This is a genomic window from Streptomyces sp. BF23-19 (genome assembly GCF_041106355.1).
GTDB lineage: Bacteria > Actinomycetota > Actinomycetes > Streptomycetales > Streptomycetaceae > Streptomyces > Streptomyces virginiae_A.
Window position 1 is genome coordinate 115,344 of record NZ_JBGBPT010000002.1, and the last position, 56,167, is coordinate 171,510.

Consider the following 56,167-nt stretch of genomic DNA (forward strand, 5'->3'; position numbering starts at 1 on the left):
GCGGGATGCATACCAGCTCGTGGGGCTGACGCGCCCGGGAGTTGACGCATCTTAGGAGGAAAGTGGGTTCGAAACGCGGATTTTCCGCATTTCCCCGCAGGCCTTTGAGTCGGCCGGCACGCTGTGAAACCCGGAACCACGGATTCACAGGCCGTGGCGTGTGCAGACCGACCGAGATGCTCGAAGCGAGGCACCGCATGGACGCTCCGCCCACCAGATCGGCCAGACGCGAATCGGCCCGGATATCCGGCGAGGGCGGTGCGATCGAGCCCTCACCGGATGCCGTACTCATCCGCCGGACCCTCGCGGAGATCGCCCCCGTCGCCGACAAGGTGACCTCGTACTTCTACGCTCTGGTCTTCACCGGCCATCCCGAGGTGCGCGGTATGTTCCCCGCCGCCATGGACGTGCAGCGGGACCGCCTGCTGAAGGCGCTGCTGACCGCCGCCGAGCACATCGACAATCCCGCCGTCCTCGTTCCCTACCTGCGTCGACTGGGCGCCGGGCATCGCAAGTACGGCACGATGGCCGGTCATTACCCGGCGGTCGGCGAAGCCCTCGTCGGGGCACTGGCCCGCTACGCGTACAGCAGCTGGGGGCCCGAGGCGCAGGCCGCCTGGGTACGCGCGTACACCGCGATCTCCCAGATCATGATCGACGCGGCGGCGGAGGAAGAGGTGAAGGCCCCGGCGTGGTGGAACGCCGAGGTGGTCTCCCACGATCTGCGCACCCCGGACATCGCGGTGCTGACGGTCCGCCCCGACCAGCCCTACGCCTTCCTCGCCGGCCAGTACGCGAGTCTGGAGACCCCGTGGTGGCCGCGGGTATGGCGGCACTACTCCTTCGCCTCGGCGCCGCGCGCCGACGGACTGCTGTCCTTCCACGTCAAGGCCGTCCCCGCGGGCTGGGTCTCCAACGCGCTGGTGCGGCACGCCCGCCCGGGAGACGTCCTGCGCCTGGGACCGCCGGCCGGGTCGATGGTCGTGGACCACACCACGGACAACGGCATGCTGTGCCTGGGCGGGGGTACGGGGATCGCGCCGATCAAGGCACTCATCGAGGACGTGGCCGAACACGGCGAGCGGCGGCCGGTCGAGGTGTTCTTCGGGGCCCGCAGTAACAGCGACCTCTACGACAAGGACACGCTGCTGGGGCTCCAGCGCTCGCACCCGTGGCTGTCGGTGCGCCCGGTGGTCGGCGACGGGCTGGCCGGACAGCTGCCGCACGCGGTGGGCGAGCATGGGCCGTGGAGCTCGTACGACGCGTTCATCTCCGGGCCGCCCGCGATGATCCGCAACGGAGTGGACGAGCTCCTACGGATCGGCATCCCCTGCGAGCGGATCCGGCACGACGCGGTGGAGGAGCTCGCCGGCATCGCCGGCTGAGACCGGAGGCAGGCCCGGTCTCAGGCCGGACTCAGCCCAGGTCGGGAGCGTGCATGGCGCGGACACCCTCGATGTTGCCGTCGAGGTAGTGCCGCAGGGACAGCGGGACGAGGTGGACGGCGGCGATGCCCACCCGGCTGAAGGGCACGCGGACGATCTCGTACTCACCCTCGGGCTCGTCGACCTCGGGGCCGTGCCGGAGGCTCGGGTCCATCGATTCGAGGTGGCAGACGAAGAAGTGCTGCACCTTCACACCGGTCACCCCCCTGTCGGCGATGTGCTCGACGGTGTCGACGAAGCAGGGGACCACATCGGTGATCTTCGCGCCGAGTTCTTCGTGGACCTCCCGGTGGAGAGCGTCGACGACGGTGGAGTCCGAGGACTCCACTCCCCCGCCGGGGGTGAGCCAGTACGGGTCGACGCCGGGCCTGGTGCGTTTGATGAGGATCAGGTCGTCACCGTCGAGCAGGATCGCGCGGGCGGTGCGTTTGACCACGGGACGTTCGGTCATGGGAGAAGAGTGGCCCGCCACTCCGCTTCTGAAACGCGCCACGGCCGGAAAAGGGTCGACTCACCAGTGCGCCGCGGCATTCAGCAGCCGGTCGTGCGCCCGGGCGAGGTGGGCGAGGGCCAGGCTCCCGGTCCGCACGACCAGGAACCAGGTACGCAGCGGCGGCACCGCAGGCTCCGCCAGCGCCACGATCCGACCGCTGTCGAGGGCGTCCTGGCACAGGTAGCGGGGCAGGACGGCGAGCCCGGCGCCGGCCCGGACGCATTCCAGCACGGCGCGCAGGTCCGGCACGACCACGGTGGCGGCCAGGGACCTGGCATCGGGCAGGGTGTCGAAGACGGCGGTCCAGTAGCGGGTGACGAGCGGCAGACTCTCGTGGACCTCGACCAAGGGGATGCCGTCCAGGGCGGCGCAGCCCTCCTCGCGCAGCCGGTCCATGTCGACGAGGGCCGCCCAGTACGGCGCGGCGACCAGGACGTGCTCCTCGTCGCACAGCGCGGTGGCGGTGAAGAGCCCGCCCCGGGGATGGGCGGTGGTGACGACGAGGTCGTGATGGCCGGCGGCGAGCCCGTGCAGGCTCGCCTCGGCATCGGTCTGCGGGGTGGCGCGCAGGGTGTGCCCCTGGCCGACCAGGAGGGCGAGGGCCGGGAGCACGCGCAGGCACAAGAACTCGGGAGACCCGGCGACGTGGAGGGTACGTAACGCGCCGGCGGCCTCGCGCTCGGTCTCGGCGATCCGCAACAGGGCGTCCAGGTGCGGGGCCGCCTTGTGGGCCAGCTCGTCGCCGACGGCGGTGGGGGTGACGCCACGGGCCCGTCGGTGGAAGAGCGGGCGCCCCAACTGCCGCTCCAGGGTACGGATCTGTGAGGTCACGGCGGGCTGGGACAGCCCGAGGAGGGCGGCTGCGCGGGTGAACGAGCCGGCCCGGTGGACGGCGACGAAGGTGCGCAACAGGGTCAGGTCCATCGCTGCACCTCTCGGTGGGGGCCTTCAACTATAAATATGCAGATAGGTCCCTGTCGTTACCGTGATTGGACTCTGACGCAGAGTCAATTAGCCTTGTCGCGTGGTTCTTCGCTCGGGGAACCCGGGGCGGTCCGAGCCACCAGGGGGGAGGCTCGGACCGTTCTCCACGACGACGGCCATGACCGGTTCAGTCCCGGGCGCCCGCGTGGTCGAGGGCGCGCAGCACGTCCGCGACCAGGTCCTCGGTGTCCTCCGCGCCGGCGGAGAAGCGGATGAAGCCCTCCGGCACGGCGTCGCCGCCCCAGCGTCCGCGTCGCTCGGCGGTGGACCGTACCCCGCCGAAACTCGTGGCGTCCTCGACCAGGTGCAGGGCCGCCATGAACTGCTCCGCGTGCGCGCGGTCGGGCAGGGTGAAGGAGACCACCGACCCGAAGCCCCGCATCTGCCGGGCGGCCGTCTTGTGCGAGCGGTCCGTGGGAAGCCCCGGGTAGCGCAGTCCACTCACGTCCGTCCGGTGCGTCAGCGCCTCGGCCACGGCCAGTGCGTTGGCCCACTGGCGCTGCGCGCGCAGCTGGATCGTGGCGAGCGAACGGTGGGCGAGCCAGGCCTCCATGGGGCCCGGGATCGCACCGACGATCTTGCGCCACCGCCGGACGCGGGCGGCGAGCTCCGGATCGCGGCACACGACGTACCCGAGCAGGACGTCGCCGTGGCCGGTGAGGCCCTTGGTGCCGCTGGCCACCGAGAAGTCCGCCCCCAGCTCCAGGGGCCGTTGTCCGAGCGGGGTGGCCAGGGTGTTGTCGACAGCGACCAGGGTCCGGCCGGCATGTGCCGCGTCCACGAGGCGGCGTACGTCGCAGACGTCGAGCCCGGGGTTGGACGGGGTCTCGATCCACAGCAGTCGGGCCCCGTCGAGGGCCGCGAGCTGGGCGTCGTCACCGGTCGGAGCGGTGCGCACGTGGATCCCGTACGCCTCCAGTTGCTCACGCAGCAGGGGCAGCGCCTGGTAGCCGTCGTCGGGCAGGACCACGGTGTCGCCGGAGTGCGTCTGGGAGAGGAGGACGGCGGAGACCGCCGCCATGCCGGAGGCGAAGACGATGGTGTGCACGTCCTCGCCGGGGGCCTCCAGTTCCCCGATCGCGCGTTCCAGCAGCGTCCAGGTGGGGTTGGTGTCGCGGCCGTACGCGTAGGGGCCCTCGACGTCGCCGGGGAGGTGGAAGTGGGCGGCGAAGACCGGTCCGGGCAGGGGCGGCTCGTTCTTGACGGCTTCGGGCAGTCCGGCCCGGACGGCGCGGGTGCCGTCGCCGAGCCCGGCCGCTCCGGTCCCCTGGGGGGCGTATTCGTTCATGGGGTGGGCTCCTTCACGGCGGCGCGTACGGCATCCAGCAGGCCGGGGCTCGCGGCCTCGACCAGTTCCAGGCACTCCTCGAACCCGTCGAGCGGCCCGTAGTAGGGATCCGGTACGTCGGTCTCGGCGGTCGAGGCCGCCGGATCGTAGGAACGCAGCAGCCGCACCTTCGCGGCGTCCTGCGCGGTGGGCGCGAGTGCCCGGAGGTCCCGCAGATGCCCGGCGTCGAGCGCGATGACGAGGTCCAGCCGCGCGAACCAGGAGGACCGGAATCGGCGGGCCCGGTGGTCCTGCTCGTAGCCGGCCGCCTCCAGGACGGAGATCGTGCGCGGATCGGCGCCGTCCCCCTCGTGCCAGCCGCCGGTGCCGGCGCTGTCCACCTCGACCAGGGCGGCGAGCCCGTCCGCCGCCACATGGGCACGGAAGACCGACTCGGCCATGGGGGAGCGGCATATGTTGCCCGTGCAGACGAAGCAGACGCGATACATGGCAGGCCCGTTCAGTTCTTGTCGGGCAGGACCATGTTCATGGCCCAGGAGACGACGGAAATGATCAGGCCGCCGAGGAGGGCGGTCCAGAAGCCGTCGACGTGGAAGCTGAGATCGAGCTTCGAGGCCAGCCACGAGGTCAGCAGCAGCATCAGGGCGTTCACGACGAGGGTGAACAGGCCGAGGGTGAGGATGAAAAGCGGCAGCGAGAGCAGCTTCACCAACGGCTTGACGAGCAAGTTGACGAGGCCGAAGACCAGCGCGACCAGGATCAGGGTGAGCGCCCGTCGGCCCGTGCTGCTGCCGTCGTCGAGGGTGATGCCGGAAAGCAGCCAGATGGCGACGGCCAGGGCCGCCGCGTTGGCGAGCGTCTTGACTACGAAATTCGTCATGTGTCTGATCGTGGCAGAGAAGATCCCGGTGGGACATCCGCAGATCAGCGGATGCGAGGGAACGATCGAGTACAAGGGGCACAACGACGATGAAAGCCTTCCGGCTTGACGAGCTCGAAGCGGAGCGGGCCGCGAACGACGGCGCCTATCTGCAGTTCCTGCGCGAGCGGAACATGTCGGTCGGGCTCTACGCGCTCGACGCCGGACAGATCGATCCGCAGCTTCCGCACCGGCAGGACGAGGTGTACTTCGTCGTCAGCGGCCGGGCCTCGATCACCGTCGGGGAGGAGACGACGACCGTGGCGCGCGGCAGCGTCGTCTACGTCCCGGCGGGTGTCGCGCACAAGTTCCACCACATCACCGAGGACCTGAAGGTGATGGTGGTCTTCTCCCCTCCGGAGGGCTGAGCGGCCCGGCCGGATGAGGGTCGCGGCCCTGATCCCCCTAAGGGGCGGATCAGGGGACTCCGAGGGCTCGCGGGCCCCGATACGGGGCCCTGGACTCCTAGCATCGAGAGCAGGAAGCAACGGACGAAGTCACGGACGAAGAAGAGGTCGAGGACATGGACGGCATCCGAGAGATATTCGCAGGCATGCCCTGGTGGGTTAAGTGGGTCGCGGTTCCGCTGCTGGCCGTCTTCGTCTTCGGCGGTGTGATCACCAGCATCCTGGGCGCGCTGATCGGGATCGTCTTCAAGCTGCTCCTCTTCGTCGGCCTCGTCGGCGGTCTGATCTTCGTCGTGAAGAAGTTCAGCGGCGGCGGCTCGAAGTCCTCCTCCGGCGAGTGGTGACCAGGAGCGGTCCGGGCGGATCCGGGATTGAGCCAGGTGAGGGAACATGACCCCCTGAACGGCTCACATCCCCGGAATCGGTGGATAGAGTGGCAATCTATGCCGTTCCCTGGGCACCGAAAGCCGGTACAACCGCTCCGACCTGCCGCCCTGACCTGCGGCGACGCAAACGAGCCGCCGAGTACGACCCCCCAGGAGCCACGGCACGCGCGGGGGCGGCCCCCGCAGGGTGGGCCTCCCCAAAGGCCCGCCGCCACGCCTGGGGGTGAGCTTTGTCTCCGGTTCACAATGCCGGTGTGCCGACTCTGATCGCTTCGGTGCAGCGCGCGCTGAGGCTGCTCGAAGCGGCGGGGTCCCATAGCGAGGGAGCCCCGGCAAAACAGCTGGCGCGTGAGGCCGGGCTTCCGCTTCCCACCGCGTACCACCTGCTGCGCACACTGACGCACGAGGGCTATCTGCGCCGAGTGCGCGGAGTGTTCGTACTGGGCGAGGCCGCGGCGCGGCTCGCCGGTGGGGGACTCCAGCAGAAACGTCGCAGCATGATCCTCGACTCGCTCGCTCACTTCCGCGACGCGGTCGGGGCCCCCGTCTACTTCGCGGTCTACCGCGAGGGTGAGATCGAGGTCGTGGGTGTCTCGGACACTCCGACCAGCCCGGCCTGCGAGGAGTGGGCCGACTTCCGTGAGACCGGCCATGCGCACGCCATCGGGCAGTGCCTGCTCGGGCAACTCGACGAGAAGACGCGCAAGGACTACTACGACCGTCATCCGGTCGAGGCCATCACCCCCTATACCGTCCGCGATCTACGGTCCCTGGAAAACCGGATCGGGGCGCTCGGGCGAATGCAGCCGGTGATCGAACGTCAGGAATATGCCCTCGGCACGATCTGTGCCGCCATCCCCATTACGGCCGGCGATACGGTCGCGACGATGGCCATTTCTCTCCCTCTGCACCAAGAAGAACGATTGCTCTATGTAGTCAATCGGCTACAGAGTGAAGTAGGCGCGCTGTTGAGCACCCTCTCGTTCTCTATCAGTATCTGAAAACTCACTCCTTGTGATCTGCTACCGCTTCCACCACTCTTGTCAAGTGGGTCCTGGGGGATCATTCCTGGCCACTTCAACTACAGCGGGGTAGTCAATGCGCGAGTCGGTACAGGCAGAGGTCATGATGAGCTTCCTCGTTTCCGAGGAGCTCTCGTTCCGGATTCCGGTGGAACTCCGGTACGACGCACGCGACCCCTACGCAGTCCGCCTGACCTTCCACCTTCCCGGAGATGCGCCCGTGACCTGGGCGTTCGGCCGGGAACTCCTTCTCGACGGCATCAACAAGCCATGCGGTGACGGCGATGTGCACATCGCCCCCACCCACCCGGAGGATCTGTCCGACGTCCACATCCGCCTCCAGGTCGGCGGCGACCGGGCCCTGTTCCGCGCCAGCGCTGCGCCGCTCGTCGCGTTCCTCGACCGGACCGACCGGATCGTTCCCCTCGGACAGGAGCGCAACCTCGGGGACTTCGAGGAGAACCTCGACGAGGCCCTCGGCAAGATCCTCGCCGAATCGCAGCAGAACGAGCAGAACGCCGGCTGACCGGCTGACCGGCTGACCAGCTGACCGGCTGATCGGTTGACCAGCTGACCAGCTGACCGGCCGATCGGTTGATCCGCTGATCAGCGCTTGCGCCGCCGCCCCCGGCCGCGGACCGGCCCTGCGGCCGGGGCGCCGGCCGGGGATCCCGGTCGGTCGGCGGAAACCACCAGCGCGGCCAGCGCCGTTGTCACGGGCACCGAGGCCACCAGGCCGATCGACCCCACGAGGGTCCGTACGATCTCCTCCGCCACCAGCTCGCTGTTGGCCACCGAACCCATGCTGCTGTTCGCGATCGAGAACAGCAGGAGCAGTGGCAGCGCGGCACCCGCGTAGGCCAGTACCAGCGTGTTGACCACCGACGCGATGTGGTCGCGACCGATCCTGATCGCCGCCCGGTAGAGGGCGCGCGGCCCCATCGAGGGGTCCGCGTGGTGCAGTTCCCACACCGCCGACGTCTGGGTGACCGTCACGTCGTCGAGCACGCCCAGCGAGCCGATGATCACGCCTGCGAGCAGCAAACCACTCATGTCGATGTCCGGGTACAGCCCGTGGATCAGCCCGGTGTTGTCGTCGGTGTTGCCGCTGAGGAACGCCCAGTCGATGAACCCCGAACCGAGCAGCCCGATCAGCAACAGCGAGACGAGCGTGCCGAGAACGGCCACCGACGTACGGGCGGTCAGCCCGTGGCACATGTAGAGCGCGATCAGCATGATGGCGCTCGCCCCGACCACCGCGACGACCAGCGGGTTCGAACCCTGCAGGATGGCCGGGAGGATGAAGAGGGTCAGCACGCCGAAGCTGACCACCAGCGCGACCAGCGCGAACAGCCCGCGCATCCGCCCGACGAGGACGACGGCGGCCGCGAAGATGCCGGCCAGCAGCGCCATCGGGAGCTTGCGGTTCACGTCGATCACCGAGTACTGGAGGTCGCGCGGCGCGTCCGGCGCGTAGGCCACCACCACCTCCTGACCGTCCTCCAACTGCCGTGGTGCGCCCGGCTGGACGACCTCCACGAAGGTGCGGCCCTTGTCCGGGCCGCTGCTGACCTCGACGGTGGCCTTCTTGCACTCACCGGTCTGCTCGGCCTGCGCCTGGCGGCCCTCCGGGGTGGAAGGAGCGGCGGTCGTCGGTACCTGGGCGGCGTTCACGGTTTTGCAGTCGACCTGTTCGAGCGAGGTGACCACGCCCTGCTGGGTCTGCCGGTCGAACCCCACCCCCGTGCGCTCGTGGCCGGGGGCGCCGCCCGGCCAGAGCACCACCATGCCGACGAAGACGGCCGCGGCGAAGGGGATCAGCACGGCGGCGATGACCTTGCGCAGGTGCTTCGAGACGGGGGCCGCCGGGCCGTGGCCATGGCTGTGTCCGTGTCCGTGATCGTGGGACCGATCCGAGGGGCGCCCGCCGGAGTCCCCGCCGGAATGCGGGTCGGAATGCGGGTCCGAATGGCCGTCGGAGCGCCGGTCGGAGTGCCCGTCGGACGGTCTGGCGGACGGTTCGGGGCTCGCATGCGGGTGGCCGATGTGGCCAACGGTCTCTGTGGGCTCGGTGGGGGGCTGCGGCGAGGGCGTCACCAGCAGATCATCGCAAGAGATGAGGGGGCCCACTGTTCAGCACGCCATGGATGACGCTAGCGTGGGGGCACCTTTGCACAACGCGGGAGCTCGGAGCACCGGGCTGAGAGGACGCTGATCACCGTAAGGGCATCACAGATGCCTACGGGAAGAGGCTGCGTCGACCGCCGAACCTGTTACCGGGTAATGCCGGCGTAGGGAGATCAGGTCTCATGACCATTCAGGACGCACGCACGCCTGCCGTCAGCCAGGACGCCGACGGCCAGACCGAGCGCCAGCCGGGCTGGCACAAGGGATACCTGGCGGGCTCCCGCCCCGACCTCCGGGTGCCGGTCCGCCAGGTCCACCTCACCAACGGCAAGGACGTGACGCTCTACGACACGTCCGGTCCGTACACCGACCCGCAGATCGAGACCGACGTCCGCCGCGGTCTCGCGCCGCTGCGCGAGAACTGGATCATCAGCCGCGGGGACACCGAGGAGTACGCGGGCCGCCCCGTGCGCCCCGAGGACGACGGCATCAAGCACACCTCGCCGCGCGGGGGCCTCAAGAACCTCGACGCGGTCTTCCCGGGCCGTCCCCGCCAGCCCCGCCGTGGCCGCGACGGCGCCGCCGTCACGCAGCTCGCGTACGCCCGCCGGGGCGAGATCACCCCGGAGATGGAGTACGTCGCGATCCGCGAGAACGTCTCCCCCGAGGTCGTTCGCGAGGAGATCGCCGCAGGTCGCGCGGTACTTCCGGCGAACGTGAACCACCCCGAGATCGAGCCGATGATCATCGGCAAGCGGTTCCTGGTGAAGGTCAACGCCAACATCGGCAACTCCGCGGTCACCTCCTCCATCGAGGAGGAGGTCGACAAGATGACCTGGGCGACCAAGTGGGGCGCCGACACGGTCATGGACCTCTCGACCGGCCGCAACATCCACACCACCCGCGAGTGGGTGCTGCGCAACTCCCCCGTCCCGATCGGCACCGTGCCGCTCTACCAGGCGCTGGAAAAGGTCGACGGCCGTGCCGAGGACCTGACCTGGGAGATCTACAAGGACACGGTCATCGAGCAGGCCGAGCAGGGCGTCGACTACATGACGGTCCACGCCGGCGTGCTGCTGCCCTACGTGCCGCTGACCGCCCGCCGCAAGACCGGCATCGTCTCGCGCGGTGGCTCGATCATGGCCGCGTGGTGCCTCGCGCACCACAAGGAGAACTTCCTCTACACGAACTTCGAGGAGCTCTGCGAGATCCTCGCGACGTACGACGTCACGTACTCCCTCGGCGACGGTCTGCGCCCCGGCTCGATCGCGGACGCCAACGACGCGGCCCAGTTCGCCGAGCTGAAGACGCTGGGCGAGCTGAACACGATCGCCAAGCGCCACAACGTCCAGACGATGATCGAGGGCCCGGGCCACGTCCCGATGCACAAGATCAAGGAGAACATCGACCTCCAGCAGGAGATCTGCGAGGAGGCGCCGTTCTACACGCTCGGCCCGCTGACCACGGACGTCGCGCCCGCCTACGACCACATCACCTCGGGCATCGGCGCCGCGATGATCGCCTGGTGGGGTACCGCGATGCTCTGCTACGTGACGCCCAAGGAGCACCTGGGCCTGCCCAACCGTGACGACGTCAAGACCGGCGTCATCACGTACAAGATCGCGGCGCACGCCGCGGACCTGGCCAAGGGGCACCCGGGCGCCCAGGAGTGGGACGACGCCCTGTCGGACGCGCGGTTCGAGTTCCGCTGGGAGGACCAGTTCAACCTGGCCCTGGACCCGGACACGGCCCGTGAGTTCCACGACGAGACCCTCCCGGCGGAGCCGGCCAAGACCGCGCACTTCTGCTCGATGTGCGGTCCGAAGTTCTGCTCGATGAAGATCTCGCAGGACATCCGCCGTGAGCACGGTGGCGACCTGAAGGCGGAAGAGATCCAGGCGGGCATGGCGGAGAAGTCCGCCGAGTTCGCGGCCTCGGGCAGCCGCGTCTACCTGCCGCTGGCCGACTGACGCGCACGGTCGTCGGACAGACACGGTCGTCGGACAGGCACGACAGGCACGACCGGCACGACCGGCACGACCGGCACGACAGGACAGGCAGAGCAGGACAGCACAGCTGACGGCGAGGACCCGCGACCCTATGGGGGGAGTCGCGGGTCCTCGCCGTCTCGCCGTCAGGCGACCACCTGGTACTCCGGGTCCAGCTCGTGGCCGATCCGCCCGATGGCCCCCGACCACCTGCCGAAGCAGCTGAAGTGGCGGACGGGGTCAGTTCTGGTCCGGCTGGTGTTCCGGACCGCCGAAGTCCGGGCTCGTGAAGTCCGGAGGTGTGTAGCCGGGCCGGGGACTCTCCGACGGGGACCCCGGACTGGTGAAGTCCGGCCGGCTGTACCCCAGGTTGGGGATGCGGCCCGCCGCCGGTGTGCGGGGGGTCGGAAAGCCCGGGCCGGCGCTCGGGTCGGCCAGCGCGTCCCGCAGGAACGGCATGATGCCGCGCTCCAGCAGCGCGTGCCGCCAGGCCTCACGGGCCCGTGCGACCTCGTCGGGTATCGCCTCGGTCTCGTCCGCCGCCACCTCGGTCGAGCTGTTGCGGACGGCCGTCACCAGCAGCCCGATCACCGCGAAGAGCAGGGCGGCCGCGGTGAGCCCGCCGAAGAGCCAACCCGCCGTCAGCATCGTCTCGGCGAAGGCCGGTTCGGGCTCGATCATCTTCAGGATGTAGCCGACGAGCAGGAAGATCAGCATGGCGGTGCCCGCCAGGACGGGCGCGAGGACCGCGACCACGGCGCTGATGCCCGCGCCGCCACCGCTGCCCTCGGCGCCGTCCTCGTCTCCCGTCGTACCGGGCGAGGCCAGTACCTCGTCGCGTCGTTCCTCGCGGACCTTCACGTAGTGGCCGTACTCGGCGGCGGCCGCTGCCGCCAGCAGGGCGCTGGCCCCCTGGGCCATGGTGCGCAGCTGTTCGGCGTTCAGCCGTTCGCCGAGGGTGGCGAGCTCGGGCCGCTCGCGCGCGGCGCGCAGCGCCTCGTCGACGAGCCGATCGAACTCCGGTCGGTCTTCGGTCAGCAGGTGCGGAGCGCTGGTCATGTGCATCCCCCGATGCTCCGTAGAAGCCGGTATGCCCGCGTAGACCCGGGCGCCGGCACAAACGGAGGAGAGCCTGCTACGGATAGAGCGATGGTAGAGCGCCCACGCCACGCCGTGACAGGGGCTTTCCGGAAATACCCCTCTCCGTAAGCTCTCAGTCGCTCAGGGGGAGTTGTACGACAAGCAGTTTGCCCGCCATCGTCACCCCGCCGTCCATCGCGATGGCCAGCCCCTCCGCGTACACGTGCGGGCCGTCCACGGCCTCGGGTCCGCGCGATTCGTCGCCGTCCTCGGTGCCGACCTCGCCGAGCAGGTACGGGATGGGGCTGTGCCCGTGGACGACGCGGCTGCCGCCGTAGGTGTCGAGGAGTTCCCGTACGGCCGCCGGGCCGGTTCCCTCGTCGCGGAAGGCGAACCGCTTGGTGAACTTGCGGAAGAGGTCCCAGGTGATGTCGGCGTCGCCGCGGTTGAGGAGCTCGTGGATGGTGTCGTTGACGTCCTCGATGGAGTCGCCGTAGTCGAGGTAGGCCGTGGTGTCGGAGTGCAGCAGCAGGTGGCCTTCCTCCAGGACGGCCGCGTCCAGCCGCGACATCCACTGCAGGTGGACGTCCTGCAGGCGCTCCATGTCGGTGCGCTGGCCGCCGTTGAGGAGCCAGGCGGCCTGGAAGGTGGCGGTGCCGGCGCCGGAGACGACCGGGGTGTCGCCGAACCGCTTGGCGCCGATGAGCAGGAGTTCGTGATTGCCCATCAGGGCCTTGCAGTAGCCGCCGGCGGCGGCGGCCTCGGCGGACAGTCGCATGACGAGGTCGATGACGCCGATGCCGTCGGGGCCGCGGTCGGTGAAGTCGCCGAGGAACCAGAGCCGGGCGTTGCCGGCGGACCAGCGGCGCTCGGCGTCGATCAGACCCTGGGCGTGGAGTTCGGTGACGAGCTCGTCGAGGTAGCCGTGGACGTCGCCGACGACGTAGAGCGGGCCGGGGCCCGCGGCCTGCTCCTGGGGCACGTACTGGACCTGGACGGTGTCGCCGGGGCCACCGAGCGCGCCGCGCCCGATGACGGGCAGGTCCCGGTAGGTCGGGGTGTAGCCCTCGGGCTCGTCCTCGTCGGGGCCCTGGGTCGACGCGTGGGCCGGTTCCACGTCGGCGTGCGGGTGGAGACGCGTGTCGGGGTACGAAGGCTGCTGCGCGGGCTGCTGGGGCCCGGCAGGCTGCTGCGGTACGACCGGCTGCTGCTGAGGCACGGCCGGCCGCTGTACGGGCGCCTGCGGCGGATAGCCCGGCTGTGGGGGCATGTTCGGCGTGCCGTCCTCGTAGTACGCCGGGTACTCGCCGTAGACCGGAGTCTCGCCGGGCAGCCCGGTGGACGTGGATACGGCGTACAGGGCGGGTTCGGTGACTGGAACCCGGAAGTCCCGCAGCGTGTCCGTCCGCATCGCGGGTCCCTGACCGGCCCCCTGAGTCATCGACCCCTCCACCACCGTCGCGCTGCCGTACACCTGCGGACCCTCCTGACCTCCAGGGAGGAGGGTCCGTGATGTCGTGCGCCCATCATAGGAATGCGGCTCGCGCTCTGTGACGCACCAGGGGTGGTGAATCCTTTACGGAGCGGATCGTTCCTACCGTTTTCTACCGATATCGGTGTTGCTGAAATCGTCGGCCGGTCCTTGGTCGGTGCTCGTGCGGTGTTCGGATGACCTTCGGACGGTCCTGGGTCGGCCTCTCGACAGGCCGACCGGACGGTCTGTCGGTCAGTCCTGGGCCGGCGAACGGGGCGGGCTGACGGTCGTGCGGGGCTGTCGGCGCTGCGACGAGGTACGGATGATGAGTTCGGTCGGGACGACCTGCTCGACGGGACGCCCGGTGTTCACTCCCTCGATCGCGTCGATGAGGAGCTGGACGACGGCGGTGCCGATGCGGCGGGGTTTGAGGGACAGGGTGGTGATGGGCGGCTCGGTGTTCGCGTAGACGGTGGACTCGCTGCAGCACACGAGCAGCAGGTCCTCGGGGACGCGCAGGCCGTAGCGGCGGGCGGCGGCGAGCAGATCGGTGCCGTTGGGGTCGAAGAGCCCGTAGACCGCGTCGGGCCGGTCGGGGCGGGCGAGGAGCCGGTCGGCGGCGACGGCGCCCGCGCACGGGTCGTGCGCGGGGTAGGACTCGTAGACCGGGTCCTGGCCGACGCGCTCGCACCAGCTGAGGTAGGCGGTGGTGGAGAGTCGGGTGTAGGTGTCGGTGGTGGTCCCGGTCAGCAGTCCGATCCGGCGGGCGCCGGCGGCGGCGAGGTGGTCGAGCAGGCCGAGTACGGCGGCCTCGTGGTCGTTGTCGACCCAGGCGGTGACGGGGAGGGAGCCTGCGGGGCGGCCGTCGGAGACCACGGGCAGACCTTGGCGGACCAGTTCGGTGACGACGGGATCGTGGTCGGAGGGATCGATGACGACGGTGCCGTCGAGGGCGACGTTGGACCACACGTCGTGGCGGGAGGTGGCGGGGAGGATGACCAGGGCGTAGCCGCGGGCGAGCGCGGCGGAGGTGGCGGCCCTGGCCATCTCGGCGAAGTAGGCGAATTCGGTGAAGGTGAAAGGTTCTTCCCCGTACGTCGTCACGGTCAGGCCGATGAGGCCGGACTTGCCGGTACGGAGGGTGCGGGCGGCGGCCGACGGGCGGTAGCCCAGCCGGTCGGCCACTTCGCGAACGTGGCGGCGGGTGGCGTCGGGCAGCCGTCCCTTGCCATTGAGCGCGTCGGAGACGGTTGTGATGGAGACGCCCGCCGCGGCGGCCACGTCCCTGATGCCGGCCCGGCCCTGTCGGCCGGCGGCCCGCCGGGTGGTCTCGGTCCGGCTCACCTGATGCTTCCCTGCTGCTGTCATGGCGAGCCGATAGTAGGGCTCGGTGGGGAGGGTGGTCTGGGTGCATATGCAGGCATTGACAGGCACGTTTCTGCATGGTTCGCCACCCCAAATGACCTTGGAAATGAAGGTGTTTGGTCGCTGAGGGTGAGTGTGGAGCTTGTCGTCGGGTCCGGGCATGCCAAAACGATGCGATCTCGGGCCGTTCTCAACTCACCTGCACGAGGGATGCGCGCCACGGCGCAGGCCACCGGCGCGCGCATATATGCGTGCGCTCCCCCGCATTCCTGGCGCCCCCATTCTCGGAACGGCGGAATCCTCATAAGGTGAGCAGTATTGAGTCGACGGCGACGTCGGACGGGACGGTCGAGGAGGACCTGCGGTGAGCGAGAAGAGCCCGAAGCTGCGCGCCGAGCTGGACGGCATTCCGACATACAAGCCCGGCAAGCCGGCTGCCGCGGGAGGGCCTGTCGCGTACAAGCTGTCCTCGAACGAGAACCCGTATCCGCCGCTGTCGGGCGTGCTGGAGACCGCGGTCGCCGCGGCCGGGAACTTCAACCGGTACCCCGACATGGCCTGCACCGGCCTCGTGAACGAGCTCGCCGAGCGCTTCGGCGTGCCGGTCGAGCACATCGCCACGGGCACCGGTTCGGTCGGCGTGGCCCAGTCGCTGATCCAGTCGACCGCCGGCCCGGGCGACGAGGTGATGTACGCCTGGCGCTCCTTCGAGGCGTACCCGATCATCACGCAGATCTCGGGCGCTACCTCGGTGCGGGTTCCGCTGACCGACGGCGACGTGCACGACCTGGACGCCATGGCCGCGGCGATCACCGACCGGACCCGGCTGATCTTCGTCTGCAACCCGAACAACCCCACCGGCACGGCCGTGCGCCGCGCCGAGCTGGAGCGCTTCCTGGACCAGGTGCCCTCGGACGTCCTGGTGGTCCTGGACGAGGCGTACCGCGAGTTCGTGCGTGACGCGGACGTACCGGACGGCATCGAGCTCTACCGCAACCGCCCGAACGTCGCCGTGCTGCGTACGTTCTCCAAGGCGTACGGGCTGGCCGGCCTGCGGGTCGGCTTCGCGGTGGCGCACGAGCCGGTGGCTGCGGCGCTGCGCAAGACGGCGGTGCCCTTCGGCGTCAGCCAGCTCGCGCAGGACGCGGCGGTGGCCTCGCTGCGCGCCGAGGACGAGCTGATGGGCCGCGTCGGGGCGCTGGTGAGCGAGCGCACGCGGGTGCACGAGGCGCTGGTCGCCCAGGGCTGGACCGTGCCGGACACGCAGGCGAACTTCGTGTGGATGCGGCTGGGGGAGCGGACCGGCGCGTTCGCGGAGGCCTGCGAGAAGGCCGGTGTGGTGGTCCGGCCCTTCGCGGGCGAGGGCCTGCGGGTCACGATCGGTGAGACCGAGGCGAACGACCTCTTCCTGCACGCGGCCGCGGCGTTCTTCAAGGAGCTCTAGGCGCTGACGGCCGGACCGTCCCGGTTGTCCGGGACGGCCGAGGCCGCGGAGGCTGCGGAATCGGCTGAGGCGGCCGAGCCGGTCAGACGAGTTCCACGCGGACGGGATCGCCGTCGCGGACGGTGGACAGCAGGCGGGGGTCGCCGTCGAAGGAGCCGAGCACGTTGCACGGGCTCGCGAGGCGGCTCTCGCCTCCGCGTGAGATCGGCGTGGGGCCGTAGGGCAGCGCGAGAGCGTCGCCCTCGGTCCAGAACGCGACCGTGCCGGGGGCGACGACCTGCTGGGCGTCGTCCTCCAGCGCGACGGAGACTCCGGTGTCGAAGTAGACCTCCTCGCCCCAGGTGTTGGCGGAGGCGGAAATCGGCAGGGCCTCGACCAGTGCCTTGCTGGTCGGGGTCTCGTCGAGGGTTGCGGTGAGCTGGCCCGCGGGCCAGGAGATTCGTATCTGCATGCGCTGAATTCAACAATCTGTTGAATCGATTGGCTAGAGGGGTACCCCCCTCGAAGGTGGCCGAGAGTGGTACGACATAATGCTTGTGAATGTGAACGCGTTCACAAGCGTGTCCTGCTTCCTCCCGATATGGAGGGAACCCGCCAGGCAGACTGCGGCTGTGACCACGGCGACGACAAGGAGAAGACGACGTGGACCTAGCTTTGGCGCCGGAGACATTGGCGCGATGGCAGTTCGGCATTACGACCGTCTACCACTTCCTCTTCGTGCCCCTGACGATCTCGCTCGCCGCCCTTACGGCGGGTTTGCAGACGGCGTGGGTGCGCACCGAGAAGGAGAAGTACCTCAGAGCGACGAAGTTCTGGGGGAAGCTCTTCTTGATCAATATCGCGATGGGTGTCGTCACCGGCATCGTCCAGGAGTTCCAGTTCGGCATGAACTGGTCCGACTACTCGCGATTCGTCGGCGACATCTTCGGGGCCCCCCTGGCCTTCGAAGCACTGATCGCCTTCTTCTTCGAGTCGACCTTCATCGGTCTGTGGATCTTCGGCTGGGACAAGCTGCCGAAGAAGATCCACCTGGCGTGCATCTGGATGGTGTCCATGGGCACCGTCCTGTCCGCCTATTTCATCCTGGCGGCCAATTCCTGGATGCAGCACCCGGTTGGGTACCGCATCAACGAGGAGCGGGGCCGGGCGGAGCTCACCGACTTCTGGCTCGTGCTGACCCAGAACACCGCGCTCACCCAGTTCTTCCACACCATCACGGCCGCCTTCCTGGTCGGTGGCGCGTTCATGGCCGGAATATCGGCCTTCCACCTGGCGCGCAAGAAGCACATCCCCGTGATGCGGAGCTCGCTGCGCCTCGGCCTGATCGTCCTGATCATCGCCGGTATGGGCACCGCGATCAGCGGTGACCTGCTCGGCAAGGTGATGTTCAAGCAGCAGCCCATGAAGATGGCCGCCGCCGAGGCCCTCTGGGACGGCGAGGCGCCGGCTCCCTTCTCGGTCTTCGCCTACGGCGACGTCGAGAAGGGCCACAACAAGGTCGCGATAGAGATCCCGGGCCTGCTGTCCTTCCTGGCCAACGACGACTTCACCTCCTTCGTCCCCGGCATCAACGACGTCAACAAGGCGGAGCAGGAGAAGTTCGGTCCCGGCGACTACCGGCCCAACATCCCGGTCGCCTACTGGGGCTTCCGCTGGATGATCGGCTTCGGCATGGCCTCGCTGGGTGTCGGCGTGCTGGGCCTGTGGCTGACGCGCAAGAAGTTCATGCTGCCGCCGGGTCTGCGGACCGGGGAGGACGAGGTCCCGAACCTGGTCCTCTTCAAGAAGGCGCTGAGCCCGAAGTTCGCCAACCTGTACTGGATCGTCGCGCTCTGGACGATGGGCTTCCCGCTCATCGCCAACTCCTGGGGCTGGATCTTCACCGAGATGGGCCGCCAGCCCTGGGTCGTCTACGGAGTCCTGCGCACCCGGGACGCGGTCTCGCCGAACGTGTCGCAGGGCGAGGTGCTGACCTCGATGATCGGCTTCACGCTCCTGTACGCCGTGCTCGCCGTGATCGAGGTCAAGCTCCTCGTCAAGTACGTCAAGGCCGGCCCGCCCGAACTCACCGAGGCAGACCTCAACCCACCCACCAAGATCGGTGGGGACGACAAGAACCCCGACCGGCCGATGGCCTTCTCGTACTGAGGCCGAGGAGCGCACACCATGCAACTCCACGATGTCTGGTTCGTACTCATCGCCGTCCTGTGGACCGGCTACTTCTTCCTGGAGGGCTTCGACTTCGGGGTCGGCGTACTGACCAAGCTGCTCGCCCGTGACCGCACGGAGAGGAGGGTCCTGATCAACACGATCGGACCCGTGTGGGACGGGAACGAGGTCTGGCTGCTCACCGCGGGCGGTGCCACCTTCGCCGCCTTCCCCGACTGGTACGCCACCCTCTTCTCGGGCTTCTACCTGCCGCTGCTGCTCATCCTGATCTGCCTCATCATTCGTGGCGTGGCCTTCGAGTACCGGCACAAGCGCCCCGAGGACCGCTGGCAGACCAACTGGGAACACGCGATCTTCTGGACCTCGCTGATCCCCGCGTTCCTGTGGGGCGTCGCCTTCGCCAACATCGTGCGCGGCGTCAAGATCGATGAGAACAAGGAGTACGTCGGCAGCTTCCTCGACCTGCTGAACGTCTACTCGATCCTCGGCGGACTGGTCACCCTCACCCTGTTCACCTTCCACGGCACGGTCTTCACCTCGCTCAAGACCGTCGGTGACATCCGGGACCGCTCGCGGAAGCTGGCGACCCGGCTGGGCGTCGTCACCGCCGTACTGGCCCTGGTCTTCCTCATCTGGACCCAGGTCTCGCGCGGCGACGGTACGAGCCTGATCGCGATGATCGTCGCGGTGCTGGCGCTGGTCGGGGCCCTCGGCTTCAACCTCGCCGGCCGCGAGGGCTGGTCGTTCGCCCTGTCCGGGGTCACCATCGCGGCCGCGGTCGCGATGCTCTTCCTCACGCTCTTCCCGAACGTCATGCCGTCCTCGCTGAACGAGGCCTGGAACCTCACGGTCACCAACTCCTCGTCCAGCGCGTACACCCTGAAGATCATGACCTGGTGTGCGGCCGTGGCCACCCCGCTCGTACTGCTCTACCAGGGCTGGACGTACTGGGTGTTCCGCAAGCGGATCGGGACGCAGCACATCGTCGATGTGCACTGATCCATCCACCGATCCGTGCACCGAACGGGTACCGGGCCCCGCGCCCGGTCCCCGCGACCTGTGACCCGCCCGTCCGGCTGACGACCTCCCCGAGGGGATGTTTCACGTGAAACCGATCGACCCGCGCCTGCTCCGGTACGCCCGGTCCACCCGCCTCTTCCTGGGGGCGGTGGTGGCCCTGGGCCTTGCCGGGGCGGGGCTGGTCGTCGGTCAGGCGATGCTGATCGCCGAGATCGTGGTCGGAGCCTTCCAACAGGGGCTCGACGGCCAAGCGCTCCGAACGCCCCTGCTGCTGCTCGCGGCGGTGGCGTTCGGGCGCGGGCTGATCGCCTGGCTCACGGAGTTGGCCGCGCACCGGGCGGGCGCGGCGGTCAAGTCGGAGCTGCGGCGCAGGCTGCTGGACCGGGCCGCGGAGCTCGGGCCCGGGTGGCTGGCCGGGCAGCGGACCGGATCGCTGGTGTCACTGGCCACCCGGGGCGTGGACGCGCTCGACGACTACTTCTCCCGCTACCTGCCCCAGCTGGGGCTCGCGGTGGTCGTGCCGGTGGCCGTGTTGGCCCGTATCGTCACCGAGGACTGGGTGTCGGCGGCCATCATCGTCGTGACGCTGCCCCTGATCCCCGTGTTCATGATTCTCATCGGCATGGCCACTCAGTCCCGGATGGACCGCCAGTGGCGCCTGCTGTCCCGGCTCTCGGGGCATTTCCTCGACGTGGTGGCCGGGCTTCCCACGCTCAAGGTCTTCGGCCGGGCGAAGGCGCAGGCCGAGTCGATCCGCAAGATCACCGATGACTACCGGCGGGCGACGATGCGGACCCTACGCATCGCCTTCCTCTCCTCCTTCGCCCTGGAACTGCTGGCGACCCTGTCGGTGGCCCTGGTGGCCGTGACCATCGGCATGCGGCTGGTCCACGGCGAACTGGACCTCTACACCGGACTGGTCATCCTGATCCTGGCGCCCGAGGCATATCTGCCGCTGCGGCAGGTGGGAGCCCAGTACCACGCGGCCGCCGAAGGGCTGGCGGCCGCCGACGAGATCTTCGAGGTCCTGGAGACCCGCACCACCGGTACGACCGGTACGGCCGAGCTGCCGGCCGGCGCTCCCCTGCGGATCGAGATCGAGGGCATCGCCGTGCGCTACGAGGGCCGCGGGGAGGACTCGCCCCGGCCGGTCTCGCTGACGGTCGGGCCGGGGGAGTGCGTGGCGCTGACCGGCCCCAGCGGAGCGGGCAAGTCCACCCTGCTCCAGGTGTTGCTGGGATTCGTGACGCCGACCGCCGGGCGGATCCGCGTCGCGGGCGTGGACCTGGCCGAGCTGTCGCCGGCGCAGTGGCGGCAGCAGATCGCCTGGGTGCCGCAGCGGCCGCACCTGTTCGCCGGAACGATCGCCGAGAACGTACGGCTGGCCCGCGCGGGTGCCTCCGACGCCGATGTGGCCGAGGCGTTGAAGGACGCCGGGGCCTGGGAGTTCGTGACCGCGCTGCCGCGCGGGGTGCAGACCCCGCTGGGTGAGGGTGGTGTCGGGCTGTCCGCCGGACAGCGGCAGCGGCTGGCCCTGGCGCGCGCGTTCCTGGCGGACCGGCCCGTGCTGCTGCTGGACGAGCCGACGGCGGCGCTGGACGGCGAGACCGAGGCGGGCATCGTGGACGCGGTCCGGCGGCTCTCCACGGGACGGACCGTGCTGCTGGTCGTGCACCGACCGGCGCTGCTCGCCGTCGCGGACCGGGTGGTGGAGATGGCGGCGGGCGAGGGCCCCGAGGGGCTTCTCACCAATGGGGCACTCCCCCGCCGCGCCGCCTCCTCGGTCGGCGCCGAACTGCTGTCCTCGGGCGCGGCAGGTGACGGCGGTCAGCACGTCCCGGACACCGGCGAGTGGATCCTCGGCTCGGCGCGTGAGCGGGCGGGCGTACCTGCCGACGGCACGACCGCTTCCGGCACGCCCGGTTCGGGTGCGGCGGGTTCGGGTGCGCCCGGTTCGGGTGCGGTGGGTTCGCGTGCGGCGGGTGATCCGCTGCGCCGGGTGCGCGCGGTCGCCAGGGCGTGGCAAGGACGGTTCAGGCTCGGACTGTTGCTCGGCGCGCTGGCCGTCGGATGCAGCGTCGGCCTGATGGCCGTGTCGGGCTGGCTGATCTCGCGGGCCTCGGAACAGCCGCCCGTGCTCTACCTGATGGTGGCCGTCACCGCCACCCGGGCCTTCGGAATGGGCCGCGCCGTCTTCCGGTACGCCGAGCGGCTCGTCTCGCACGACGCCGTGCTGCGGATGCTCGCCGACCTGCGGGTCTCCGTGTACCGCCGACTGGAGCGCATCGTGCCCGCCGGGCTGCGCGAGCACCGGCGCGGGGACCTGCTGGCCCGGCTGGTGGCCGACGCCGACGCACTGCAGGACTACTGGCTGCGCTGGTTGCTGCCCGTAGGCACCGCCGTCCTCGTCGGCACGGGCTCGGTCGCCTTCACGGCCTGGCTGCTGCCCGAGGCCGGAGTCGTACTCGCCGTCGGACTGCTCGCCGCCGGTATCGCGGTACCCCTGGTCAGCGGGGCCTGCGCCCGTCGTGCGGAGCGCAGGCTCGCGCCGGCCCGCGGCGAACTCGCCACTCGGGTGGCCGATCTGCTCACCGGGACCGCGGAGCTGACCGTGGCCGGTGCGTTGGAGGACCGCAAGGGCCGGACGCGCGAGAGCGACGGCCTGCTGACGCGCATCGCCGCGCGGGGCTCGGCCGCGGCCGGACTGGGCGGCGGCCTGTCGGCCCTGGTGTGCGGGCTCACCGTCGTGGCCGCCGCGGCCGTTGCCGCGAACGCCGTCCACGACGGCCGGCTGTCCGGGGTGGCCATGGCCGTCGCGGTCCTGACGCCGCTGGCCGCCTTCGAGGCGGTGAACGGGCTTCCGCTCGCCGTCCAGTACCGCCAGCGGGTCCGCCGTAGCGCCGAGCGGGTCTACGAGGTCATCGACGCGTCGGTCCCGGTCGCCGAGCCGGAGCAGCCTGCCGCGGCTCCCGCTTCGCCGTTCCCGCTGCGGTTGACGGGGCTCACCGCCCGCCACCCGGGGCAGGAGCGTGCCGCCCTGCGGGACCTGGACCTGACCCTGGAGGCCGGCCGCCGCATCGCCGTCGTCGGTCCCTCGGGATCCGGCAAGACCACCTTGGCCCAGGTCCTCCTCCGGTTCCTGGATCCTGCCGAAGGCGCGTACAGCCTGGGCGGGAGCGACGCGCGCACGCTCGACGGCGACGACGTACGCGCCCTCGTGGGCCTGTGCGCCCAGGACGCCCACATCTTCGACAGCTCGGTCCGGGAGAACCTGCGCCTGGCCCGGACCGGGGCGAGCGAGGAGCAGCTGCGCCAGGCGCTGGCCGGGGCCCGGCTGCTGGAGTGGGCCGACGGTCTTCCCGACGGGCTGGACACGCTGGTCGGCGAGCACGGTGAGCGGATCTCGGGTGGTCAGCGCCAGCGACTGGCCCTGGCCCGGGCGCTGCTCGCGGACTTCCCGGTGCTGGTCCTGGACGAGCCGGCCGAGCATCTGGACCTGGTCACGGCGGACGCCCTGACGGCGGATCTGCTGGCCGCGACCGAGGGCCGGACCACCATGCTGATCACGCACCGGCTGGCCGGCCTGGAGGCGGTCGACGAGGTGCTCGTGCTGGACCGCGGCGAGGTGGTGCAGCGTGGCCCGTACGCGGAGCTGGCCGCCGCCGAGGGACCGCTGCGGAGGCTGCTGGAGCGGGAAAGGGCAACGGACGGAACTTTGGCCAACTTTCCCCGCCAATAGGGACTAACTACGCTCAGGACCATGTCAGCGCAGCAGTCGCAGGAATCGCCGGATCCCTCATCGGGGCCATTGCCGGATCCGTTGCCGGGACCGTCGGTACCGCCGGGACCGTCGAGCACTGCGGGAGCCTCGGTCGCTCCGGACCCGCTGGTGGCCGCCGCCCAGGCCACCAGGAGTCTGCAGGGCCTGTCCACCGAGCTCACGGCCCGGGTACCGCAACTGCTGGAGGCCATGAGGTCGGTCGGGACCGGGCTCGAACTGCACTCCACGTTGGACCGCATCTGTGAGACCGCGGCAGAGCTCGCGGACGCCCACTACGCGGCGATCGGCGTCGTCGACACGGAGGGCCGCGGGCTCTCGGACTTCGTCACCCACGGGATCAGCCCCGCACAGGCACGGAAGATCGGGCACCGCCCCGACGGGAAAAGGGGCCTGCTCGGAGCACTGATCTCGCACTCCGACACGGTGCGGCTCGCCGATCTGACGAAGGATCCGCGCGCAGCGGGGTTCCCGCCGCACCACCCGCCCATGAAGACCTTCCTCGGGGTGCCGATCCGGGTGCAGGGAGAGATCTTCGGCAATCTCTACCTCGCCGAGAAGAACGGCGGCGGCGAGTTCAGCGACTACGACGTGCACATGGTCCGGGTACTGGCCACCGAGGCGGGCATCGCCATCGGCAACGCCCGGCTGTACGAGGCCGCCACCCAGCGCGAGCGCTGGATCGACGGATCGGTGGCCGTCACCACCGCCCTCCTGTCCGGCGGGGACGCGGACGACGCCCTCGCGGTGGTCGCCGAACAGGCCCGACGGCTGGCCGACTCCGACGCCGGGATCGTCATGCTGCCGGCCGAGGAAGGCGGGATGGAGATCGTCGCGGTCTCCTCCGAGAATCCGGCCACCTCGCTCGGTGTGGTGATCCCGGCCGAGAGCCCGGTGGTCGACAGGCTGCTGGAGGGTGAGCCGATCTTCGTGGACGACGCCGCGTCCGACCCCCGCATGACCAGCGAGCTCACCAGCAGGTACGGCCCGTGCATGCTGCTGCCGCTGCAGAGCGGCGGGCGGGTACTGGGCGCGCTGGTCACCCCCCGGGCCCGCGGCGGGCGGGCGTTCACCGAGGTCGAGCGGACCCTGGCCACCCAGTTCGCCTCGCAGGCGGCGCTCGCTCTGATGATGGCCGAGGCACAGCGCGACCGCGAGCGGCTGGCGGTGTTCGAGGACCGTGACCGGATCGCCCGCGACCTGCACGACCTGGTCATCCAGCGGCTCTTCGCCACCGGGCTGATGCTGGAGGGTGCCCAGCGCCGGACCGCCGTCCCCGAGGTGCGTGACGGCGTGGGCAAGGCGGTGGACGAGCTGGACGTGACGATCCAGGAGATCCGCACCGCGATCTTCGCCCTCCAACAGGGTCCGGCGGAGGCCCCGTCCGGGTTGCGCACCCGGGTGCTGCGGGAGATCAACATGGCCGCGGTGCCCCTGGGCTTCAAGCCCGCTCACCGTTTCCTCGGCCCGATCGACACGGTCGTCGGTGAGCTGGTGGGCAAGAACCTGATCGCCGCGTTGCGCGAGGCGTTGTCCAACGCCTTCCGCCACGCCGAGGCGAGCCGGATCGACGTGGTCATCGACTCCACCATCACGCTCGCCGACGGCCGGCCGGGGGTCCGGCTGCAGGTCGCCGACGATGGGGTGGGCATCCCGGAGGGCGGCCGCCGCAGCGGGCTTCGGAATCTGCGCCGCCGGGCCGAGTCGCTGGGCGGTGCCAGCTCCTACGGCCCGGGCATCGGCGAGGACGGCGGCGGGACCACCGTGGTGTGGGAGGCCCCGCTCGAACCGGCGGTCTAGAAGACTTCCTTCAGGCCTGCTGTGCGGTCCGTTCTGCCAGGATGCGCTCGATGACGAGGGCGACCCCGTCCTCGTTGTTGGCGACCGTACGGCCGGACGCGGCAGCGATCACATCGGGGTGCGCGTTGCCCATGGCGTACGAGGTGCCCGCCCAGCTGAGCATTTCCACGTCGTTCGGCATGTCCCCGAAGGCGACGACCTCGGCGGGGGAAATGCCGCGCTCGGCACAGCACAGCGCCAGGGTGCTCGCCTTGGACACGCCGGGTCCGCTGACCTCCAGCAGGGCGGTGGGGCTGGACCGGGTGATCGACGCGTGCTCGCCGGCGGCGGACCGCGCCAGCGCCAGGAACTCGTCCGGGGCCAGCTCGGCGTGGTGCGCCAGCAGCTTGAGCACGGGCGCGGCGCTTTCGTCCGTGTCCTCGTGCAGCAGCTTCTCGGCGGTGGCCACGCGGGCACCCGGGTCCTTGAAGAAGGGTGGGTACGCCGGCTCGTAGTTGATGCCGGTGGTCAGCTCGACCGCGAAGGAAGTGCCGGGGGCCGCGGCCCGCAGGGCATCGACGACGGCGAGCGCGGCCACCCGCGGAAGGGACCTGACCTGCACGAACTCTCGTCCGGCATGCAGGTCGACCACCGCCGCGCCATTGGCGCAGATCGCCAGGCCGTGGCCGTGGACATGGTCGCTGACCACATCCATCCAGCGGGCCGGGCGGCCGGTGACGAAGAAGACCTCGATCCCGGCCTCCTCGGCGGCGGCGAGCGCGGCGACCGTGCGTGGCGAGACGGACTTGTCGTCGCGCAGCAGGGTGCCGTCGAGGTCGGTGGCGATCAGCCGGGGCGTGGGGGTTGGCCCGTCCGGGCACTGGGGAGCCGAGGTCACGGCTCCATCTTCGCCCATGGCCGAGGAGCTCCTGACCGGGGGAGGGAGGCTGTCACCTCGGGCGCCGTTTCACGTGGAACGGCGCCGTTTCACGTGAAACATCGGCTCGCCGTAGGCTCGAAGCATGAGTCTGCGTCTGAGCACGGTGATCCTTCCGGTACGTCGATGGCATGAGGGAGGACGCGATCAGTGGCTCCGGGCCGAGCAGCTCGGGTTCCACACCGCCTACACCTACGACCACCTGTCCTGGCGGACGTTCCGCGACGGCCCGTGGTTCGGCGCGGTCCCCACCCTGACCGCGGCGGCCACCGCCACCGAGCGGCTGCGCCTGGGCACGCTCGTCACCTCGCCGAACTTCCGGCACCCGGTGACGCTCGCCAAGGACCTCATGAGCCTGGACGACATCTCCGGCGGGCGCATCACCCTGGGCATCGGCGCGGGCGGGAACGGCTTCGACGCGACCGCGCTGGGCCAGGAGGCCTGGTCCCCGCGTGAGCGGGCCGACCGCTTCGCCGAGTTCGTGCCGTTGCTGGACCGGTTGCTGACCGAAGGCTCGGTGAGCCACGAGGGGACCTTCTACTCCGCCGAGGAGGCCCGCAACATCCCCGGCTGTGTGCAGCGGCCCCGGCTGCCGTTCGCGGTCGCCGCGAACGGACCGCGCGGCATGCGGCTCGCCGCCCGACACGGCCAGGCCTGGGTGACCACGGGCGACCCGAAGCTCTTCGAGGAGGGCACGCCCGAGCAGTCGCGGGAAGCCCTGCGCGGGCAGCTCGAACGGCTCGGCGCGGCCTTCCTGGAGATCGGGCGAGACCTGGAGCCCGTGGAGAAGATCCTTCTGACCGGCTTCACGCCGGAAGCCAACACCGTGCTGCAGTCGGTGGACGCGTTCGTCGACTTCGCCGGCCAGCACCGTGATCTGGGGTTCACCGAGGTGGTGATCCACGCGCCGATCCCGGATTCCGAGTTCGCCGCCGACGAGGGCGTGTTCGAGAAGATCGCCACCGAGGCCCTGGCCCAGCTCGACAGCTGACCGGCGGTCGTCGTCGCCGCTCGTGCGAGCGGCGACGACGACCGGGACCCGGACCGCTAGTCCCTGTCGTTCAACTGCGCGAGCAGGCGCTCCGCGGCCGGCAGGAGCCAGTCCGGCACGTCGTCCTCGGGCAGGGCCCCGGCCTCGTCGATCAGCGCGGAGACGCGGGCGGAGCCCGCGTCCGCGTGGCCCCGCTCCTGTTCGGTCCAGGCCGCGTTGTTCAAGCACTGGAACCGGTCCCGCAGATGGTCGGGGCCGAGCTCCGCGTAGACCCGGGCGGCCCGGTCCCACAGCTCGATCTCCTCCAGACGCAGCCGGTCGACCTCCGCGGGGCTCAGCGGGGCCGCCCGCTCCGCCCCGGCATCGGCGAGCTGCTCGGTGCCGGCGTCCTGGGTGTCCCCGGTGTCTCCGGTGTTCTCGTCGTCGTCCTCGTGGGACTGCCCGTTCGTGTTGACGTGTCGGTCGAGCGCCTGCGCCAGCTGGTGCCAGGTCTGGGCGAGTTCGGACCGCAGCCCAGGTGATCCGGGATCCGCCGTCAGGGCCGTCTCCAGCACCCGGGCGGCCTCTTCCATCCGCTTCCGGGCCCCCGCCACCGTGCCGGCGGTGACCTCCTCGCGCAGTTCCAGCCAGGCCAGGGAACGCAGGATCCGCACCTCGGCGACCGGGACCTCGCCGGTCACCCGGTGCAGCTCCAGGGCCCGCTCGTAGGCGGCGGCCGCCTCCACGGCCAGTCCCGCGTCATTCAGGGTGTCGGCGGCCGAATGCGCGAGGCCCGCCTGCGGACGGGGATCCTCCCAGTCCTTGGTGATCTCCGCCGCCAGCAGGTACTGCTCCGCCGCCGGCCGGGGCTCGTTCAGCCGCCGCAGCAGATCGCCCAGGAACTCCCGCACGGACACCGCCTGCTGGTCGCCGTGCTCCAGCAGGTCCGCCAGCGCGGACTGCAGGACCTCCGCCGCCTCGGCGCTGCGGCCGTCCCCCGCGTACGCCCGGGCCAGCAGCAACCGGGCATGCGCACCGCCGTCGGCCGTGAGTCCCGCCTGGTCGAACCAGTGGGCTCCGGCCAGGGCGTGCTCCGCGCTCTCGGCGGCCGCGTCGCCCCGCTGCAGCAGGATGTCCGCGAGGGTCAGCCGTACGACGCCCTGCGTCTCGGCGTCGGTCACCTCTGCGGCGTGCTCCAGCGCGGAGCGCGCCGCGGCCTCCGCCTCTTCGGGCCGCTCCAGCGTCATCAGCACACCGGCCCGCAGCACCAGCGCGTCCACGGCCTGCCAGGCTCGGCCCGCCAGGACCGCCCGCGCGGCGGATGCCGCGAGCAGTGGCACCGCCCGTTCCGGGTCACCCTGGGCCAGTGCGACCCGGCCCAGCATCTCCTCGGCCTCCGCCACCAGGTCCGCCGCAGTGCCCTCATGGGCGGCGACGAAGTCGGTCAGTTCGGCGGCCAGCACCCCGTGGTGGTCGTGGTGGTCGTCCCCGTCGGGCGTCTCCACCGAGCGCAGGTACGACTCCATCCGGATCGCCGACAGTTCCGCGAGCGCGATGCGCCGGGCCCGCAGCGGTTCGGCGGCGTCCAGCGCCTCGGCGGACCGCAGGGCGACGCGCAGCAAGGCCCGGACCTCCGCCGGCACGGCTCCGGACTGAGCTGCCACACCGGCCAGCCGCAGTTCCGCGAGCGCCACACGTTCGGCGAGACCGAGCGCCCGGTAGTCGTCCCGGACCGCGCTCAGCAGTTCCGGCGCCTCCTTGTCGCCGCGCCGCCCGGCGGCCAGGGCCTGCTGGTCCGCGAGGTCGGCGCGGACCAGTGGATCGACCTCCGGCTGCGTGTCCAGGCGTACCGCCACCTCGGCCCACAACGCGTCCGTACCCGGATGGCCCAGGTCCCGGGCGCTGCGCGCCCGCTCCACCAGGTCGGTGAAGGCGGCACCCGTCAGGGCAGGCTCGGATCCGGGCGAAGCGGGAGTGGGAACGGGGTCCGGGGCGGTCTGCGGCAGCGCCGCACTGCGTACCCCCAGCGGCAGCGCCGCCAGCAGCGGTTCCCGGCCCACCTGTACGAGGAAGCGGTCCGAGACCCGGGTCGTGCCGTTGCGCGCGTCGAACTGCCAGGCGATGTCCAGGCAGCCCGCGTACAGCACCTCGTACAGCTCGTCGACGGTTCGCGGGGTTCCTTCGTAGGGCACGGCCGGGGTCCGACCGTGGCCCAGTTCCCGCAGGCGGCGCAGCAGCACAAGGATGCCGCCGTGGAAGGCCAGCCGGTCGTCGAGGTTGGCGAGCGGAGCCACATGGGCGGCGTGGTCGGCCAGGATCTCCAGGCCGCGGGATTCGTTGCCGGTGAGGGCGCAGAACTCGATGTGCTTGCCGACCGAGGGCAGCAAGCTCTCGTTGCCGCGGGCCATGCGGTAGCCGCGCAGGTGGTGGGAGCGCGCTTCGTCGGCCCGACCGAGCCGCAGCAGCGGCAGCAGAGAGGTGGCGAGCAGCCTGTGGGGCTCCTCGGCGCAGGTCAGGTCACCGTCGAGGACGGGCTTCCACAGCTCCAGAGCCTCGGCGTCGTTGCCGTGCAGGACGGCGTACTGGCCCTGACCGTTGAGTTCGCAGGCCCGGCAGTCGCTCATGTCGTCCCGCTCGGCGGCCAGCCAGCGCCGGAAGGCCCGTTCGGCGCGCTCGTCCTCACCGATCGCGTCGGCGAGCCACAGCTCGGCCTCGCGTACGGGCCGCTCGCTGTAGCCGGCGATCCGGTAGCGGCGTTCCATCTCGTCCAGCCAGCCGGTGGCCGACTCCAGCGGAATCCCGGGGGAGTCGGAGATGGCCGTGGCCACCCACTTGAACTGCCAGAACAGTGAGTGCGCGTCCCAGTGGGAGAAGGCGCCCGGGTCCTTGTCGTACTCCTGGAGCAGCCGGGCGAAGGGCACCAGCATCCTGGACGACTCGGAGCTGTAGAGATAGGCGTTGATCAGGTTGTCCAGGGCCTCGCGGAACAGGGCCCGGTCACCGCTCGTCTCCGCCGCGCCGGCCAGCGCCTCGGCGTGCGCGTTGCGTACGGCACCGTTGGGTGATTCGCGGTTCTCCGCCAGACCCCGCACGATCTCCTCGCGCGTCAGCGTCGTCACTTCTGGTCCTCCTGGGCGTCGCGGGCGTCGGTGGAGTGGGTCGCCCATTCCAGGAGTCCGAGGAAGGCCCGGTTGAGCAGGGTGGAGTCGGCGGGGCGCAGCGGCCGCTGGGACATCAACAGGGCCTGCCCGTAGAGCGATTCGACGGCCGTACCGGTCAGTGCCTCGTCGGGGAGCGCGGCGATCCGGCGGATGAGCGGGTTGTTGTGGTTGAGGACCAGACGGGCGCGGGGTGCGGAGCCGCGCAGGGCGCCGAGGATGCCGCTCCACAGGGAGTCGGCGCTCTCCAGCGCGGCGGTGCGGTCGCGCTCCTGGCGGGCCTGCCGGTCGTCCAGGTACAGCGCGGGCACGGAGACGGGCTGGAAGGCGCGCAGCACCACGTCGCAGCCTTGGGCTTCCAGGCGGGTGCGCGCGGTGGCCAGGAACGGGGCGAGCGCCAGTTCGGTCGCGGTCGGCACCGGGTCGAGCCGCTCGGTGACGGCACCGGCGTCGAGCTCGGTGACCTTGAGCTCCGGCCGTACGGCGGGCAGCAGGGCCAGCAGGTCCGCGTCGTAGGTGTATCCGGCGTTGATGACGCCGAGCCCGTGGGCCGCGGCGATCGGTGCGATCTGGCGGAACTCCTCGACGGTGCGGGTGAAGTGGATGTCCGTGTGGGCGGCCGCGAACTCCTGGAGGCTCATCGAGCCGTCGCTGGTCTCGAACGGCAGCCACGGCAGCATCAGCCCGAGCAGCTCGGAGTCGTGCCGGGCCATGGACTTCACACCGAGGTGGTGGACCTGCAGGAAGGCGGCCAGGCGCTCCGGATCGCTCGCCGCGAGCTCGGCGAGCCAGCCGCGGACGCGGGCGCCGAGTGCGTCCCGTACCGCCGCCAGGGTCTCGTCGTCGTACAGGTTCTCGCGGGAGGCGGTGGGGCGCAGGGTGTCCGTGTCGAGGACGGCACGGACGAAGAACGCCCAGTCAGGCAGCAGGTTGTCGGCCCGGTCGGTCAGCAGCATGCCCTTGAGGTGGACGCGGTGTCCGGCCCGGTGGGCGGGGCTGGTCGGTTCGGGCAGGACGTACGCCACCCCGCGTACGCCGGCGACCGGCAGGTCGAGGTCGATGCTGTCGAGCGGGGTGAAGCCGAAGAGCTGCGCGCAGTGCCCGGCGAGCGCGACGCGACGGGCGGCCGGGGTGGGGAAGGCACGGTCCCACACGGCGGGCCGGTCGGTGACGGGGCGCGGCTCGCCGCCCTCGCCGTCGTCGAAGGTGATGTCGTACGGCAGCAGGGAGCCGTAGTCGCGGGCCAGTTCCTCGACCTTGGCCGGGACGGCCCATTCCGTGGCGCCCGGGCGGGCCTCCAGTACGACGGTGGTGCCGGGCTCCGGCCGTGCCTCGTGGGGCAGTTCCCGGACGGTGTACGAACCGTCGTCCGTGGCCAGCCATTCGACGGGTGCGGCATGGGGGTCGCGGGCGGAGCGGGTGACGACCCGGATCTGGCGCGCCACGACGAAGCACGCGAGCAGACCGATGCCGAACTGGCCGAGGAACTCCTGGCGGGTCGCCTCCAGGCCCGGCTCGTCGAGGTCGGCGCCGTCGCCACCGCGCTTGGAGCTACGGCCGATGGTGGCGAGGAGGGAGTGGGCCTCGGCGGCGGTCAGGCCGATGCCGCTGTCCTCGATGGTCACGCGGCCGGCGGACGCCGAGAGGCGGATGCGGACCTCCGCGGCCGGGTCGAGGACGTGGCGTGCGGTGATCGCGTCCACCGCGTTCTGCAGGAGCTCGCGGACGTAGACGCGCGGGCTGGAGTAGAGGTGATGGGAGAGGAGGTCCACCAGGCCGCGCAGATCGACCTGGAAGCTGTGGGGCGTGGACGGGGGCGTGGACGTGGACGTCATAGGGCGTCACCTCGCGTGCATACAGGGATGGTTCGGTGATCGCGAGGTCCCCCCTCACTGATCCCGGAGTGGTTCACACATTAGGGGGATGGTCGGACAATCTCTGCGTGAATTCCGGCGCCCTGCCCCGGATCTACTGGAAGCGCAGGAACTGCGGCGGTACGGCGTCCACCAGCCACACCCCGTTGGCGCTGATCCGGAAGACGTGTCCGGCCGCTCGCATCGCCCCGGCGTCCACGCTGAGCACGACGGGCCGGCCGCGGCGCGCGCCGACCCGGGTGGCGGTCTCCCGGTCGGGGGACAGGTGCACATGGTGGCGGGCCATCGGACGCAGGCCCTCGGCGCGGATCGGCTCCAGGGCGGCGGCGACGGTGCCGTGGTAGAGGTACGCGGGCGGTTCGGCCTCCGGAAGGTCCAGGTCCACGGCGACGGTGTGCCCTTGGCTGGCTCGGATCCGGGTGCCGTCGACGGCGAACCGCTGCTTGTCGTTGGCGGCGACGACGTGGTCGAGCTCGGCCCGGCTGAAGGGGAAGCCGTGCGCGGCGGCCGCGCTCAGCAGGTCGTCGATCTCCACCCAGCCGTGGGGATCGAGCACCAGTCCGATCCGTTCCGGCTGGTGTCGCAGGTGTTTCGAGACGTACTTCGACACCTTCACGGTGCGTCTTTCATCCATGGCCCCAGCGTGCCCCGTCGGAGGGCCTCGTGGCAGGGATTTTCCGGGGGCGGCCGGGGGCGACAGCTGGTGGACACCCTCTATCGTCATTCCAAGATGCGGAATATATTTTCCATTGTCGCTTCTGTTCAGGGGGAGAAACCATGACAGCTCAACCCTCACTGTCACGCCGGGCCGCTGCTGAGCTGATCGGTACCGCCGGCCTGCTCGTGGTCGTGATCGGCTCCGGTCTCAAGGCCGCCGAGCTCAGCCGCGACACCGGTGTCGCCCTCATCGCCAACTCGTTCGCCTCGGCCATCGGCCTCGGGTTGATCATCACGATCTTCGGGCCGCTGTCCGGCGCCCACCTCAACCCGGTGGTCACCCTCACCTCCTGGTGGTCCCGGCGGACCGGCGGCGAGGGTCTGGGCGGCCGCGAGGCGCTCGTCTACACCGCGGCCCAGAGCGCCGGAGCCATCGGTGGAGCCCTCATCGCGGAAGTCATGTTCGGCCGGACCCCGGGCACCTTCGCCACCCAGGTGCGCGACGGCGGTCACCTGCTCATCGGCGAGGTGGTCGCCACCGCCGGTCTGGTCCTCCTGATCCAGGGCCTCGGCCTGACCGGGCGCCGCAGGTTCATTCCGCCGGCGGTCGCCGCGTACATCGCGGCCGCGATCTGGTTCACCTCCTCCGGCTCCTTCGCCAATCCGGCGGGCACCATCGGGCGCAGCTTCAGCGACTCCTTCACCGGCATAGCCCCCGAGTCGCTGCCCGGATTCCTCGGCGCACAGCTGGTCGGCGGGATCCTCGGCCTGGCCCTGGCCGCCCTCCTGTTCGGGACCGGGACCGGGACCGGGGCAGGGGGCGGAACCGGCTCCAAGCCCAGGACCAAGCCCAAGCCCAGGCCCAGGTCCCGGTTCGGCCGGAGTGTGAAGCCGGCCCCGGTGGACGGCGTAAGCCCCGCCAAGGCGGCGTACGAGACCGTCAGGTGAGACGACGGCTCAGTTGCCCACAGGAAAAGGGGACTTGTCCACAGCCGTTTGGGCGGGTTTTGACGGCAAACGCGTGATCCGCCCTGTGGAACCTGTGGAATCTGTGGATCGGGCTTGACCGGGTGTGACCGAGCCCTCCGCTGTGACCACCCACGCCGCCGTGACAGCCCGCCACGGCGTCACCACCCGCCCGGCGTCACCGCTCGCCGCGGCGCGCCAGATCGTTCATCGTCCGGGCCTGGAGCTCCCGCTCCGTCGCGGCCCGGACGAACTCCGCCACATGGTCGGCGCCCACCAGATCCTGCACCGCCCGAACCGTCCCGGCAGGCAAGGCCACCGGCGAGGGCCCGGTCGGCCCCGGTGCGCCGGCCGACCCCAGGTGCCGCTGGAGGTGCCGGGTCGCGAAGAGCCGCATCGCCCGCGCCAGCTCCGCGTCCACGGTCTGCTGGGCCAGCGGCCGCAGCCGCCGCACCATCGTCGCCGCCTCCGCCGCGTCCGCGTCCGTGGGCGGCACCTGCCCGAGGTAGCGCGCGAAGACGTGCTCGGTGGTGAACTCCAGGAACCGCGAGGCGATGTGTTCCACCTGTCCCCGCAGTTCCCGCAGGTGCCCGGTGATCGCCGACAGCGGCACCCCAGCCGCGTACAGCTCGGCGGCCACCGCCAGCTCCTGCGGGGAGGGCACCAGGAACTGGTCCGGGCGCCCCGGGATCCGCTCCAGCACCCCGAGCTCGCAGGCCTCGTCCACGGCGTCGTCGTCCGGCCGGCCGCCGAACCGCTCGTTCAGCTCCTCCCGGCTGATCCGGGCCGCTTCCTCGTCGGTCCACGGTCCGTGCACCTCGGCGACCAGCCCGAGTACGCCGCCCAGACCGCGCCCCGCGTCCCAGGCCTCCAGCAGTTCCTTGATGGAGGCCAGGGTGTAGCCGCGGTCCAGCAGGTCCGCGATCTGGCGCAGCCGCGCCAGATGCGTGTCCCGGTAGACATTGGAACGGCCCCGCCGCTCCGGTTTCGGCAGCAGGCCACGGTCCTGGTACGCCCGGATCGTGCGCACCGTCGCCCCGCTGTGGTGCGCCAGATCCTCGATCCGGTACTCGGCTACCGCCTGATCGGACAATCCCGGCTCCCTACGACATCGCGGCTCGGCCGACCGCGCCCGCCGCGGCCCGGGCGGCAGGTGAAGCCGCAAGGTACTCGACCGCCCTGCGCAGCGAGCCCTCCTGCGAGGGATGGTACGACCGCCGGAAGTAGCGGGGTATGGCCGTGCCGAGCTCTCTCCACGGAGGCAGCAGGCCCTTGGCCACCGCGCGGTTGTGCGCGCCGAGCGAGTAGCGCAGCCGGCCGCCCAGTTCCGGGTCGTTGCGTATGAGGTACGAGGCCCCCCACAACCACAGCCACGCCAGCACGGGCGCGACCACGACCATTCCCTCGACGCGCCGCGCGTAGCGGGGCAGACCGGCTCCCCCACAGTGCTGGTACATGTCGAAGGCCACGGAGCGGTGCTCCACCTCCTCCGCGCCGTGCCAGCGCAGCAGGTCCAGCATGATCTCGTCGGCCCCGGCCCGGTCGAGCCCCTCGGCGCGCAGCACCCAGTCCCCGAGCACCGCCGTGAACTGCTCGATCGCGGCGACCACCGCCAGCCGGAAGCGCAGCCACTCCCGCGCCGTGACCGGCATCCCGAACGGCGGGGCCTCCCCGAGCAGTTTCTCGAACAGGAAGTCCACGTGCCGCGTGTACGCCTGCGTCGGCAGTCGCTGCTCGGCGAGGTGGTCCAGAACGTAGGAGTGCTGCACGCTGTGCGTGGCCTCCTGGCCCATGAACCCCTTGACGTCACCGCGCAGCTCCGGGTCGGTGACCAGGGGCAGGCCCTCCTTGAGGACCCTTACGAACCACCGCTCCCCGGCGGGCAGCAGCAGGTGCAGCACGTTGATGACGTGGGTGGCGGTGGGCTCGTCCGGTATCCAGTGCAGAGGGGTGGTCTTCCAGTCGAAGGCCACCCGGCGCGGGCTGATCGGGTGCCGGTCGATCCGGTCCGCGGACCCGCTCACAGCTTTGGCTCCAGCCTCGCGATGCGCCGCAGGGCGCGCGGGGCGAAGCGGGACATCCACAGGGCGCCCTTGGACTCCGGAGTCACCGGTACGACGGCCTCGTTGCGCACCACCGCCCGCAGGATCGCGTCGGCGACCTTCTCCGGCGGGAAGTTGCGCAGCCCGTACAGCCGCGAGGAGCGTTCCTGGCGGCGCTTCTCCTCGGCTTCGTCCACCCCGGCGAAGCGCGAGGTGGCGGTGATGTTGGTGTTGACGATGCCCGGGCAGATCGCGGAGACGCCGATCGACTTCGAGGCCAGTTCCGCGCGCAGGCACTCCGACAGCATCAGCACCGCGGCCTTCGAGGTGCTGTAGGCGGGCAGGGTCCGGGAGGGCAGGTAGGCGGCGGCGGAGGCGGTGTTGACGATGTGCCCGCCCTGGCCGCGCTCGGCCATCTGCTTCCCGAAGATCCGGCAGCCGTGGATGACACCCCACAGATTGACGTCCAGGACCTTCTTCCAGTCCTCGGCGGTGGTGTCGAGGAAGGAGCCGGACAGGCCGATCCCGGCGTTGTTGACCAGGACGTCGACGATTCCGTACTCGGCGGCGACCTTCGCCGCGAGCTTCTCCATCGCTTGCTCGTCGCTGACGTCCACGCACTCGGCCCAGGCCTCGGCGGCGCCGACGAGGCGGGACATGTCGGCCGTGCGCGCCGCGCCCTCCGCGTCACGGTCGACGGCGACCACCCGGGCCCCGGCCTCGGCGAAGGCGAAGGCGGTGGCCCGGCCGATGCCGCTGGCCGCGCCGGTGACCAGGACCAGCTGGCCGGCGAAGCGGTCGGCGTACCTGCCCGGGGCCTTCCGCTCCGGAGCCCGCGTGGCGGGCTCCTCCCGGTCGTCGACGAACTCGGTGATCCAGGCGGCCAGCTGGTCGGGCCGGGTCCGGGGCACCCAGTGCTTGGCGGGCAGGGTCCGCCGCAGCAGGTCCGGGGCCCACCGCTCCAGACCGTCGTAGAGCCGCTCGGACAGGAAGGCGTCCCCGGTCGGGGTGATCAGCTGCACCGGTACGTGGGCGTACGCGTCGGGGCGCGGCCGACGCAGTCGCGGCCGTACGTTGTCGCGGTAGAGCCAGGCGCCGTGCGCCGCGTCCGAAGGCAGCGAAGCCGTCGGATAGGACCCGGCCGGAACCTTCTCGATGCGCTGGAGCATCGCGGGCCACCGCTTGCCGAGCGGCCCGCGCCAGGCGAGCTCCGGCAGCACCGGGGTGTGCAGCATGTAGACGTACCAGGACTTGGCGCCCTGGCCGAGGAGCTGCGCCGCCGCACGCGGTGTGGGCCGCGTCATCCGCTTCTTGATCCAGTGCCCGAAGTGGTCGAGAGAGGGCCCCGACATCGAGGTGAAGGAGGCGATCCTGCCCTCGGTGCGGGCGACCGTCGCGAACTCCCAGCCCTGTACGGAGCCCCAGTCGTGGCCGACGAGGTGCACGGGCCGGTCCGGGCTGACGGCGTCCGCCACGGCCAGGAAGTCGTCGGTCAGCTTCTCCAGGGTGAAGCCGCCGCGCAGCGGATGCGGCGCGGTGGAGCGCCCGTGGCCGCGCACGTCGTAGAGCACCACGTGGAAGCGGGTCGCGAGCCGCTCGGCGACCTCCGACCAGACCTCCTTGCTGTCCGGGTAGCCGTGCACCAGCACCACCGTCGGCCGGCCCGTCTCACCGAGCTCGACGACGCACAGCTCTATCCCCCCGGTGCTCACCCGGCGCTCGCGCGCACCCGCCAGGCCCACCGCTCCCGCTTCAGCCATGTCGCTCATGCTGCCTTCTCCTCGGCCCAGCGCCGCACGTGCGGCAGATCGTCGTCCAGCCAGAACGCGCTCTCCTCGGGGTCCCGGGAGTCGGTGACGACCAGGATCTCCTCGAACTTCGCGCCGGTACCCCGGAATCCGAGGTGGGGCTCCACCGCCCACAGGCCGGGCTGCGGCGGGTGGTCGGAGAAGTGGTACGGGCTCCACAGCGGGGACCAGCCCTCGCGGTGGCCGTGCAAGGCGTCACTCGCCAGTCCCTTGAGGGACTGGGTGCCGAAGCCGAAGGCGGTCGGTGACCAGCGCCGCTCCTTGACCCGGTCGATCTTGTGCGCGATCACGCCGAAGGGATAGGCCCGGTGCCGGTTGGCGTACCCCTGCCGGGTCATCAGCCGTTCGACGTTCTCGTAGATCTCGCGCAGGGAGCGGCCCTCGCGCACCTGCTCCAGGATCAGCACGCGGTGCGCCTGGAGATCGGCCATGAGCCGGTCCTGCACCGGATTGAGCCCGAGGCTGCCCGAATAGCCGATGTCGGCCGCGTAGCCCTTGTGGACCGGTGCCATGTCGAGGATGAACGGCATCCCCGGCTCCAGCTTCCGGTTGGTCGGGAAGAACTGCAGCGGGATCTTGAAGTTCGCGAAGGCGGTGCGGTCCCCGAACCAGGCGAAGGGCAGGTGGAACCAGTCCCGTACCCCGCGCTCCCGCAGCCACTCGCGCTGCATCCGCGCGGCCTCGCGCTCGGTCACCCCGGGCCGCAGCTGGGCAGCGACGGCCTCGGCGCACTCGTACGCCAGGCGCTGCACCTCTCTGAAGCCGCTCAGGTCGGCGGAGCGTCGTCCGGAGGGTCCCGCGGTGCGTTGCTTGGTGTCCCCAGCCATCTCAGCCCGTCCATCCGTGTAGCCGTACGCGCCCGTAAGTTGACACTGATGAATGTGACAATGACCGGAGATCACGTCAAGGGTCGTGCACGGACCTGTGGACAAAGTTGTCGGGTCCACATCAGCCTCCAGTACGGGCATGTACGCCTGAAGGCTGAGACCGGATCCAGCTCCAGGTCTGACGTTTCACGAGAGCTACGCCACTAACGTCGAACCCGTGACTGTCATCGCGACCGAAAGCCTGAGCAAGCGGTACCCCCGAGTGACCGCCCTCGACCGGCTCTCCCTGGACATCGGGCCTGGTGTGACCGGCCTCGTTGGTGCCAACGGAGCCGGCAAGTCCACGCTGATCAAGATTCTGCTGGGACTGTCCCCCGCCACCGAGGGCAGCGCCGCCGTGCTCGGCCTCGACGTCCACACGCATGGCAGCGCCATCCGTGAACGCGTCGGCTACATGCCCGAGCACGACTGCCTGCCACCCGACGTCTCGGCCACCGAGTTCGTCGTCCACATGGCGCGCATGTCCGGGCTGCCACCGACCGCGGCCCGCGAGCGCACCGCCGACACCCTGCGCCACGTCGGGCTGTACGAGGAGCGCTACCGCCCCATCGGCGGCTACTCCACCGGCATGAAGCAGCGCGTCAAGCTCGCCCAGGCCCTCGTCCACGACCCCCAGCTGGTGCTCCTCGACGAGCCCACCAACGGCCTGGACCCGGTCGGCCGCGACGAGATGCTCGGCCTGATCCGCCGGATCTACACCGACTTCGGCATCTCCGTCCTGGTCACCTCCCACCTCCTCGGCGAGCTGGAGCGGACCTGCGACCACGTGGTCGTCGTCGACGGCGGCAAGCTGCTGCGCTCCAGCTCCACCAGCGACTTCACCCAGATCACCACGACCCTCGCGGTCGAGGTCACCGACTCCGACACGCACCCGGACGGCACCGCCGCCCTGCGCAAGGCGCTCACCGAGGCCGGCGTCACCCTGCACATCGGCGAGGAGCAGGGCCTGCCCGGAGCCGGCCACATCCTCCTCGTCGAGGCCACCGGCGAGGAGACCTACGACACCGTCCGCGACACCGTCGCCGACCTGGGCATCGGCCTGGTCCGCATGGAGCAGCGCCGTCACCACATCGCGGAGGTCTTCCGCGACAACGACCAGCCCTCGCCCACCGTCCAGCAGAAGGGAGCCGGTTCCGATGGCGCCTGACACCTCCACCCAGATCCACAACATCGGCTACCGGTCCTACGACGGACCCCGGCTCGGCCGCGCCTACGCCCGCAAGTCGCTGTTCTCGCAGTCCCTGCGCGGCGCCTTCGGACTCGGCCGCTCCGCCAAGTCCAAGGTCCTGCCGATGCTCCTCTTCGCGGTGATGTGCGTACCCGCGCTGATCATCGTCGCGGTCGCCATCGCGGTGCCCGGCTCCACCGACCTGCCGATCAAGTACACGACGTACGCCCTGACCACCCAGGTGATCATCGGCCTCTTCCTCGCGTCGCAGGCGCCGCAGTCCGTCTCGCGCGACCTGCGCTTCAAGACCGTTCCGCTCTACTTCTCGCGGCCCATCGAGCGCGTCGACTACGTCGTGGCCAAGTACGCGGCCATGGCTTCGGCCCTGTTCATCCTCACCGCGACCCCGCTGCTGATCATGTGGATCGGCTCGCTCCTGGCGAAGTTCGACTTCGGCCACCAGACAGAAGGATTCGGGCAGGGACTCGTGTCGGTTCTGCTGCTGTCGCTGCTCTTCGCGGGCCTCGGCCTGGTCATGGCCGCGCTCACCCCGCGCCGCGGGTTCGGCGTCGCCGCGATCATCGCGGTGCTCCTGATCCCGTTCGGCGCGGTGACCGCGGTCCAGGGGATCTCCTACAGCACCGGGAACACCGAAGCCATCGAGTGGATGGGCCTGTTCTCCCCGATCACCCTCATCGACGGCGTACAGACCGCGTTCCTGGGCGCGACCTCCGCCTTCCCCGGCGGCGAGGGTCCCTCGGCCGGCACCGGCGTCGTCTACCTGCTCGTCGCCCTCGGCCTCATCGTCGGCTCCTACGCCGCCCTGATGGCCCGCTACCGGAAGGCCGGGCTGTGACCACCATCCACATCGACCACACCTCCCGCTGGTTCGGGAACGTCGTCGCCGTCAACGACGTGACCATGAGCATCGGCCCCGGCGTCACCGGGCTCCTGGGTCCCAACGGCGCCGGGAAGTCCACCCTCATTAACATGATGGGCGGATTCCTCGCTCCCTCCACGGGCACCGTCACCCTCGACGGTGCGCCGATCTGGCAGAACGAGCAGGTCTACAAGCAGATCGGTGTCGTGCCCGAGCGCGAGGCCATGTACGACTTCCTCACGGGCCGGGAGTTCGTCGTCGCCAACGCCGAACTCCCCGGCCTCGACGACACGGCCGCCCAGCGGGCGCTCGCCACCGTCGAGATGGAGTACGCCCAGGACCGCAAGATCGCCACGTACTCCAAGGGCATGCGCCAGCGCGTGAAGATGGCCTCGGCCCTCGTCCACGACCCGGCCGTCCTGCTCCTCGACGAGCCGTTCAACGGCATGGACCCGCGCCAGCGCATGCAGCTCATGGACCTGCTGCGGCGCATGGGCGACGCGGGACGCACCGTCCTGTTCTCCTCCCACATCCTGGAGGAGGTCGAGCAACTCGCCTCGCACATCGAGGTGGTCGTGGCCGGCCGGCACGCCGCCTCCGGCGACTTCCGCAAGATCCGCCGCCTGATGACGGACCGCCCGCACCGGTACCTCATCCGCTCCTCCGACGACCGGGTCCTCGCCGCGGCCCTGATCGCCGATCCCTCCACCGCCGGCATCGAGGTCGACCTCAAGGAAGGCGCGCTGCGCATCCAGGCCGTCGACTTCGGCCGCTTCACCGAGCTGCTGCCCCGCGTGGCCCGGGAGCACGGCATCCGGCTGCTGACGGTCTCGCCCTCCGACGAGTCCCTCGAGTCGGTCTTCTCCTACCTCGTCGCGGCCTGAAAGGAGCTGGCACCCATGTACGAACCCACCGTTGCCCGGCTCACCTACCGGGCCCTGCTCGGCCGGCGCCGCGCGCTGATCCTCTTCGCGCTGCCCGCCCTGTTGATCGTCATCGCCCTCGTCGTCCGTGGCTTCGTCGGCGTGGACGACAAGGTCGCGGCCGACCTCCTCGGCGGCTTCGCCCTCGCCACCATGGTTCCGCTGATCGGCGTCATCGCCGGTACCGGAGCCATCGGTCCCGAGATCGACGACGGCTCCATCGTCTACCTGCTCGCCAAGCCGGTGAAGCGTCCGAAGATCATCATGACCAAGCTGATCGTGGCGATCTCCGTCACGATGGTCTTCTCCGCGATCCCCACCCTGATCGCCGGATTCATCCTCAACGGAAACGGTCAGCAGATCGCCGTCGCCTACACGATCGCCGCCCTCGTGGCCTCGATCGCCTACAGCGCGCTGTTCCTGCTGCTCGGCACCGTCAGCCGGCACGCGGTGGTCTTCGGCCTGGTCTACGCCCTGATCTGGGAGTCGCTCTTCGGCAGCCTGGTTTCCGGAGCCAAGACCCTCAGCGTCCAGCAGTGGGCCCTGTCCGTCGCCGAGAAGGTCGCCGGGAACGGGTACGTCGACGCCACCGTCGGCCTGCCCACCGCCGTGATCCTGCTCTGCGCGGTCACCGTCGCCGCCACTGTCTACGCGGGCCAGAAGCTCCGCCGCCTCACCCTGGCGGGCGAGGAGTAGTCCCCGCCGCACCGCACACGAATCTGTGCCCCGCCCGGCCCACCGGCCGGGCGGGGCACAGATTCGCGCGGCATCATCGGTGCATGGTCGCGCACACCGAGCCGGAGCCGTCCAGGCCACTGCGGTCCTGGATACGCTCCTCGCCCGGAACGCACATCTGGCTTCTGATCATCGCCGTCACCAGCGTCATCGTCGCGATCGCACCCGACCAGGTCGACAGCGTCCTGCTGCACCGCAACAGCAGCAACATCAACCAGCTCGTCAAATACCCCGTCCGGGCGCTCGTCAGCAGTGCCTTCTGGATCGTGAACCCGGCCTCGCTCGCCCTTTACGCCGTGCTCTTCGAGGTGTTCCACGCCCCCGTCGAACGCTGGCTCGGCACCTTGCGCTGGCTCCTGATCGTCGCGACCGCCCACGTCGTCGCCACCCTGGTCAGCCAGAAGATCCTCCTGACGGCCATCCAGGACCACCGGGCCCCGCACAGCATGACCCACGTCGTAGACATCGGCGTCAGCTACGGCCTCGCGGCCTCCATCGGCGTCCTCACCTACCGGCTCCCCGGCCCCTGGAGATGGCTCTACCTCGCCGGAGCGGTCGCCTTCTTCGGGATGCCCCTGGTCACCGGTGGCACCTTCACGGACCTCGGCCACGCGATCGCGCTCTCCGTCGGTCTGCTCTCCTGGCCACTCACCCGCAACGTCGTTTCACGTGAAACATGACCGGCAAGACACCCCTTAACGGCGGCTGTCGTGCGGGTCCGTCGCCGAATCCGGTTCGGCGACGCCGTGCTCCCAGGCCCACGCGGCGATTCCCACCCGGTTGCGGGCCCCCAGCTTGGCCTGGACGTTCGCGATGTGGGTCTTTGCCGTACCCGCGGTGATGAACAGCTCGGCGCCGATCTCGGCGTTGGTGAGCCCCCGCGCCACCAGACGCACGATCTCCACCTCCCGCTCCGTCAGCGGATGCGCCGCGGGTCGGGCGACCGGACCCGCCTGCGCCAGCCGGCTCAGCAGCCGCACCGTGATCTGCGGACTGATCAGTGTGTCCCCCGCCATCGCCGCCCGGACACCCTCGATCAGCAACGCCGGCCCGGACCGCTTCAGTAGAAAGCCGCAGGCGCCGTTGCGGAGCGCGGTGTGCACGTACTCGTCCAGGTCGAAGGTGGTCACCACCACCACCCGCGTCTGCGGCGCCAGCAGCCGGGTCACCTCCAGCCCGTCGAGCCGCGGCATCCGGATGTCCGCGAGCACCACGTCGGGCCGCAGTTCCCGGGCCAGCGCCACCGCGCTCTCCCCGTCCGCGGCCTCCCCCACCACGGTCATGTCCGGCTGTGAGTCCAGGATCAGCCGGAAACCGCTGCGGATGTCATCTTGGTCATCGGCTATCAGGATGCGTGTGGTCACGCCGCCATGATCACCCGAGGGTGCGCCCCTGGGCCGGGAAGACGGCGCAAACCCGCCACCCGCCGTCGGCGCTCGCGCCGGCCCGCAGCGTCCCGCCCGCCGCCTCCACCCTGCCGCGCAGACCGGCCAGCCCCGTTCCGCTCCGCCGCCGCAGCCCCAGTCCCAGCAGTCCCCCCGCGCCCCGGGCCGGCGCCGAGTTGGCCACGCTCAGCTCGATCCCCTCCGCGGCCCGGTGCAGGCGCACCCGTACGACCACCGCCCCGGGCGCGTGCCGGCGTACGTTCGTCAAAGCCTCCACGGCCACCCGGTACGCGGTGGTGTCCGCCTCCCGCGACAACTCCCGGACCGCCGCCGGATCGGCGTCCAGTACCCCGCCCTCGAACCGCTCCACCAGCCCGGGCAGCTCCGAGGTCCCCGGGACGGAGGCGGACCGCGCACCGGCCGCCTCCCGCAGCGCGTGTACCGTCCGGTCCATCGAGGCGAGCGCGCCGAGCCCCGCCGCCTCGATCCGCTCCAGCGCACGGACCGCCTGCTCGGGGTCCTTGTCCGCCACGAACCTGGCCGCCTGGGCCTGCACGACGATGGCGCTCACGTCGTGCGCCACGAAGTCGTGCAGATCCCGGGCCAGTTCCAGCTGCTGGTCCCGTCGGCCGTCCCGGACGGCCTGGCGCATCCGGCTCGCCTGACGGCGTAGATGGCCCCCGGCCGCCAGGGCCCCGAGCGCGGGCACGGCCCAGAACGCCGCTGCCCCGCAGACCTCCAGCCACGACGCCGCCCCCCACATCAGCGGTACCGGCCACAGCGCGACGGCCGCCACGCCCGGCACGGCCGCGCCGGCTCCCGCACGCACCGGGGACCAGCGGGCCACCAGGGCCAGCAGCGGCAACAGCAGACCCACCCAGACCAGCAACCACGCCGGGGGCGCCCCCAGGAACCCCCCGAGGAGGCCGACGACGCCGGCAAGGGCGAGTAACGGGGCGTACGAGGCGCGAAGGTCGAGGGACATGCACCGACCCTACGAGCGCACCCCGGGTACCGGCCATCTGCCGATCGGCAGAGCCGCAGGGACCGTCATGGGGCCCACCGGCCTGCCGATCGGCGGATGGTCGCCAAGGCATCGGTCGACCAGGCTGGAGTCATCAACCAGCGCCTTCTGAAAAGGACTTGGCAGATGACCTCGCACGCCACCGTTCGCGCTTCACACACCGTGCCCGGAGTCTCCCCATGGCTTCGCCGGCTCGCCCAGCTCACCTCGCTGACCGTGCTTCCCAGCTGCGTGTGGCGGCTCGCGATCGCGGTCGGCATTCCCATGGGCTGGGGACCGGGCAGCGATCTGCACCACTCGTACTACCCGGGCCGGGAGTCCTTGGTCCTCGTCTTCGTCTGCGTCCTGCAGGAGTGCCTGGGCCTGCTGAGCCTCGGGCTGGTCCAGCGCTGGGGCGAAGAGCTGCCCGGCTGGATTCCCGTGCTGGGTGGCCGCCGGATCCACCCCCTGGCGGCGGTGGTTCCCGCGGCGCTCGGCGCGATCGCGGTCACCGCCATCACGGTCCTCGGCGCCTGGACGTGGAGCGAGGTCAACGCCGCGAATCCCGATGCGCCCACCGGGCTCGCCCTCCGGATCTTCGACCTGTCCTACATACCCCTGTTGCTCTGGGGTCCCTTGCTCGGCGTGCTCACCGTCGCCTACTGGCGCCGCCGCCGGATCCACGGCTGATGCACGGAAATTCGCTGGTAAGGGACCTGCGGCCGGTGCAGAGTGAGTGGTGCGGGGAGCAACAAAAGGTCCGGGTCAGCCACTTCGAGCGCGCCTCGCGGCGCGGGCTGTCCCGGACCTCTCTCCTACGTCGTGCGCGTTACGCGGCGCCCAACAGACGCTCCAGCACCACCGCGATGCCGTCCTCCTCGTTGGAGGTCGTCACCTCGTCGGCCACGGCCTTGAGCTCGGCATGGGCATTGGCCATCGCCACCCCGTGCGCGGCCCAGCCGAACATCGGGATGTCGTTGGGCATGTCACCAAAGGCGATCGTCTCCGCCGCCTTCACCTTCAGCCGGCGCGCGGCCAGCGACAGGCCCGTGGCCTTGGTCAGACCCAACGGCAGGATCTCGACGATGCCGGGACCCGCCATGACGATGTCGACCAGGCTGCCCACCGTTTCCCGGGCCACCTTGACGAGAGCGTCGTCGTCCAGCTCCGGGTGCTGGATGTAGAGCTTGTTCAGCGGAGCCGCCCAGAGCGCCTTGGCATCCTCCAGGTAGAGGGCCGGGAGGCCTTCCTGCACCTGGTACCCCGGCCCGAACAGGACCTCGCCGTCCACCCCGTCCCGGCTGGCCGCCAGGGCCAGCGGGCCGACCTCGGCCTCCAGCTTCGACAGCGCCAGACCGGCCAGCTGCCGGTCCAGGGTCACCGAGGTCAGCAGCCGGTGCGCACCCGCGTCGTAGACCTGCGCGCCCTGCCCGCACACGGCGATCCCCTTGTAGCCGAGATCGTCCAGTACGTGCCGGGTCCAGGGCACGGCCCGACCGGTGACGATGATGTGCGCCGCGCCCGCCGCGGTGGCCGCGGCGAGCGCTTCACGGGTGCGTTCCGAGACGGTGTCGTCGCCACGCAGCAGCGTGCCGTCGAGATCGGTCGCGACGAGTTTGTACGGGAACGGGGCCGGGCTCACTTGGTGATCGGCTCCAGGACCTCGCGGCCACCGAGGTAGGGACGGAGTACCTGCGGCACCCGTACCGAACCGTCGGCCTGCTGGTGGTTCTCGAGGATCGCGACGATCGTGCGCGGTACGGCGCACAGCGTGCCGTTCAGCGTGGACAGCGGCTGGGTCTTCTTGCCGTCGCGGTAGCGGATCGACAGGCGGCGGGCCTGGAAGCTGTCGCAGTTCGAGGCCGAGGTCAGCTCGCGGTACTTGCCCTGGGTGGGGATCCACGCCTCGCAGTCGAACTTGCGCGAGGCGGAGGACCCCAGGTCACCGGTGGCGACGTCGATCACCTGGAACGGCAGCTCCAGAGCGGTCAGCCACTGCTTCTCCCATTCCAGGAGCCGCTGGTGCTCGGCTTCGGCTTCCTCCGGCGCGACGTACGAGAACATCTCGACCTTGTCGAACTGGTGGACGCGGAAGATGCCGCGGGTGTCCTTGCCGTACGTACCGGCCTCGCGGCGGAAGCACGGGGAGAAGCCGGCGTACCGCAGCGGCAGCTTGTCGGCGTCGATGATTTCGTCCATGTGGTACGCGGCGAGGGGGACCTCGGAGGTGCCGACCAGGTAGAAGTCGTCCTTCTCCAGGTGGTACACGTTCTCCGCGGCCTGGCCGAGGAAGCCGGTGCCCTCCATGGCCCGCGGGCGGACCAGCGCCGGGGTCAGCATCGGGATGAAGCCGGCCTCGGTGGCCTGGGCGATGGCCGCGTTGACCAGCGCCAGCTCCAGCAGGGCGCCCACACCGGTCAGGTAGTAGAAGCGCGAGCCGGAGACCTTGGCGCCCCGCTCCACGTCGATGGCGCCCAGCAGTTCGCCGAGCTCCAGGTGGTCCTTGGGCTCGAAGCCCTCGGCGCCGAAGTCGCGGATGGTGCCGTGGGTCTCCAGGACGGTGAAGTCCTCTTCGCCGCCGACCGGGACGTCCTCGTGGACGATGTTGCCGAGCTGGAGGAGGAGCTGCTTGGCGGCTTCGTCGGCCTCGTTCTGCTCGGCCTCGGCGGCCTTGACGTCCTGCTTGAGCAGCTCGGCCCTCTTCAGCAGCTCGGCCCGCTCCTCGGGGGAGGCCTTGGGGATGAGCTTGCCGAGGGACCTCTGCTCATTGCGCAGTTCGTCGAAGCGCATGCCGGAGGACCTGCGGCGCTCGTCGGCGGAGAGCAGCGCGTCGACGAGTTCGACGTCCTCTCCACGGGCGCGCTGCGAGGCGCGGACACGGTCAGGGTCTTCACGGAGCAGCCGGAGGTCAATCACCCCTCCAGGCTACCGGGCGGGGCTTCCCGGGATCACATCGATATCACGCTGCGTGTCGCTATGTCCTAATTGCAACGAATGGATAAGTCTTGACGGCTGACCGGAAGTGGTCCTTCTCGGAGCGTCAATAAAAGCGGTCCCATTCCCCGAAAAGGGGCAGAATGCCGGCGGTCGGGCGGGCCCTGAGCAGGGCCGTAGGGGCTTCTTGTCCACAGGAATTGCCGTGGTCCGCATCTTATCCACAGGCTGTGTGCTGCCTCTGTGGACACAGGAATAGATCATTCCTGATCGGTGGATGGCCGGGACGAATCAGGGTTCAAACCACCCTCACACACTCATTCGGGTGGGAATGACTCGCCCCAAAGAGTTGATCGGCGATGCGGAGGTGACACCGTTCACCTCCCGCTCCCCAGAGCGAAACCTGAGCCACTCGGGCGATTTGTCGACCTTGTCGCATCGTTCTGTCGACTTGTCCCCAGGTCCCCAACTCCGCCTGTGGATAACTCTGTGGACAGTGGACGCCGGTCCTAGGCCCGCCCGTCGAGGCAACGCCCCAGCCAGTCGGAGGCGGCGGTGAAGTCACCGTCGGAGGTCCCGGGTCGAGGAGCCCGGACATCACTCTGAGCGACACCGGCGCGAGGGTAGGAACCGAGGAAGCGGACCTGGGGGCAGGTCCGCTTGAGGCCCATGAGCGCCTCGCTGACCCGCCGGTCGGAGATGTGCCCCTCGGCGTCGACGGCGAAGCAGTAGTTGCCGATGCCCTGTCCGGTCGGACGGGACTGGATCAGCATCAGGTTCACCCCACGGACCGCGAACTCCTGAAGGAGCTCCAGCAGCGCACCGGGGTGGTCGTCGCCGAGCCACAGCACGACGGAGGTCTTGTCCGCGCCGGTCGGAGCGGCCGGCCGGGCGGGGCGTCCGACCAGGACGAAACGGGTCTCGGCGTTCTCCGCGTCGTGGATCTCGGTCACCAGCGGAACGAGTCCGTAGGTGGCCGCGGCGAACTCACCCGCGAAGGCGGCGTCGAAGCGGCCCTCCTGGACCAGCCGGGCGCCGTCGGCGTTCGAGGCGGCCGACTCCCACACCGCGTCGGGCAGGTTCGCCCGCAGCCAGTTCCGCACCTGCGGCTGGGCGACCGGGTGCCCGGTGACGGTCTTGACGTCCGACAGGGCGGTTCCGGGCCGCACGAGCAGCGCGAAGGTGATGGGCAGCAGCACCTCGCGGTAGATCATCAGCGGTTCGCCCGAGGCCAGCTCGTCGAGGGTGGCGGTGACCCCGCCCTCCACCGAGTTCTCGATCGGGACGAGGGCGGCGGCCGCCTCGCCGTTGCGCACGGCGTCCAGGGCGGCCGGGACCGACACCATCGGGACGAGTTCCCGGGTCGCGGCTTCCGGCAGGGTGCGCAGAGCGGCCTCGGTGAAGGTGCCCTCGGGACCGAGATACGTGAAGCGGGTGGCTGACATGCGATCAGCCTAATGCCGGGGTGCTGCCCGCCGGGTTGCTGTTCATCCTTCGAGCAGCCGCTGCCCCACGTACTCGCCGCTGCGGGGACCGGGCGGAACCGCGTACAGGCCGCTGGACTCGTGCCGGATGAACTGCGACAGCGCGTCGCCGCGATCGAGCTTGCGCTGAACGGGTACGAACCCGCGCAGCGGATCGGCCTGCCAGCAGACGAAGAGGAGCCCGGCGTCGGGAGCGCCGTCGGGGCCGATCCCGTCGTGGAAGGAGAAGGGCCGCCTCAGCATGGCGGCCCCGCCGTTCTGCTCGGGGGCGGAGATCCGCGCGTGCGCGTTGGACGGGATGACGGGCTTCCCGTCGGAGCCGATCTTGTCGAGCGCCATTTCGGTGGTCTCGCCGCCCCCGGTCAGCGGGGCGCCGGTGGCCTTCGTACGCCCGATGACCTGCTCCTGCTGCGCGAGGGACTGCTTGTCCCAGTCGTCGAGGAGCATGCGGATGCGCCGGACGACGGCGTACGAGCCGCCGGCCATCCAGGCGTGCTCGGCGGGCCCGGGGCCGGTGCCGGGCACGAAGATCCGCTTGTCGAAGTCGGGCTCCGAACGCTTCGGGTTGCCGGTGCCGTCGATCTGGCCCATCAGGTTGCGGGCGGTCATCGGGGTGCCGGTGGCGCCCGGAGACCGGTTGAAGCCGTTCATCTGCCAGCGGACGCGGGCGGCCTCCCCGGCGTCCTTCTGCAGGGCGCGCAGCGCGTGGAAGGCGACGAGGCCGTCGTCGGCGCCGATCTGGACCCACAGGTCGCCGTTGCTGCGCTGGGCGTCCAGCCGGTCCGAGGAGAAGTCCGGCAGCGGGTCGAGGGCCGCGGGACGGCGTGCCGACAGGCCGGTGCGCTCGAAGAAGGAGTGGCCGAAGCCGAAGGTGACGGTGAGGGAGGACGGACCCGCGTCCAGCGCGATCCCGCTGTCGGAGGTCGCGGCGGTCTCGCCCGCCATCAACCGCCGGGCGGTGTCGGACCAGCGCCGCAGCAGCGCGGCGGCCTCCGTACGGCCCGCCCCGGAGGTGAGGTCGAAGGCGACGAGGTGCCCCTTGGCCTGCAGCGGGGTGGTGATGCCGGCCTGGTGGTCCCCGTCGAAGGCCACCTGGGTGGCGCCGAGGGACGCCAGACTGCCGGCCGCTCCGCGGGCGGAGCCGCTCCCGGAGTCGTCCAGCACGGAGTGCGCCAAGGCGCCGCCTGTGGTGCCGAGGGCGATCCCGACGGCGCCTGCGGCGCCGACGGTACCCAGCAGCCGGCGCCGGGAGATCTCGATGTCGGGGTTGGTCTCGGTCACGCTGGTCAGCCGATCTTCACAGTCTTCTGGACGGTGGTCTGGTCGATGTCGGAGGTACGGACGGTCACGTCGATGCGCCATTCACCCGCGAGCGGCAGCTGGACGCCGGAGGCGGTCCAGTGTCCGGGGGCGGCCCGCTCGGGGACGAGCGGCAGGGGGCCGACGTCCTTGGCGGGAAGAGTGAACGCGACCTTGATCTCGGGGAGGTCGAAGGGGGTGCCGTCGGCGGATTCGGACCACAGGTGCAGGGTGTTCGCGCCGACCCGTCCCGGGTCGAGTTCGAGCCGGACGGACCCCTTGCCGTTCGGGCCACCGGTGTCGAAGGGCAGGGTGATCTTGACGGCTCGGTCGGGGACGGCTGTGGCGGTGGAACCGCGGCCCGCCTCCCGCTCCACGGTCCGCCCGGGTTCGGTACTGGTGAGCACGGTGGTGACGGCGAGCAGGATCACGGCGATGGCCGCTTCGGCGAGGACGGAGCGGCGCAGGCCGGCGCGGTCCGGGTCGGCGTCCCGCACCCGCTTCTCCAGCGCGCTCTCGCGAGCGGCCCGCTGCCGGGCGAGCTGGGCGGCCCGCTCCGGGTCCGCGGGGACGGCCACGGGCTCTGTTTCACGTGAAACACCGGAGCCTTCGGAGGTGGCACCCGGGGCTGTTTCACGTGAAACATCGTCGGCCGTCTGCCCGACGGCCGCGACGGATGCGAGGGCGGCCTCGGCATCCGTCGGGGCCTCGGCGAGCCGCGCCGTCCACTTGCGGGACACGTAGGCGATGCCGAGGAGGACGGCGACCAGGCCGACCTTGAGGAGCAGCAGCTGCCCGTAGTCGGTGCCGGTGAGGGCGGACCAGCTGCCGAGCTGCCGCCAGGACTGGTAGACGCCGGTGACGGCGAGCACCAGGACACTGACGAACGCGACCCGGGAGAAGCGCCGGACGGCCGCGCGCTCGATCCCGGGGACCTTGTGGAGGGCGACGAGCAGCGCGGCGAGACCGCCGAGCCACGTGGCGACGGCCATCAGGTGCAGGATGTCCGCGGGCATGGCGATACCGGGCTGGATACCGGTGGAGGCGTGCTCGGAGAGGGCCCAGGTGGCGGCGATACCGCCGGCCACGACGGCTCCGCCGATGGCCAACCCGAAGGTGAGATCGCTGGTGTCGTCCGGCCGGTCGGCCTCATCGGCCGGATCCACCTCATCGGCCCCGTCGGCCTGGTCGGACCCGCCGGCCTCCGCCTCGGCCCGGTCGGCCTCATCGGGTCCGAGGCCCGCCACACGGCGTGCGTAGACGCCGAAGAGGACCGCGACGAACAGGGCGGCAGCCCCCAGCAGGAGCAGCCTGGAGACGAGCGAGGCCCCGGTCTTGGTCTCCAGGACGGCCCGGAGCCCGTTGAGGTCGAACACGTCGGAGAAGCTCCCGGACCCGGTGTACGGGGTCCGCAGCACCAGCATGGCGAGGGTGGCCGCGGTCAGGGTGACCCAGGCACGCACGACGAGCTTCTGGAGCGGCCGTTCGGCGGCGCCCCGGCGCCAGCACAACAGGATGAAGGCGGCGCCGCCCACGAGGACGGTGAACCCGGCGTAGGCGGCGTAGCGGGCGATCCCGTAGGCGATACCGACGGGGCCACCGCCGGCCTGCGCAGTGGGCAAGGAGACATCGGTGGCCGAGGGCGCGCCGATGGAGAAGGTGAAGGCGCCCGAGATCGGATGGCTGTCGGCCGAGACGGCTTGCCAGGCGACGGTGTAGGTGCCGTTCGGCAGCCCGGTGTGCAGCGCGGTGCCGTAGCGGACGGTGTTCCCGCTGCACATGTCCCGCAGCTCGCCGGTGTCCACGCGTGTGCCCTGGGGATCCAGGACGCGGATCGAGTCGTCGCCCATGGCGACCTGCTCCGAGAAGGAGAGTGTGACCTGGGCGGGGGCCGTGGCGACCACCGCCCCGTCCGTGGGGTCGCTCGCGGTGAGTGCGGCGTGCGCCGTGGCCGGTGCGGCCGCGGTGAACAGGGTTGCCAGCAGGGTTGCGAGGACCAGCGCGAGCCGCGGCAGGAATGCCGTGACACGGGCGCGGGCCGTGGAGGGGGCGGGGGCGGTGGCCGTCATGGCGTGTGAGCTCCTCGGTCCGTCAGTGGTGGTTGCCGGACGTGGTGGTCGGAGCCTGGGCGTTGTACGTCCGGTCCTTCACGTCCAGCTCGACCTTGACCGGACCGGCCTTCTCGAAGTGGAGCTCGACGCTGACCTTGTCACCGACCTTGGGAGTGCTCTTGAGCCCCATGAACATGATGTGGTTGCCGCCGCGCTCCAGCCGGAGCTCGCCGTTCGCCGGCACGTCCATCGACTGGACCTGCTGCATCTTCTGGTCCTTGGTCTCGTGGATCTGAAGATCGTCGGAGAGCGAGGAGGTGGCGCCGGTGAGCTTGTCGGCGGTCTCGGAGCCGTTCTTGACGACCAGGAACCCGCCGGCCATCTTGTCGTTCACGGGCTCGGGCATGAAGGCGCCGCTGACGGTCATCTTCGGCTCGGCCTCGCCCGAGCAGCCGGATATGGCGAGCATTGCCGTCAGGGAGAGGGCGGCGGCCAGGGTGCGGGTGGTGCGGGCGTTCACGGGTTCTCCCCCTTGATGAGCTTCGGCAGGTCCTTGGTGTAGTCGTCGACGGTGGTGCCCTCGCCGTAGAGGACGTAGCCCTCGTCGGTCTTGGGCGAGAACGCGATGACCTGGGCGCCGTGCATGGAGATGACGTCGCCGTTGGCCTCCTTCTTCGCGGCCTCGATACCGATGCCGAGCGTGCGGGCGGCGGCCTGGATGCTCGCGAAGTCCCCGGTGAGTCCGACGAAGGCGGGGTCCTGCCCCTTGAGCCACGCGCCGAGGGCCTCGGGAGTGTCCCTCTCGGGGTCCGTGGTGACGAAGACGACCTGGAGGTTGTCCTGGTCGGCCTTGGGGAGTGCCTTCTTGGCGACGGCGATGTTGCTCATCGTCAGCGGGCACACGTCGGGGCAGCTGGTGTAGCCGAAGTAGATGAGGGTGGGCTTGCCCTTGGTCCGCTCGCGCAGGTTCCACGGCTTGCCGGTGGTGTCCGTGAGGACGAGCTCGGGCTTGCCGAAGGGGCGGTCCAGCACGGTCGCGGCCTTGGTGTTGCTCTGGCCGCCGGCGATCTGGGTGACCCCGCCGGGCTTGGCGGACTCACCCCCGCAGGCGGTGAGGGTGAGTACGGCCGCCGCGAGCAGCGCGGCGACCGTCACACGTGTGGTGCGCATGAAGAAATGTCCCTGGGATCGGGGTGCTACGGACGTATCGGAGTGGCAGCGCCCATCGGGCGCGGCAGGTCAGGCGGAGCGGCGGCGCGAGGCGATGCCGAAGGCGACACCGCCGAGCCCGACGACGATGCCGGCGACGCCGAGGACGCGCGCGGTGGTGTCGGAGCCGTGTTCGGCGGCGGCCTTGTCGTGGCCGTGCTCGGCGTCCTTGTCGGCGTTCTTCGGCTCGTCGGCCTTCGCACCGCTGTCGTGGTGGTCGTCGCCCTTGGGGGCGGTCAGCTTGAGGACGGGCGCGGGGTTCTGCGGCTCCGCGGCGCCTTCCTTGGCCTCCTCGATCCAGCGGACGACCTCGCCGTTGTCGTAGGTCTGGATCGACTTGAAGACCATCTGGTCGACGTTCTCGGGCAGCTTGCCGACGGAGAGCGGGAACTGCTGGAACTTGCCGGGCTCGATCTTGCCGCCGGACCAGGTCACCTTGGTGACCGCCTTGGTGATCTGCTTGCCGTGCACGGTGAGCGGCTTGTCGAGGTCGCTCGTCTCGACCTTCACGGTCCAGCCGGGAACGTCCTGCGGCATGACGGAGCTGAGCGGCTGGTCGATCGGGAAGTTGACCTCCAGCTGGGTGGTCGACGCGTTGTCCCGCTCGTTGGGAACCTTGAAGTTGATCGTCGCGTAGCCGCCCTTGGCCGCCTCACCGGCGGGCTGCACGCCGACGTGGGCGAAGGCCGGGCCGGAGAGGAGGAGGACGGAACCGGCGGCGATGGCGGCGGCGATGGAGACGCGAGAGGTCTTCATGGCAGGAACACTCCACGGAAGCAGTGGTGACGGTTGCTCCGCGCACGGGCGCGCACGGAGTTCGCGGCACCGGTATCCCGCTCTGTGTCCGGGAAGGAGGGTGCCGCGTCAGGCTGCGAGGGCGAACGCCACGGGTGGGCCGCGCCGGATCACCGTGTGCTGGAGTGCTTCCCGCCCCGTGCAGCGGGCGGGGTCGGACCCGGTCCGCAGGTCCTGCGGGGTGCGGGGGGCCGAGACCTGCAGCCCGGTGCCGAGGGCGCGTACGAGGGCGAGCGCGGCGCGCAGCGGGCGTATCGGGGCGGCTTCGGCGGAGCGACGGGACAACTCGACCAGCCGGAAGAGCGCGGCGTCGCCGCGACCGAGCAGCCAGCCCGCGGCGAGTGCGGCCAGCAGGTGACCGGCCAGCATGGCCGGGCTGAACAGGCCGGTCGCGGGTGCCATGGTGACGGCCTGTGCCACGTGCGCGTGCGCTTCGTGTCCCTGTGTCACGGCCTGCCCGGCTTGCGCGGCCTGTGCCGTCTGCTCGGCCAGGGCGGCCGGGTCCAGGCCCGCGGCTTCCAGGATCTGCCGGGCGTCGGCCGGGCTGAGCGGTACGGAGTTGCCCCCGCACACCAGCCGTGCGGCGAGTTCGGCGAGCGAGGCGTCGGCGGTGCCTGCCGGAGCCTGCGCGGCCGCGGCGCTGTGCTGACCGAGGCCGAACATGGCGTGCAGGCCGAGTTGTCCGACGGTGAGCCCGGCGACGATGCCGGGCAGCGTCCGCCGACGGCCCGCGAGCAGGGCGGCGACCGCGAAGACGGCGAGGAAGCCGAGGCACAGAGACCACCAGGGCACGGTGGCGCAGGACGCCAGGGCGTGCCCGATCGCGGACAGCACGACACAGACCGCGGTGAACACCGCGGCCCGGATCAGCCGGAGGCCGGCTCCGGCGTGCGTCGCGTGGGGGTCAGACATGGCCGGGCCATCATCGCACTGCGCTCAGGCCCTTCATACGGCAGGTCCGGAAGGTCCGCATGAGTCCTCTGTGCGAGGGCGTCCGGGCCCACCGCGGGCGGCCGCATACACCGTTCCCCGGGAGAGCCGCGTCGGCCGGACGGGCGTATTGAGGTCTCGGACGGTCGCAGGGCGCTTACGCCCCCTCGCGGGCGGCAATACGTAACCGTATGAGCATCTGGTGGTCTCTCCACTTGAGGCGCGAAGCCGCGAGCGTGCCGCTCGCCAGGCGACTGCTGCTGGGGACGATGGAGACCGCGGGGGTGGACCCGGACATCTCCTTCGATCTCTCGGTGGCGCTGAGCGAGGCGTGTGCGAACGCGGTGGAGCACGGCGGGGGTGGCGAAATCCCGGACGATACCGAGGCGTACCACGTCACGGCCTATCTGGACGGGGATTGCTGCCGCATCGAGGTGACCGATTCCGGTCCGGGGTTTCCGCCCGCGACGGTGGCCCGCCGCAGACCCTCCCTGGCCGAACACGGCCGGGGCCTGCACCTGATCGCCGAACTCGCCGACCACGTCCGCTTCCGCAACCGGCCGGGCCGCGGTGCGGTGGTGAGCTTCGACAAGATGCTGAAGTGGCGCGACGACGCGCTCCTGAAGGTGTCGTAGGTGTCGTAGGCGCCCTGGATGTTCTGGGCGACCTCGATGTCTTGGCGCCCCGGCGGTCCCGGGAACGCCGACGGGCGGGACCCCGTGGAGGAATCCCGCCCATCCGTGCGCAACGCGGAGGCCTCAGCCCTTCAGGCGTGCCATCCAGGCCTCGACGTCGGTCGAGGTGCGGGGCAGGCCCTTGGACAGGTTCCGGTTGCCGTCCTCGGTGACGAGGATGTCGTCCTCGATGCGGACGCCGATGCCGCGGTATTCCTCGGGCACCGTGA

At 70.6% G+C, this 56,167-nt stretch carries 51 protein-coding genes and 1 riboswitch (2 of these 52 only partly in view); of the genes, 21 read left to right on the forward strand and 30 right to left on the reverse strand.

Annotation, left to right across the window (positions count from 1 at the left end; translation table 11 throughout):
• On the forward strand, nt 1-55 hold the 3' portion of the coding sequence (locus AB8A24_RS01735) for an HAD-IB family phosphatase (RefSeq protein WP_328962577.1). Its footprint begins 596 nt before the window's first position; only the last 55 of its 651 coding nucleotides appear in the window; its start codon lies off the left edge, out of view; the stop codon is at nt 53-55.
• Nucleotides 56-176: 121 nt separating this feature from the next.
• Entirely contained in the window at nt 177-1,385 is a 1,209-nt protein-coding gene (locus AB8A24_RS01740; protein ID WP_328962578.1) for a globin domain-containing protein, read from the forward strand.
• A gap of 31 nt (nt 1,386-1,416) precedes the next feature.
• Here the strand turns inward: AB8A24_RS01740 and AB8A24_RS01745 are convergent, their stop codons facing one another.
• The 5 genes from AB8A24_RS01745 to AB8A24_RS01765 form a co-directional block, all read right to left on the reverse strand.
• Nucleotides 1,417-1,896: an NUDIX hydrolase gene (locus AB8A24_RS01745; protein ID WP_328962579.1), complete on the reverse strand. Its 480-nt coding sequence runs from the start codon at nt 1,894-1,896 to the stop codon at nt 1,417-1,419.
• Nucleotides 1,897-1,956: 60 nt separating this feature from the next.
• Nucleotides 1,957-2,862, reverse strand: coding sequence for a LysR family transcriptional regulator (locus AB8A24_RS01750; RefSeq protein ID WP_328962580.1), 906 nt, complete (start codon nt 2,860-2,862; stop codon nt 1,957-1,959).
• A 187-nt stretch (nt 2,863-3,049) separates the two neighbouring features.
• Complete coding sequence (locus AB8A24_RS01755) at nt 3,050-4,210, reverse strand: cystathionine gamma-lyase (RefSeq protein WP_328962581.1); 1,161 nt, start codon at nt 4,208-4,210, stop codon at nt 3,050-3,052.
• The gene (locus AB8A24_RS01760) at nt 4,207-4,698 is read right to left on the reverse strand and encodes a low molecular weight protein-tyrosine-phosphatase (RefSeq protein ID WP_266383210.1); all 492 of its coding nucleotides are present in this window, start codon (nt 4,696-4,698) and stop codon (nt 4,207-4,209) included. The genes AB8A24_RS01755 and AB8A24_RS01760 overlap by 4 nt, the downstream gene beginning before the upstream one ends.
• Nucleotides 4,699-4,709: 11 nt before the next feature.
• Complete coding sequence (locus tag AB8A24_RS01765) at nt 4,710-5,090, reverse strand: phage holin family protein (protein ID WP_030755446.1); 381 nt, start codon at nt 5,088-5,090, stop codon at nt 4,710-4,712.
• An 89-nt stretch (nt 5,091-5,179) separates the two neighbouring features.
• Between AB8A24_RS01765 and AB8A24_RS01770 the strand changes: the two genes are divergently transcribed.
• From AB8A24_RS01770 to AB8A24_RS01785, 4 genes are all read left to right on the forward strand, one after another.
• Nucleotides 5,180-5,497 (forward strand): cupin domain-containing protein, encoded by a 318-nt coding sequence (locus tag AB8A24_RS01770; protein WP_030008372.1) that lies wholly within the window; start codon nt 5,180-5,182, stop codon nt 5,495-5,497.
• Nucleotides 5,498-5,652: 155 nt separating this feature from the next.
• Complete coding sequence (locus AB8A24_RS01775) at nt 5,653-5,880, forward strand: DUF5326 family protein (RefSeq protein WP_030713860.1); 228 nt, start codon at nt 5,653-5,655, stop codon at nt 5,878-5,880.
• A gap of 296 nt (nt 5,881-6,176) precedes the next feature.
• Nucleotides 6,177-6,923, forward strand: coding sequence for a helix-turn-helix domain-containing protein (locus tag AB8A24_RS01780; RefSeq protein WP_328962582.1), 747 nt, complete (start codon nt 6,177-6,179; stop codon nt 6,921-6,923).
• 97 nt (nt 6,924-7,020) lie between these two features.
• Nucleotides 7,021-7,470: an SsgA family sporulation/cell division regulator gene (locus AB8A24_RS01785; protein ID WP_030008369.1), complete on the forward strand. Its 450-nt coding sequence runs from the start codon at nt 7,021-7,023 to the stop codon at nt 7,468-7,470.
• 80 nt (nt 7,471-7,550) lie between these two features.
• Here the strand turns inward: AB8A24_RS01785 and AB8A24_RS01790 are convergent, their stop codons facing one another.
• The gene (locus AB8A24_RS01790) at nt 7,551-9,074 is read right to left on the reverse strand and encodes a YibE/F family protein (RefSeq protein ID WP_328962583.1); all 1,524 of its coding nucleotides are present in this window, start codon (nt 9,072-9,074) and stop codon (nt 7,551-7,553) included.
• Between the two features lie 39 nt (nt 9,075-9,113).
• Nucleotides 9,114-9,259: riboswitch (TPP riboswitch) on the forward strand.
• Here AB8A24_RS01790 and thiC point away from each other — a divergent pair.
• The gene (thiC, locus tag AB8A24_RS01795; protein WP_266383219.1) at nt 9,254-11,041 is read left to right on the forward strand and encodes a phosphomethylpyrimidine synthase ThiC; all 1,788 of its coding nucleotides are present in this window, start codon (nt 9,254-9,256) and stop codon (nt 11,039-11,041) included. It overlaps the preceding riboswitch by 6 nt.
• A 258-nt stretch (nt 11,042-11,299) precedes the next feature.
• Here thiC and AB8A24_RS01800 read toward each other — a convergent pair whose 3' ends face one another.
• The 3 genes from AB8A24_RS01800 to AB8A24_RS01810 form a co-directional block, all read right to left on the reverse strand.
• Nucleotides 11,300-12,124 carry a hypothetical protein gene (locus AB8A24_RS01800; RefSeq protein WP_328962584.1) on the reverse strand — a complete coding sequence of 275 codons (825 nt, stop codon included), beginning with the start codon at nt 12,122-12,124 and terminating at the stop codon, nt 11,300-11,302.
• 148 nt (nt 12,125-12,272) lie between these two features.
• Nucleotides 12,273-13,580, reverse strand: coding sequence for a metallophosphoesterase (locus tag AB8A24_RS01805; RefSeq protein ID WP_369474364.1), 1,308 nt, complete (start codon nt 13,578-13,580; stop codon nt 12,273-12,275).
• A 285-nt stretch (nt 13,581-13,865) separates the two neighbouring features.
• Complete coding sequence (locus tag AB8A24_RS01810; protein WP_328962586.1) at nt 13,866-14,981, reverse strand: LacI family DNA-binding transcriptional regulator; 1,116 nt, start codon at nt 14,979-14,981, stop codon at nt 13,866-13,868.
• Between the two features lie 361 nt (nt 14,982-15,342).
• Here AB8A24_RS01810 and hisC point away from each other — a divergent pair, with 361 nt between their 5' ends.
• Entirely contained in the window at nt 15,343-16,422 is a 1,080-nt protein-coding gene (gene hisC / locus AB8A24_RS01815; protein ID WP_328962587.1) for a histidinol-phosphate transaminase, read from the forward strand.
• Nucleotides 16,423-16,504: 82 nt separating this feature from the next.
• Here the strand turns inward: hisC and AB8A24_RS01820 are convergent, their stop codons facing one another.
• A complete protein-coding gene (locus AB8A24_RS01820; RefSeq protein WP_328962588.1) occupies nt 16,505-16,873 on the reverse strand; it encodes a cyclophilin-like fold protein in 369 nt (122 codons plus the stop codon).
• Nucleotides 16,874-17,064: 191 nt separating this feature from the next.
• Between AB8A24_RS01820 and AB8A24_RS01825 the strand changes: the two genes are divergently transcribed.
• The 4 genes from AB8A24_RS01825 (at nt 17,065) to AB8A24_RS01840 (ending at nt 25,189) form a co-directional block, all read left to right on the forward strand.
• Nucleotides 17,065-18,570: a cytochrome ubiquinol oxidase subunit I gene (locus AB8A24_RS01825; RefSeq protein WP_266383230.1), complete on the forward strand. Its 1,506-nt coding sequence runs from the start codon at nt 17,065-17,067 to the stop codon at nt 18,568-18,570.
• A gap of 18 nt (nt 18,571-18,588) precedes the next feature.
• Nucleotides 18,589-19,590, forward strand: coding sequence for a cytochrome d ubiquinol oxidase subunit II (gene cydB, locus AB8A24_RS01830; RefSeq protein WP_369474367.1), 1,002 nt, complete (start codon nt 18,589-18,591; stop codon nt 19,588-19,590).
• A 106-nt stretch (nt 19,591-19,696) separates the two neighbouring features.
• Complete coding sequence (gene cydD / locus AB8A24_RS01835; protein ID WP_369474368.1) at nt 19,697-23,350, forward strand: thiol reductant ABC exporter subunit CydD; 3,654 nt, start codon at nt 19,697-19,699, stop codon at nt 23,348-23,350.
• 147 nt (nt 23,351-23,497) lie between these two features.
• On the forward strand, nt 23,498-25,189 hold the full coding sequence (locus AB8A24_RS01840) for a GAF domain-containing protein (protein WP_328965917.1): 1,692 nt from the start codon (nt 23,498-23,500) through the stop codon (nt 25,187-25,189).
• A 10-nt stretch (nt 25,190-25,199) separates the two neighbouring features.
• On the opposite strand, the gene AB8A24_RS01845 is transcribed toward AB8A24_RS01840, so the two are convergent.
• A complete protein-coding gene (locus tag AB8A24_RS01845) occupies nt 25,200-26,084 on the reverse strand; it encodes a Cof-type HAD-IIB family hydrolase (RefSeq protein ID WP_328962591.1) in 885 nt (294 codons plus the stop codon).
• Nucleotides 26,085-26,190: 106 nt separating this feature from the next.
• Here AB8A24_RS01845 and AB8A24_RS01850 point away from each other — a divergent pair, with 106 nt between their 5' ends.
• A complete protein-coding gene (locus AB8A24_RS01850; protein WP_328962592.1) occupies nt 26,191-27,096 on the forward strand; it encodes an LLM class flavin-dependent oxidoreductase in 906 nt (301 codons plus the stop codon).
• A 56-nt stretch (nt 27,097-27,152) separates the two neighbouring features.
• On the opposite strand, the gene AB8A24_RS01855 is transcribed toward AB8A24_RS01850, so the two are convergent.
• The 3 genes from AB8A24_RS01855 to AB8A24_RS01865 all read right to left on the reverse strand — a co-directional run bounded on the left by AB8A24_RS01855 (nt 27,153) and on the right by AB8A24_RS01865 (nt 32,741).
• Nucleotides 27,153-30,194 carry a tetratricopeptide repeat protein gene (locus AB8A24_RS01855; RefSeq protein ID WP_369474370.1) on the reverse strand — a complete coding sequence of 1,014 codons (3,042 nt, stop codon included), beginning with the start codon at nt 30,192-30,194 and terminating at the stop codon, nt 27,153-27,155.
• Nucleotides 30,191-32,068 (reverse strand): HSP90 family protein, encoded by a 1,878-nt coding sequence (locus tag AB8A24_RS01860; protein WP_369474372.1) that lies wholly within the window; start codon nt 32,066-32,068, stop codon nt 30,191-30,193. Before AB8A24_RS01860 ends, AB8A24_RS01855 begins: the two co-directional genes overlap by 4 nt.
• Before the next feature lie 133 nt (nt 32,069-32,201).
• Nucleotides 32,202-32,741 (reverse strand): RNA 2'-phosphotransferase, encoded by a 540-nt coding sequence (locus AB8A24_RS01865; protein ID WP_328962595.1) that lies wholly within the window; start codon nt 32,739-32,741, stop codon nt 32,202-32,204.
• 143 nt (nt 32,742-32,884) lie between these two features.
• Here AB8A24_RS01865 and AB8A24_RS01870 point away from each other — a divergent pair, with 143 nt between their 5' ends.
• On the forward strand, nt 32,885-33,712 hold the full coding sequence (locus AB8A24_RS01870; RefSeq protein ID WP_369474374.1) for an aquaporin: 828 nt from the start codon (nt 32,885-32,887) through the stop codon (nt 33,710-33,712).
• Nucleotides 33,713-33,908: 196 nt separating this feature from the next.
• Here the strand turns inward: AB8A24_RS01870 and AB8A24_RS01875 are convergent, their stop codons facing one another.
• Genes AB8A24_RS01875 through AB8A24_RS01890 form a run of 4 tightly spaced genes read right to left on the reverse strand, consistent with a single transcriptional unit; the run spans nt 33,909 to nt 38,407 of the window.
• Nucleotides 33,909-34,823: a MerR family transcriptional regulator gene (locus AB8A24_RS01875; protein WP_328962597.1), complete on the reverse strand. Its 915-nt coding sequence runs from the start codon at nt 34,821-34,823 to the stop codon at nt 33,909-33,911.
• Nucleotides 34,824-34,833: 10 nt separating this feature from the next.
• Nucleotides 34,834-35,754: a metal-dependent hydrolase gene (locus tag AB8A24_RS01880; protein ID WP_328962598.1), complete on the reverse strand. Its 921-nt coding sequence runs from the start codon at nt 35,752-35,754 to the stop codon at nt 34,834-34,836.
• Complete coding sequence (locus AB8A24_RS01885; protein WP_328962599.1) at nt 35,751-37,541, reverse strand: SDR family oxidoreductase; 1,791 nt, start codon at nt 37,539-37,541, stop codon at nt 35,751-35,753. The genes AB8A24_RS01880 and AB8A24_RS01885 overlap by 4 nt, the downstream gene beginning before the upstream one ends.
• Nucleotides 37,538-38,407 (reverse strand): M24 family metallopeptidase, encoded by an 870-nt coding sequence (locus AB8A24_RS01890; protein ID WP_266383263.1) that lies wholly within the window; start codon nt 38,405-38,407, stop codon nt 37,538-37,540. Before AB8A24_RS01890 ends, AB8A24_RS01885 begins: the two co-directional genes overlap by 4 nt.
• Before the next feature lie 217 nt (nt 38,408-38,624).
• Between AB8A24_RS01890 and AB8A24_RS01895 the strand changes: the two genes are divergently transcribed.
• From AB8A24_RS01895 to AB8A24_RS01915, 5 genes are all read left to right on the forward strand, one after another.
• Nucleotides 38,625-39,614, forward strand: a complete 990-nt coding sequence (locus AB8A24_RS01895) for an ABC transporter ATP-binding protein (RefSeq protein ID WP_030713789.1) — start codon at nt 38,625-38,627, stop codon at nt 39,612-39,614.
• A complete protein-coding gene (locus AB8A24_RS01900) occupies nt 39,604-40,491 on the forward strand; it encodes an ABC transporter permease (protein WP_266383266.1) in 888 nt (295 codons plus the stop codon). The genes AB8A24_RS01895 and AB8A24_RS01900 overlap by 11 nt, the downstream gene beginning before the upstream one ends.
• Nucleotides 40,488-41,399, forward strand: coding sequence for an ABC transporter ATP-binding protein (locus tag AB8A24_RS01905; RefSeq protein WP_369474378.1), 912 nt, complete (start codon nt 40,488-40,490; stop codon nt 41,397-41,399). Before AB8A24_RS01900 ends, AB8A24_RS01905 begins: the two co-directional genes overlap by 4 nt.
• A 15-nt stretch (nt 41,400-41,414) precedes the next feature.
• Nucleotides 41,415-42,134, forward strand: coding sequence for an ABC transporter permease subunit (locus AB8A24_RS01910; RefSeq protein ID WP_328962600.1), 720 nt, complete (start codon nt 41,415-41,417; stop codon nt 42,132-42,134).
• An 83-nt stretch (nt 42,135-42,217) separates the two neighbouring features.
• Nucleotides 42,218-42,853, forward strand: coding sequence for a rhomboid-like protein (locus AB8A24_RS01915; protein ID WP_266383273.1), 636 nt, complete (start codon nt 42,218-42,220; stop codon nt 42,851-42,853).
• A gap of 15 nt (nt 42,854-42,868) precedes the next feature.
• Here the strand turns inward: AB8A24_RS01915 and AB8A24_RS01920 are convergent, their stop codons facing one another.
• Nucleotides 42,869-43,537 carry a response regulator transcription factor gene (locus AB8A24_RS01920; protein ID WP_328962601.1) on the reverse strand — a complete coding sequence of 223 codons (669 nt, stop codon included), beginning with the start codon at nt 43,535-43,537 and terminating at the stop codon, nt 42,869-42,871.
• 10 nt (nt 43,538-43,547) lie between these two features.
• Nucleotides 43,548-44,543, reverse strand: coding sequence for a histidine kinase (locus AB8A24_RS01925; RefSeq protein WP_328962602.1), 996 nt, complete (start codon nt 44,541-44,543; stop codon nt 43,548-43,550).
• A gap of 165 nt (nt 44,544-44,708) precedes the next feature.
• Here AB8A24_RS01925 and AB8A24_RS01930 point away from each other — a divergent pair, with 165 nt between their 5' ends.
• Nucleotides 44,709-45,251 carry a hypothetical protein gene (locus AB8A24_RS01930; protein WP_328962603.1) on the forward strand — a complete coding sequence of 181 codons (543 nt, stop codon included), beginning with the start codon at nt 44,709-44,711 and terminating at the stop codon, nt 45,249-45,251.
• Between the two features lie 139 nt (nt 45,252-45,390).
• Here the strand turns inward: AB8A24_RS01930 and AB8A24_RS01935 are convergent, their stop codons facing one another.
• The 9 genes from AB8A24_RS01935 to AB8A24_RS01975 form a co-directional block, all read right to left on the reverse strand.
• Nucleotides 45,391-46,203, reverse strand: a complete 813-nt coding sequence (locus AB8A24_RS01935) for an HAD family hydrolase (RefSeq protein ID WP_030713758.1) — start codon at nt 46,201-46,203, stop codon at nt 45,391-45,393.
• The gene (gene serS / locus AB8A24_RS01940; protein ID WP_328962604.1) at nt 46,200-47,477 is read right to left on the reverse strand and encodes a serine--tRNA ligase; all 1,278 of its coding nucleotides are present in this window, start codon (nt 47,475-47,477) and stop codon (nt 46,200-46,202) included. The genes AB8A24_RS01935 and serS overlap by 4 nt, the downstream gene beginning before the upstream one ends.
• 527 nt (nt 47,478-48,004) lie before the next feature.
• Nucleotides 48,005-48,940 (reverse strand): prephenate dehydratase, encoded by a 936-nt coding sequence (pheA, locus tag AB8A24_RS01945; RefSeq protein WP_030713748.1) that lies wholly within the window; start codon nt 48,938-48,940, stop codon nt 48,005-48,007.
• Nucleotides 48,941-48,982: 42 nt separating this feature from the next.
• A complete protein-coding gene (efeB, locus tag AB8A24_RS01950; protein WP_369474382.1) occupies nt 48,983-50,260 on the reverse strand; it encodes an iron uptake transporter deferrochelatase/peroxidase subunit in 1,278 nt (425 codons plus the stop codon).
• Nucleotides 50,261-50,265: 5 nt separating this feature from the next.
• Nucleotides 50,266-52,347: a copper resistance CopC/CopD family protein gene (locus AB8A24_RS01955; protein ID WP_369474384.1), complete on the reverse strand. Its 2,082-nt coding sequence runs from the start codon at nt 52,345-52,347 to the stop codon at nt 50,266-50,268.
• A gap of 22 nt (nt 52,348-52,369) precedes the next feature.
• Nucleotides 52,370-52,849: a copper chaperone PCu(A)C gene (locus AB8A24_RS01960; protein WP_328962607.1), complete on the reverse strand. Its 480-nt coding sequence runs from the start codon at nt 52,847-52,849 to the stop codon at nt 52,370-52,372.
• Nucleotides 52,846-53,499 (reverse strand): SCO family protein, encoded by a 654-nt coding sequence (locus tag AB8A24_RS01965; RefSeq protein WP_369474386.1) that lies wholly within the window; start codon nt 53,497-53,499, stop codon nt 52,846-52,848. The genes AB8A24_RS01960 and AB8A24_RS01965 overlap by 4 nt, the downstream gene beginning before the upstream one ends.
• Nucleotides 53,500-53,568: 69 nt before the next feature.
• Nucleotides 53,569-54,294 (reverse strand): YcnI family protein, encoded by a 726-nt coding sequence (locus tag AB8A24_RS01970; RefSeq protein ID WP_328962609.1) that lies wholly within the window; start codon nt 54,292-54,294, stop codon nt 53,569-53,571.
• 108 nt (nt 54,295-54,402) lie between these two features.
• On the reverse strand, nt 54,403-55,245 hold the full coding sequence (locus tag AB8A24_RS01975; protein WP_328962610.1) for a hypothetical protein: 843 nt from the start codon (nt 55,243-55,245) through the stop codon (nt 54,403-54,405).
• A 209-nt stretch (nt 55,246-55,454) separates the two neighbouring features.
• On the opposite strand from AB8A24_RS01975, the gene AB8A24_RS01980 reads away from it, so the two are divergent.
• Entirely contained in the window at nt 55,455-55,898 is a 444-nt protein-coding gene (locus tag AB8A24_RS01980) for an ATP-binding protein (protein WP_109779343.1), read from the forward strand.
• 123 nt (nt 55,899-56,021) lie between these two features.
• Here the strand turns inward: AB8A24_RS01980 and AB8A24_RS01985 are convergent, their stop codons facing one another.
• Nucleotides 56,022-56,167 carry the final stretch of an aminopeptidase P family protein gene (locus AB8A24_RS01985; protein ID WP_328962611.1) on the reverse strand. The gene runs 1,321 nt beyond the window's last position, so the window shows 146 of its 1,467 coding nt (coding positions 1,322-1,467); its start codon lies beyond the right edge, outside the window; it ends in the stop codon at nt 56,022-56,024.

What these genes read in the sequence shown, in the direction of transcription:
- AB8A24_RS01740 (WP_328962578.1), top strand. Translation starts at nt 177, where the DNA reads ATGCTCGAAGCGAGGCACCGCATGGACGCTCCGCCCACCAGATCGGCC.
- AB8A24_RS01745 (WP_328962579.1), bottom strand. Translation starts at nt 1,896, where the DNA reads ATGACCGAACGTCCCGTGGTCAAACGCACCGCCCGCGCGATCCTGCTC.
- AB8A24_RS01750 (WP_328962580.1), bottom strand. Translation starts at nt 2,862, where the DNA reads ATGGACCTGACCCTGTTGCGCACCTTCGTCGCCGTCCACCGGGCCGGC.
- AB8A24_RS01755 (WP_328962581.1), bottom strand. Translation starts at nt 4,210, where the DNA reads ATGAACGAATACGCCCCCCAGGGGACCGGAGCGGCCGGGCTCGGCGAC.
- AB8A24_RS01760 (WP_266383210.1), bottom strand. Translation starts at nt 4,698, where the DNA reads ATGTATCGCGTCTGCTTCGTCTGCACGGGCAACATATGCCGCTCCCCC.
- AB8A24_RS01765 (WP_030755446.1), bottom strand. Translation starts at nt 5,090, where the DNA reads ATGACGAATTTCGTAGTCAAGACGCTCGCCAACGCGGCGGCCCTGGCC.
- AB8A24_RS01770 (WP_030008372.1), top strand. Translation starts at nt 5,180, where the DNA reads ATGAAAGCCTTCCGGCTTGACGAGCTCGAAGCGGAGCGGGCCGCGAAC.
- AB8A24_RS01775 (WP_030713860.1), top strand. Translation starts at nt 5,653, where the DNA reads ATGGACGGCATCCGAGAGATATTCGCAGGCATGCCCTGGTGGGTTAAG.
- AB8A24_RS01785 (WP_030008369.1), top strand. Translation starts at nt 7,021, where the DNA reads ATGCGCGAGTCGGTACAGGCAGAGGTCATGATGAGCTTCCTCGTTTCC.
- thiC (WP_266383219.1), top strand. Translation starts at nt 9,254, where the DNA reads ATGACCATTCAGGACGCACGCACGCCTGCCGTCAGCCAGGACGCCGAC.
- AB8A24_RS01800 (WP_328962584.1), bottom strand. Translation starts at nt 12,124, where the DNA reads ATGCACATGACCAGCGCTCCGCACCTGCTGACCGAAGACCGACCGGAG.
- AB8A24_RS01805 (WP_369474364.1), bottom strand. Translation starts at nt 13,580, where the DNA reads ATGACTCAGGGGGCCGGTCAGGGACCCGCGATGCGGACGGACACGCTG.
- AB8A24_RS01810 (WP_328962586.1), bottom strand. Translation starts at nt 14,981, where the DNA reads ATGACAGCAGCAGGGAAGCATCAGGTGAGCCGGACCGAGACCACCCGG.
- AB8A24_RS01820 (WP_328962588.1), bottom strand. Translation starts at nt 16,873, where the DNA reads ATGCAGATACGAATCTCCTGGCCCGCGGGCCAGCTCACCGCAACCCTC.
- cydB (WP_369474367.1), top strand. Translation starts at nt 18,589, where the DNA reads ATGCAACTCCACGATGTCTGGTTCGTACTCATCGCCGTCCTGTGGACC.
- AB8A24_RS01845 (WP_328962591.1), bottom strand. Translation starts at nt 26,084, where the DNA reads ATGGGCGAAGATGGAGCCGTGACCTCGGCTCCCCAGTGCCCGGACGGG.
- AB8A24_RS01850 (WP_328962592.1), top strand. Translation starts at nt 26,191, where the DNA reads ATGAGTCTGCGTCTGAGCACGGTGATCCTTCCGGTACGTCGATGGCAT.
- AB8A24_RS01860 (WP_369474372.1), bottom strand. Translation starts at nt 32,068, where the DNA reads ATGACGTCCACGTCCACGCCCCCGTCCACGCCCCACAGCTTCCAGGTC.
- AB8A24_RS01865 (WP_328962595.1), bottom strand. Translation starts at nt 32,741, where the DNA reads ATGGATGAAAGACGCACCGTGAAGGTGTCGAAGTACGTCTCGAAACAC.
- AB8A24_RS01870 (WP_369474374.1), top strand. Translation starts at nt 32,885, where the DNA reads ATGACAGCTCAACCCTCACTGTCACGCCGGGCCGCTGCTGAGCTGATC.
- AB8A24_RS01885 (WP_328962599.1), bottom strand. Translation starts at nt 37,541, where the DNA reads ATGAGCGACATGGCTGAAGCGGGAGCGGTGGGCCTGGCGGGTGCGCGC.
- AB8A24_RS01890 (WP_266383263.1), bottom strand. Translation starts at nt 38,407, where the DNA reads ATGGCTGGGGACACCAAGCAACGCACCGCGGGACCCTCCGGACGACGC.
- AB8A24_RS01900 (WP_266383266.1), top strand. Translation starts at nt 39,604, where the DNA reads ATGGCGCCTGACACCTCCACCCAGATCCACAACATCGGCTACCGGTCC.
- AB8A24_RS01910 (WP_328962600.1), top strand. Translation starts at nt 41,415, where the DNA reads ATGTACGAACCCACCGTTGCCCGGCTCACCTACCGGGCCCTGCTCGGC.
- AB8A24_RS01915 (WP_266383273.1), top strand. Translation starts at nt 42,218, where the DNA reads ATGGTCGCGCACACCGAGCCGGAGCCGTCCAGGCCACTGCGGTCCTGG.
- AB8A24_RS01925 (WP_328962602.1), bottom strand. Translation starts at nt 44,543, where the DNA reads ATGTCCCTCGACCTTCGCGCCTCGTACGCCCCGTTACTCGCCCTTGCC.
- AB8A24_RS01930 (WP_328962603.1), top strand. Translation starts at nt 44,709, where the DNA reads ATGACCTCGCACGCCACCGTTCGCGCTTCACACACCGTGCCCGGAGTC.
- pheA (WP_030713748.1), bottom strand. Translation starts at nt 48,940, where the DNA reads ATGTCAGCCACCCGCTTCACGTATCTCGGTCCCGAGGGCACCTTCACC.
- AB8A24_RS01955 (WP_369474384.1), bottom strand. Translation starts at nt 52,347, where the DNA reads ATGACGGCCACCGCCCCCGCCCCCTCCACGGCCCGCGCCCGTGTCACG.
- AB8A24_RS01965 (WP_369474386.1), bottom strand. Translation starts at nt 53,499, where the DNA reads ATGCGCACCACACGTGTGACGGTCGCCGCGCTGCTCGCGGCGGCCGTA.
- AB8A24_RS01970 (WP_328962609.1), bottom strand. Translation starts at nt 54,294, where the DNA reads ATGAAGACCTCTCGCGTCTCCATCGCCGCCGCCATCGCCGCCGGTTCC.
- AB8A24_RS01975 (WP_328962610.1), bottom strand. Translation starts at nt 55,245, where the DNA reads ATGTCTGACCCCCACGCGACGCACGCCGGAGCCGGCCTCCGGCTGATC.
- AB8A24_RS01980 (WP_109779343.1), top strand. Translation starts at nt 55,455, where the DNA reads ATGAGCATCTGGTGGTCTCTCCACTTGAGGCGCGAAGCCGCGAGCGTG.